The organism is Bartonella queenslandensis (genome assembly GCF_018155095.1).
Taxonomy (GTDB): Bacteria; Pseudomonadota; Alphaproteobacteria; order Rhizobiales; family Rhizobiaceae; genus Bartonella; species Bartonella queenslandensis_B.
Window position 1 is genome coordinate 1 of record NZ_NAAI01000003.1, and the last position, 57,671, is coordinate 57,671.

At 37.1% G+C, this 57,671-nt stretch carries 44 protein-coding genes and 3 pseudogenes (1 of these 47 running past the window's edge); 24 read left to right on the forward strand and 23 right to left on the reverse strand.

From position 1 onward, the window contains the following. Positions 1-405: 405 nt before the first annotated feature. The 4 genes from B5V81_RS02610 to B5V81_RS02625 form a co-directional block, all read right to left on the reverse strand. Positions 406-1,191: a DUF1499 domain-containing protein gene (locus tag B5V81_RS02610; RefSeq protein ID WP_212111921.1), complete on the reverse strand. Its 786-nt coding sequence runs from the start codon at positions 1,189-1,191 to the stop codon at positions 406-408. 775 nt (positions 1,192-1,966) lie between these two features. Beyond that, positions 1,967-2,506, reverse strand: a complete 540-nt coding sequence (locus B5V81_RS02615) for a DUF1254 domain-containing protein (RefSeq protein ID WP_212111923.1) — start codon at positions 2,504-2,506, stop codon at positions 1,967-1,969. Beyond that, a complete protein-coding gene (locus B5V81_RS02620) occupies positions 2,499-3,095 on the reverse strand; it encodes a DUF1214 domain-containing protein (protein WP_212111925.1) in 597 nt (198 codons plus the stop codon). The genes B5V81_RS02615 and B5V81_RS02620 overlap by 8 nt, the downstream gene beginning before the upstream one ends. Before the next feature lie 17 nt (positions 3,096-3,112). After that, a complete protein-coding gene (locus tag B5V81_RS02625; RefSeq protein WP_212111927.1) occupies positions 3,113-5,257 on the reverse strand; it encodes a transglycosylase domain-containing protein in 2,145 nt (714 codons plus the stop codon). Positions 5,258-5,605: 348 nt separating this feature from the next. On the opposite strand from B5V81_RS02625, the gene B5V81_RS02630 reads away from it, so the two are divergent. From B5V81_RS02630 to B5V81_RS02685, 12 genes are all read left to right on the forward strand, one after another. Beyond that, the gene (locus B5V81_RS02630; protein ID WP_212111929.1) at positions 5,606-5,839 is read left to right on the forward strand and encodes a hypothetical protein; all 234 of its coding nucleotides are present in this window, start codon (positions 5,606-5,608) and stop codon (positions 5,837-5,839) included. A 21-nt stretch (positions 5,840-5,860) separates the two neighbouring features. Further along, positions 5,861-6,529 (forward strand): response regulator transcription factor, encoded by a 669-nt coding sequence (locus B5V81_RS02635; protein WP_212111932.1) that lies wholly within the window; start codon positions 5,861-5,863, stop codon positions 6,527-6,529. Then, on the forward strand, positions 6,526-7,944 hold the full coding sequence (locus tag B5V81_RS02640) for an ATP-binding protein (RefSeq protein ID WP_212111934.1): 1,419 nt from the start codon (positions 6,526-6,528) through the stop codon (positions 7,942-7,944). Before B5V81_RS02635 ends, B5V81_RS02640 begins: the two co-directional genes overlap by 4 nt. A 290-nt stretch (positions 7,945-8,234) precedes the next feature. Then, complete coding sequence (locus tag B5V81_RS02645; protein ID WP_212111936.1) at positions 8,235-9,002, forward strand: tetratricopeptide repeat protein; 768 nt, start codon at positions 8,235-8,237, stop codon at positions 9,000-9,002. 290 nt (positions 9,003-9,292) lie between these two features. Then, positions 9,293-9,772: a cytochrome c maturation protein CcmE gene (gene ccmE, locus B5V81_RS02650; protein ID WP_212111938.1), complete on the forward strand. Its 480-nt coding sequence runs from the start codon at positions 9,293-9,295 to the stop codon at positions 9,770-9,772. Between the two features lie 7 nt (positions 9,773-9,779). Further along, positions 9,780-11,747 (forward strand): heme lyase CcmF/NrfE family subunit, encoded by a 1,968-nt coding sequence (locus tag B5V81_RS02655; protein WP_212111940.1) that lies wholly within the window; start codon positions 9,780-9,782, stop codon positions 11,745-11,747. Between the two features lie 12 nt (positions 11,748-11,759). Beyond that, entirely contained in the window at positions 11,760-12,164 is a 405-nt protein-coding gene (locus B5V81_RS02660) for a cytochrome c-type biogenesis protein (RefSeq protein WP_212111942.1), read from the forward strand. Positions 12,165-12,397: 233 nt separating this feature from the next. Further along, positions 12,398-13,909 carry a Do family serine endopeptidase gene (locus B5V81_RS02665; protein ID WP_212111944.1) on the forward strand — a complete coding sequence of 504 codons (1,512 nt, stop codon included), beginning with the start codon at positions 12,398-12,400 and terminating at the stop codon, positions 13,907-13,909. Positions 13,910-13,981: 72 nt separating this feature from the next. Continuing rightward, positions 13,982-14,668 carry a response regulator transcription factor gene (locus tag B5V81_RS02670; protein WP_212111952.1) on the forward strand — a complete coding sequence of 229 codons (687 nt, stop codon included), beginning with the start codon at positions 13,982-13,984 and terminating at the stop codon, positions 14,666-14,668. Further along, positions 14,665-16,047 carry a sensor histidine kinase gene (locus tag B5V81_RS02675; RefSeq protein WP_212111954.1) on the forward strand — a complete coding sequence of 461 codons (1,383 nt, stop codon included), beginning with the start codon at positions 14,665-14,667 and terminating at the stop codon, positions 16,045-16,047. Before B5V81_RS02670 ends, B5V81_RS02675 begins: the two co-directional genes overlap by 4 nt. A gap of 98 nt (positions 16,048-16,145) precedes the next feature. Then, complete coding sequence (locus B5V81_RS02680) at positions 16,146-19,070, forward strand: bifunctional [glutamine synthetase] adenylyltransferase/[glutamine synthetase]-adenylyl-L-tyrosine phosphorylase (RefSeq protein WP_212111956.1); 2,925 nt, start codon at positions 16,146-16,148, stop codon at positions 19,068-19,070. Between the two features lie 745 nt (positions 19,071-19,815). Continuing rightward, on the forward strand, positions 19,816-20,643 hold the full coding sequence (locus tag B5V81_RS02685) for an outer membrane protein (RefSeq protein ID WP_212111958.1): 828 nt from the start codon (positions 19,816-19,818) through the stop codon (positions 20,641-20,643). 1,056 nt (positions 20,644-21,699) lie between these two features. Here B5V81_RS02685 and B5V81_RS02690 read toward each other — a convergent pair. The 5 genes from B5V81_RS02690 to B5V81_RS02710 all read right to left on the reverse strand — a co-directional run bounded on the left by B5V81_RS02690 (position 21,700) and on the right by B5V81_RS02710 (position 30,329). Continuing rightward, entirely contained in the window at positions 21,700-22,590 is an 891-nt protein-coding gene (locus B5V81_RS02690; protein ID WP_212111960.1) for a metallophosphoesterase family protein, read from the reverse strand. A gap of 905 nt (positions 22,591-23,495) precedes the next feature. Next, on the reverse strand, positions 23,496-25,592 hold the full coding sequence (locus tag B5V81_RS02695) for a hypothetical protein (protein WP_212111962.1): 2,097 nt from the start codon (positions 25,590-25,592) through the stop codon (positions 23,496-23,498). Next, the gene (locus B5V81_RS02700; RefSeq protein WP_212111964.1) at positions 25,589-28,387 is read right to left on the reverse strand and encodes a DUF4159 domain-containing protein; all 2,799 of its coding nucleotides are present in this window, start codon (positions 28,385-28,387) and stop codon (positions 25,589-25,591) included. The genes B5V81_RS02695 and B5V81_RS02700 overlap by 4 nt, the downstream gene beginning before the upstream one ends. Then, positions 28,384-29,295 (reverse strand): DUF58 domain-containing protein, encoded by a 912-nt coding sequence (locus tag B5V81_RS02705; protein ID WP_212111966.1) that lies wholly within the window; start codon positions 29,293-29,295, stop codon positions 28,384-28,386. The genes B5V81_RS02700 and B5V81_RS02705 overlap by 4 nt, the downstream gene beginning before the upstream one ends. 2 nt (positions 29,296-29,297) lie before the next feature. Continuing rightward, on the reverse strand, positions 29,298-30,329 hold the full coding sequence (locus B5V81_RS02710; protein WP_212111968.1) for an AAA family ATPase: 1,032 nt from the start codon (positions 30,327-30,329) through the stop codon (positions 29,298-29,300). Between the two features lie 245 nt (positions 30,330-30,574). On the opposite strand from B5V81_RS02710, the gene B5V81_RS02715 reads away from it, so the two are divergent. Both B5V81_RS02715 and B5V81_RS02720 read left to right on the forward strand, forming a co-directional pair. Then, positions 30,575-31,828 (forward strand): CCA tRNA nucleotidyltransferase, encoded by a 1,254-nt coding sequence (locus tag B5V81_RS02715; RefSeq protein WP_212111970.1) that lies wholly within the window; start codon positions 30,575-30,577, stop codon positions 31,826-31,828. 450 nt (positions 31,829-32,278) lie between these two features. After that, entirely contained in the window at positions 32,279-32,422 is a 144-nt protein-coding gene (locus B5V81_RS02720; RefSeq protein ID WP_212111971.1) for a hypothetical protein, read from the forward strand. Positions 32,423-32,530: 108 nt separating this feature from the next. On the opposite strand, the gene B5V81_RS02725 is transcribed toward B5V81_RS02720, so the two are convergent. Continuing rightward, the gene (locus tag B5V81_RS02725) at positions 32,531-33,007 is read right to left on the reverse strand and encodes a tRNA (cytidine(34)-2'-O)-methyltransferase (RefSeq protein ID WP_212111973.1); all 477 of its coding nucleotides are present in this window, start codon (positions 33,005-33,007) and stop codon (positions 32,531-32,533) included. A gap of 581 nt (positions 33,008-33,588) precedes the next feature. On the opposite strand from B5V81_RS02725, the gene petA reads away from it, so the two are divergent. The 4 genes from petA to B5V81_RS02745 all read left to right on the forward strand — a co-directional run bounded on the left by petA (position 33,589) and on the right by B5V81_RS02745 (position 36,837). Further along, complete coding sequence (petA, locus tag B5V81_RS02730) at positions 33,589-34,137, forward strand: ubiquinol-cytochrome c reductase iron-sulfur subunit (protein ID WP_212111975.1); 549 nt, start codon at positions 33,589-33,591, stop codon at positions 34,135-34,137. Positions 34,138-34,141: 4 nt separating this feature from the next. Beyond that, positions 34,142-35,398, forward strand: a complete 1,257-nt coding sequence (locus tag B5V81_RS02735) for a cytochrome b (RefSeq protein WP_212111977.1) — start codon at positions 34,142-34,144, stop codon at positions 35,396-35,398. Then, complete coding sequence (locus B5V81_RS02740) at positions 35,392-36,285, forward strand: cytochrome c1 (protein WP_212111978.1); 894 nt, start codon at positions 35,392-35,394, stop codon at positions 36,283-36,285. The genes B5V81_RS02735 and B5V81_RS02740 overlap by 7 nt, the downstream gene beginning before the upstream one ends. A 111-nt stretch (positions 36,286-36,396) precedes the next feature. After that, the gene (locus tag B5V81_RS02745; protein WP_212111979.1) at positions 36,397-36,837 is read left to right on the forward strand and encodes a PRC-barrel domain-containing protein; all 441 of its coding nucleotides are present in this window, start codon (positions 36,397-36,399) and stop codon (positions 36,835-36,837) included. 157 nt (positions 36,838-36,994) lie between these two features. Here the strand turns inward: B5V81_RS02745 and ychF are convergent, their stop codons facing one another. Further along, complete coding sequence (gene ychF / locus B5V81_RS02750) at positions 36,995-38,098, reverse strand: redox-regulated ATPase YchF (RefSeq protein WP_212111981.1); 1,104 nt, start codon at positions 38,096-38,098, stop codon at positions 36,995-36,997. A gap of 255 nt (positions 38,099-38,353) precedes the next feature. Here ychF and B5V81_RS02755 point away from each other — a divergent pair, with 255 nt between their 5' ends. Next, positions 38,354-39,094 carry a L,D-transpeptidase gene (locus tag B5V81_RS02755; protein WP_212111983.1) on the forward strand — a complete coding sequence of 247 codons (741 nt, stop codon included), beginning with the start codon at positions 38,354-38,356 and terminating at the stop codon, positions 39,092-39,094. A gap of 404 nt (positions 39,095-39,498) precedes the next feature. Here B5V81_RS02755 and pth read toward each other — a convergent pair whose 3' ends face one another. After that, a complete protein-coding gene (gene pth / locus B5V81_RS02760) occupies positions 39,499-40,080 on the reverse strand; it encodes an aminoacyl-tRNA hydrolase (RefSeq protein ID WP_212111985.1) in 582 nt (193 codons plus the stop codon). An 81-nt stretch (positions 40,081-40,161) separates the two neighbouring features. Beyond that, on the reverse strand, positions 40,162-40,782 hold the full coding sequence (locus B5V81_RS02765) for a 50S ribosomal protein L25/general stress protein Ctc (RefSeq protein ID WP_212111986.1): 621 nt from the start codon (positions 40,780-40,782) through the stop codon (positions 40,162-40,164). A 283-nt stretch (positions 40,783-41,065) separates the two neighbouring features. Here B5V81_RS02765 and B5V81_RS02770 point away from each other — a divergent pair, with 283 nt between their 5' ends. Further along, positions 41,066-42,565, forward strand: coding sequence for an ATP-binding protein (locus B5V81_RS02770; RefSeq protein WP_212111990.1), 1,500 nt, complete (start codon positions 41,066-41,068; stop codon positions 42,563-42,565). Here the strand turns inward: B5V81_RS02770 and B5V81_RS02775 are convergent. The 4 genes from B5V81_RS02775 to lgt form a co-directional block, all read right to left on the reverse strand. Continuing rightward, positions 42,562-43,494, reverse strand: coding sequence for a ribose-phosphate pyrophosphokinase (locus B5V81_RS02775; RefSeq protein WP_212111991.1), 933 nt, complete (start codon positions 43,492-43,494; stop codon positions 42,562-42,564). The two genes, B5V81_RS02770 and B5V81_RS02775, sit on opposite strands and share 4 nt — an antisense overlap. 787 nt (positions 43,495-44,281) lie before the next feature. After that, a complete protein-coding gene (gene pgeF / locus B5V81_RS02780; protein ID WP_212111995.1) occupies positions 44,282-45,064 on the reverse strand; it encodes a peptidoglycan editing factor PgeF in 783 nt (260 codons plus the stop codon). A gap of 99 nt (positions 45,065-45,163) precedes the next feature. Continuing rightward, complete coding sequence (locus tag B5V81_RS02785; protein ID WP_212111996.1) at positions 45,164-46,243, reverse strand: class I SAM-dependent methyltransferase; 1,080 nt, start codon at positions 46,241-46,243, stop codon at positions 45,164-45,166. Then, positions 46,218-47,096: a prolipoprotein diacylglyceryl transferase gene (lgt, locus tag B5V81_RS02790; RefSeq protein WP_212111997.1), complete on the reverse strand. Its 879-nt coding sequence runs from the start codon at positions 47,094-47,096 to the stop codon at positions 46,218-46,220. The genes B5V81_RS02785 and lgt overlap by 26 nt, the downstream gene beginning before the upstream one ends. 237 nt (positions 47,097-47,333) lie before the next feature. Here lgt and B5V81_RS02795 point away from each other — a divergent pair, with 237 nt between their 5' ends. Together B5V81_RS02795 and B5V81_RS02800 are read left to right on the forward strand one after the other, a co-directional pair. Further along, positions 47,334-47,606 (forward strand): accessory factor UbiK family protein, encoded by a 273-nt coding sequence (locus B5V81_RS02795; protein ID WP_212111998.1) that lies wholly within the window; start codon positions 47,334-47,336, stop codon positions 47,604-47,606. Between the two features lie 382 nt (positions 47,607-47,988). Further along, a complete protein-coding gene (locus B5V81_RS02800; RefSeq protein WP_212111999.1) occupies positions 47,989-48,489 on the forward strand; it encodes a type III secretion system chaperone family protein in 501 nt (166 codons plus the stop codon). 45 nt (positions 48,490-48,534) lie between these two features. Here the strand turns inward: B5V81_RS02800 and B5V81_RS02805 are convergent. After that, positions 48,535-49,828: pseudogene (locus B5V81_RS02805) on the reverse strand (ATP-binding protein). 53 nt (positions 49,829-49,881) lie between these two features. Further along, positions 49,882-50,579: pseudogene (locus B5V81_RS02810) on the reverse strand (response regulator). Positions 50,580-50,716: 137 nt separating this feature from the next. Between B5V81_RS02810 and B5V81_RS02815 the strand changes: the two are divergent. Next, positions 50,717-51,367, forward strand: a complete 651-nt coding sequence (locus B5V81_RS02815) for an MBL fold metallo-hydrolase (protein WP_212112000.1) — start codon at positions 50,717-50,719, stop codon at positions 51,365-51,367. A gap of 76 nt (positions 51,368-51,443) precedes the next feature. Here the strand turns inward: B5V81_RS02815 and B5V81_RS02820 are convergent, their stop codons facing one another. The 4 genes and pseudogenes from B5V81_RS02820 to B5V81_RS02835 all read right to left on the reverse strand — a co-directional run bounded on the left by B5V81_RS02820 (position 51,444) and on the right by B5V81_RS02835 (position 57,080). Beyond that, complete coding sequence (locus tag B5V81_RS02820) at positions 51,444-52,166, reverse strand: BA14K family protein (protein WP_212112001.1); 723 nt, start codon at positions 52,164-52,166, stop codon at positions 51,444-51,446. Positions 52,167-53,785: 1,619 nt separating this feature from the next. Beyond that, a complete protein-coding gene (uvrB, locus tag B5V81_RS02825) occupies positions 53,786-55,921 on the reverse strand; it encodes an excinuclease ABC subunit UvrB (RefSeq protein WP_212112134.1) in 2,136 nt (711 codons plus the stop codon). 438 nt (positions 55,922-56,359) lie between these two features. Further along, positions 56,360-56,488 (reverse strand): annotated as a pseudogene (locus B5V81_RS09150) (Arm DNA-binding domain-containing protein); the annotation flags it as partial. A 292-nt stretch (positions 56,489-56,780) separates the two neighbouring features. Then, entirely contained in the window at positions 56,781-57,080 is a 300-nt protein-coding gene (locus tag B5V81_RS02835) for an SH3 domain-containing protein (RefSeq protein ID WP_212112002.1), read from the reverse strand. 336 nt (positions 57,081-57,416) lie between these two features. Here B5V81_RS02835 and greA point away from each other — a divergent pair, with 336 nt between their 5' ends. Then, a protein-coding gene (gene greA / locus B5V81_RS02840) for a transcription elongation factor GreA (protein WP_005773808.1) crosses the window boundary here: on the forward strand, positions 57,417-57,671 show its 5' portion. 219 nt of this gene lie beyond the right edge of the window; 255 of the gene's 474 nt are visible here — the first part of the coding sequence; the start codon lies at positions 57,417-57,419; its stop codon lies beyond the right edge, outside the window.

Consider the following 57,671-nt stretch of genomic DNA (forward strand, 5'->3'; position numbering starts at 1 on the left):
CAAAAAAATATATTATTATTTATAATAAGTCTAATTTTTATAATTATTTCTATAATATTTTTTATGAGTATGTTCTATAAATTTAATTTATTTAATAGTTTATTAAATATATGAAATAAATTATAGTAATATTATTACAATATATTAATTCTATTCTTTAAAAAAAATAATAATTACACTAAAATAGATCCTTTAAAATCAGCGTTCTCATCAAGAGTTCTGTTTTTTATTTCCTATTTTTTAATCTTTTTAATTATTTCAAGCAGGGGTTGTTTTGAGATTATTATCTTTTGTATAAGAATTCTTAGTTTATAGTTTTTGAAAAGTGGTTATTTTCTTATATATCATAATTTATTGAAAAATAAGCTATTTTTATGAAATAAAGTAGCTTATATCTTTTGATTGTTATTCATCGTCTTGTGAGAGAGGAAGTGAGGCGATTTCTGTATCAAGGGCATCCATAAAATCAATAATAAAGGCAGCATTGGTCCCCAAATCTCTTGGCAAATAACGAGAAGCAGAACGCATATCAACAAAGGTTGTATTACCTTCATCAGTTAAACGAATGATAATGTCTGAAATAAAACCAAGGTAAAAAGTTTTAGCTCTTGTTTCAATATAAATCTCATTTTCTTCACCTTTGAATTCTCGTTGTGCGACAATAGGCCAATCGTAGGCTTCTAAAACATTGAGAACGGATTCGCGAATGCGTTGAAGTGAGCCATCATAACGGCGCCCCGACATTTCTGGCCATTGTGACATCTGTAATGTTTCTTGTTCAGCTAAGGTACTTTTGAGTGGCAAAGCATCGCTGGGACGTATTGTACGAAAAAAAGCCGGTGGTCTTTGTGTATCGGTAGAAACATCATAAAGAGCCGGTAAGGTAAACCAAAGTCCAAAAAAGAGCATCAATGGTATCGCAGTTATTAACGAATAAACGATCCCTTTTAAAGCTTTCATTCCTCCTAGGGCGCCATAGACCCACAAACTATGAAGTGCTTTAATCGCGAGAAAAAGAGAAATAATCACACAGCAAGTAGAGATTCCTATCAAGATTATGAAGTCGCTTACGTTAAGTACGGAAAAACGTTGTAAAATTATCGAAAATAGTAAAATAAAGAATGCTAATCCACCAAATCGAGGGGACCATACCGCTGCTCTTGAAATTAATCGAACATATCTCTTCTTCATGAAGTTTTTTCCCCTCAATTATAAACTATAAGCAAAGTTTTTTTAGATTACCTATCTTACTAAAAGCTTCTGCTCATAAGACAAAAGTAAAGCACTTATTTTTGAGGTCAAGGATGCGTGATGTCTCATCAATTTCCAGTAGTTATTTTGGGGTTTTCATTGAAAACAATAAGCACTTCTTCAGCATTTCATTGCGTCATTGATCGAATTTTGTAAGAATGTTTGTAAATACATAAAAATAAGCTCAAATAACCAAGTTTTTCAGTTATCATCAGAATATTTGTTTAGAAATTTACTCTTTCTCTTCTCGTTGTGGGGTGTTTTTTCTGTCGGATAAAGCCTATTGAATAACGCAACACCATTGCGTTGCCAATTTACATGCCAATCTCTCTTGTACGATACAAAAGACATGGTTTTGGTTGATCCAAGATGTGATAAGTTTGGAATGAGAGGATTCTGCTATATTCGGAACCCTCATTCAACAGTTAAAGAAATAAATTATCTTTATAAGTTAAACTATTAAGTATAACATAAGTGTATAAAACAGAGATTTTATTTTATCTCATATTGCTAATTAATAAGCTGCTTTTTTCTCTATACATGTGGTTTATATTTCAATAGAAGATTATGTGAGAGGCTTAAAAAAAATTTAAGGACCTAACATCAGACAAACCTGAATTCGAATATTCGCTGAATAGAGGAAAAAAATAACCGTCTTGATAGTTTTGTTTTCGTTTTTATTAAAAAGTAGATCGTTATACAAGTGAGAATATTTTTATTCATAAAATATGCGGCAAGTAGCAGATGAAAGAAAAGCTTCACTTTCTTTTTTGGCAAGGGAAGAAGCGACAAAAACACGTAAAATGACAAACCCTTCATTCAAATTTTTAGCAACCAAAACTGAATTGGCATTTTTTTTAGGTGTTGATTTTTTGAGTTCTATTATTTGTATTGGTTTTCCAATGATAAGATCGAGTGTAGCATCAGGGGCTGTTCGGTCATTAAGGCTGTAAAAAATAATTCCGTTGTGTGTGTAGGCAGCCAGTGACCAAAATTGTCGTGTTTTCAAAGCTTTTAAATGAACAGGTCCATTTTCAAGATTAAATCTGCAGACTTTAAGAAGAAAGAGGGGATCAGCAAATTGTTGAATAGGATTATCGGGAGGTAGATCAACAAATTGATAAGAGGCTCCAGATTTTTTAAGGCTTGCCCATATATTATTTTGTGTCCAAGTGGGGATCAGAAATAAAACGCAAATATGAACAATAATAGCGCCAATAATTGCAAGAAGTGCGGTATGAATAAATCTAGTCACAATTTATTTGTCCTGATGGGATTTGTTCTATTGAGGGCATTGTGAGCTTTTGTAGTGCCGTTGCAGAGATGATTGAGGTATCGTATAAGCTAAGAATAAGCCCAAATTCTTTTTGACTAACTACTGCAAGCCAATTTCCGGATTGCGGTGTGGGTGAGATATTGATGCGCAATGAGCCATCATGCTCATAAGTAATAGCGTTTGTGTGGAGTTCAAAAGGTATTTCTTTCGATGAACTATAGGGTTTAAGGGATTTATCAGCGGTATAAAGGGTAAAAAGACGGGTTTCAGGGATATAACCTTTGAGCAAATAATGACAGTGAGGATGGAGTGGACGCCCTTGGTTATCTTGCCAAATCTGGAATTGAAGACCTTCAGTGCGTCCGAGTGAGACGATGCCTTGTTTGGCGGTGCGGGCGCGGGTATAAGGATCCATATTGGTGGTTCCCACTTGTGGGTAAGCACTCCATTTTCCAATTGTGAAGCGTCCAAAATGAGGAAAGGAATTGAGTACATAATCAACACTCAGTTTTCCACATAAAATGGAAAAAGCAAAAATAAAAAAGAAAATGGTGATGTTAAAAAACATCAGTGAATATCTTGAATTCAAAATGTTGAGTCTCCAGTCCTTTTCAAGGAGATTACAGAGGGTTTCTTTAGATCTTTGTTAATCAATCGCACGATATTTAATGTTTCAGAAGAAAGCGTAGAAGGTATTGGGGGGAAAGAGTCAGAATCTGCTTGGGAGGAAAGTGTTGGGGAGGGATAAGGAAGGAGAGAATTTTTAACACCATAGAGCTGTTTAAGCATGATATTTTGATGTGCTGCGAGCATAATACGATGCCATATCATGGCCGGAACTCCACCCCCAAAAGCACGATTCATTGGTGAAAAGTTATCATTTCCCATCCACACTGCTCCCGTATAATTTCCCGTAAACCCAACAAACCAAGCATCACGATAGGATTGTGATGTTCCAGTTTTTCCAGCGACAAGTGTCATGGGCAGAGCAGCACGCTTACCGGATCCTCGTGTTGTGACACCCACCATCATTTGGTTCATATAAGCAGCTGATTGACTGCTGAGAACACGGTGTAGTTTTTTTCCGTTATGCTCGAAATCCCACACAATACGACCATCGATTGTTCTGATTTGTGTGAATCCATGACGATTACCCGCTATCCCGCCATTCGCAAAAACATTAAAGCCAGTTGCTTGATCCATGGGAGTCATGTTGGAAGTACCAAGAACCATCGTTTTGTGTGATAAAATATGCGCGTTAATCCCCATATTTTTGATGAGGTCTATGATGGGTTGGGTATTGCGGTTAAGATATTGATAGGTGAGATAAACAGGGACTGTATTAATGGAAAAGGCTAAAGCCGTTGCTAAATCAATTTTCCCCAGATAACGACCAGAATTATTTTTGGGTGTCCAACCGCCCCAATTGACAGGGGCATCTAAAACGGTTGTTGAAGGTGATAGACCGTGTTCTAGGGCGGTTGCGTAAACATAAGGTTTGAATGAAGAACCAACTTGTCGTCCACCTTGGGTCGCTCTGTTAAATTGGCTTTTTTTATAGTCCAGTCCTCCAACAATTGCACATACAGCACCGTTATTGTCGAGTATAACAGTGGCGGCTTGTGTTACGCGGTATTGTTGACCATATTGATGTAAGTGATACGCAATTGATTCTTCTGCTAATTTTTGAAGTGCGGGATCAAGCGTTGTTTGAATAATTAAACTATGGCTTGGAAGTTGATCACGCATTTTTTTGACTTCCTCGAATGCCCAATCAAGGAAATAATCAGGTTGATTATTTTCTATGTGGGGAAGGGCCTTAGCAGGATGGCGATGCGCGTTGATAATTTGGCTCTTCGTCATAAAGCCACTATTAACGAGATTGGAGAGGACGACATTGGCACGTGTTTGAGCAGCAAAGAGATGACTATGAGGGGCATATTTTGTTGGAGCTTTAAAGAGTCCGGCTAACATAGCTGATTCACTTAAAGAGACATGACGGATGTCTTTTCCAAAATAAAATTTTGCAGCGGCAGCAATACCAAAATTGTTTCCTCCCATATAAGCGCGGTCAAGATAAAGTTGTAAAATCTGTTTTTTGCTAAAATTTGCTTCTAACCAAAGAGCAAGATAAGCCTCTTTGATTTTACGTGTTATCGTTCTCTCGTTTGTTAAGAATAAATTTTTAGCCAATTGTTGTGTGAGGGTTGAACCACCTTGTACCACACCTTTAGCTTGCATATTTTGTGAAATTGCCCGTGTAAGTCCCTGAAAGTCAATGCCCCAATGATCGAAAAAACGACGATCTTCTGTTGCGAGAACGGCTTTAATAACAGTGTCAGGCATTTCCTCAACAGGGACAGAGATTGCCGGTAGTGCACCACGGTGCCCAATGGGATTTCCATAGCGATCTAAAAAAAGGATGGAAAAGTTTTTGGGAGAAGACCAGTCTGTTTTGGTCAATTCAAAAATAGAAATGCCCAAAATGGTGAAAAGAGTAAACCCCATCAATCCTAATGTCATTATTTCATCGAGAATTTCAACGACAAAACGTTTCCATCCTTGAAGATGAAAATTTTGTGAAATGATTTTCGCCTTTTTCCAGAAAAAACTGTTAGCAGAACGAATGCGATAAAGCGCTGTATCTAATCGTGCATCTAATTCGATGAGAGCAGGGCTGTGAAATGGCTTGTGGTGTTTCCCTTTCTTTTTTTTAAAAAAATCAAACATTTAAAGAGAGCCTATGGTCAAGCAATATAATCAAACAAATCTACAATAATTATATGGAGTAGAAATATTCTTTTGCTATAGTGCTAACAGAGAAAGAATTTATTTTAGAATTATTCATTTTTTGTGGGAGAGAGTATTAAGGGTTTATTATTTTATTCAATAAATTTTCTTTACATTATTAAAAAGATTTTATTTTGAATTTTTTAAAATTTTGAGTAATATTAAAACGTTCTTCTATAAGATAAAGGATAAATTATTTTCCATTTGTGATTTTTAAATCAACCCCAAAAAAAACATTATTTCTTTTATCCTTCACAAGAAGGAAGAGAGGTTGTTGAGATATCTACGATGAAAAAAGTTTTCTTATTTTTAATGTTAGCAAATTTTTTAGGGGCAGATTCTGTTCTGGCTGCTAGTTGTGCTGAGGTGGGTAAGAAGGTTGCAACTCAAGAGAAAGGGGTTCTTGTCCGTTCAAAACTGGTTGTTCACGATGGAATGGATATGTGTGAAATTGTGGTTGTTGTACCAGCCCGTAATGGTGAGAAATTGCGTCGTGTTGAGTTTTCCGTTCCTGCTGATTAGTCTTTGGCAGATGGTGTTGTGATGCGTATTTTAATCGTTGAAGATGATCGGAATCTTCACCATCAATTAGCAGAAGCTGTAAAACGGGCAGGGTATGTTTCCGATAGTGCTTTCGATGGTGAAGAGGCTTATTTTTTAGGCAGCACGGAGTCTTATGACGCGGTGATACTTGATATAGGTTTACCGCAAATTGATGGTGTTCGTGTTGTTGAAAAATGGCGTCAAGAAGGGCGCACCATGCCTGTTTTAATGTTAACGGCACGAGATCGTTGGTCTGATAAAGTTCTTGGTATTGATGCAGGAGCTGACGATTATGTTGTGAAGCCATTTCATTTGGAGGAAGTGATGGCACGTTTGCGGGCGCTAATTCGTCGTGCGACAGGACATGCGACAAGTGCCTTATGTTGCGGAAATGTTTTATTGGATACGAAGACATCTCGTGTTTTTGTGGATGGTCAATTGATTAAACTAACGTCTTATGAATTTAGACTTCTTTCCTATCTTATGCATCATTGTGACAGAGTCATTTCAAGGACGGAGCTTACCGAACATCTTTATGATCAGGATTTTGATAAAGACTCAAATACGGTGGAAGTTTTTGTTGGTCGATTACGGAAAAAGCTTGGAGTGGATTTGATCGAAACTATTCGAGGAATGGGGTATCGCGTGAGAACACTAGGTGATGGATGAATGTTTTCAAAGAAGATAATTGGTTTAAGAGGTTCTTTTTTGTAATTACGCGATCTCTCAGTTTACGTGTTATGATCTTATCAACACTATGGGTTGTTATTTCCCTTTTATCGATTTCTGCAGTGAGTATTTTATTTTATAAACGTTCAACTGAAGAAAGCCTAGAACGGATTCTTTCTGCTCAACTCTACAGTTTGATTGCAACAGTGACAGTAGCCCCAGACGGGACTTTGAGAGGAGGGGCTGGGATTGATGACATTCGTTATACTGATCCAACAACGGGATGGTATTGGGAAGTTATTGCCATATCTCATAATTTAAAAGGAAGATTGACATCTCCCTCATTGGGAACAGAAGAGTTGTTTACACCCAGCGATGTCGATATACCTTTTGACAATAAATTCTTTCGCTCTTATCGAATAAAGGGGAACAATGATCAAATGCTACAAGTGATTGAGAGTGATGTTGTTCTTGATAATAAAAATCATATTGCACGTTTTCGGCTTGTTGGGAATATGGATGAAGTTCATGCCCAAGTAAGGGAATTTAAGCGGACTTTGCAAATTTTTCTTTGGAGTTTTGGTATTGGGAGTGTTCTTATTAATATTGCTATTATTTTCTTTAGTTTTCAACCATTAAAACTTATTCGGCGCACATTGAATGATATTCGAGAAGGGAGAGTTCGTTACGTGAATACGGATTTAGTCAGCGAAGTGATGCCACTTGCACAAGAGATGAATGCTCTCATTAAGAATAATCAGCGTATTATTGAACGATTTCGCACACAGGTTGGTAATCTTGCGCATTCATTGAAGACGCCTCTGTCCGTGATTATGAATGAGACAGATAAGATGCACGGAAAACAGACTTTTTTGTTGAGAGAGCAAACGCAAATCATGCAAGCTCAAATTAATCATTATCTTCAGCGGGCGCGGATTGCAGCGCAATGCGATAGCATTATCTATCATACGTCTGTTCGTAGTGTGGTTGATCGTTTAGTGCGGGTTATGAAAAAGCTTAATCCTGAAAAACAAATTCAATTTATTATGGATGTTGATGATATTATTTTTTCTGGAGAGAAGGAAGATTTAGAAGAAATTATAGGAAATTTGATTGAAAACGCTACTCAATGGTCTCGCGCAAAGGTGTTGATCTCTTGTTGTTTAGACGAAAACGTTGAAGAAGAGAAATACTTTAGTATCCTTATCGAAGATGATGGTCCTGGTTTAACAGAAGATAAAATTGATGAAGCGTTAAAAAGAGGGTGGCGGTTTGATGAAAGTAAGCCGGGGACAGGTTTAGGGTTAGCAATTGTTTCAGATCTGGTCAATGAATATGGTGGAAATCTCTTTTTATCGCGCTCTGTCTTGGGTGGATTGTGTACAAAAGTCTTATTACCCAAAATGGGAGAATAACATATTTTCTTCTTAAGGAGGAAATGTCTATACAGTTTGTAGAAAAATATTTAGACAATGCAAAAAAGTAGAGAGGCATTTCAGAAGATTTTTATAATCAAAATATGAAAATAAAGTCTTGTTTTTATGTTCTTGATAGAAGTAATCTTTATGCGAGAAAGGAACAAAAGATTTTACGATGTTCTTCATAAAAAGATGAATTTTTATCATTTCACATCACTCTTCTCATATCTCGTGAATAGGGTAAAGGATAAACGGGTTATCTTCTGTTTGTATTGGAAAAAAATGATATGCTTTTACTCATTTTTGCAGCATTTTTTCTCACTTTTCTGGCAATTATTCTGTTTCTTTCACTACGTTTTGATGATGGGGGAGAGAAAAAGTGGAAAGTTCAAACCATGGATGCTGATAAAAGTCATCGGCATATGATTGATGCTCATAAGCTTTATAGGCCCTATAAAAAAAGAAATATTCTTAAAGCTTTAAGTATTTTTTTTGTTCTTCTGATGACATGGAGTATTTATGGTTTGACAGGCAGTCCAGAAGTGAAAAGTTATTTTTTCAGCGAATTAATGGATAAGGATCCTAAAATTCTGAGTCAACAAGAAAAGCTTGTTCGTCTACAAGTGCTTTTTTTCCGCTCTCCTCATGATGGCAAGCTAGCAGATGCGTTAGCGGTAGGGTATCTTGAAGAAAGCTATTTTCAAGAAGCTGTAAATACTTATTTAGATGCCCTTCGTTTGAATGGAGAAACAGCTCCAAGGCTTGTAGGATATGGTTTAGCATTGGTTGGTTATGAAGGGGGAATGATAACGCAAGAAGCACAAAATGCTTTTCAAAAAGCCGCGGATTTAGCGCCAACAGATTTTTATCCACGTCTATTGTTGGCCGAAGCCTTTCATCAAGCTGGAGAAACGGCGCAGGCAGTGCAGTTTTTACAAAGTTTTCTTGAGTCAATGCCTGAAAATTTTGCTGGACGATCACGGGTTGAAAAAATGATAATTCAGTTACTTGGCTCAGCAAGTGAACAGTCAAAGAAAAATCATCCTCGTCAATAGAGATAGAGAAAATCTGTTTAGAAAGATAAGAAACGTTATCATTCTAGAAGTGGAAGGTATGTGGAGGCGATAGAAGAACAGAAATGAAGAATTGAAAGAGTGCGATATTAAGTGGTGATACGTTAAGTAAAAATTGCTAGAAAAAGTAAGAAAAATATTGGTAAGCTTATTAGCAAAGGTAAAGGATTGGATAAAAAGTTGCACCTCTATAGAAGATGTGCAAAACTCTTTAAAAAATAAACTATAGAAATGGGTGCTTATATAACGTGTTTAAAATTTTTTCGTAGACTATGAACAATCACTCTTTAGAGAATTCTGCTTCGTTGAAGGTTATTTTAAAGCAGCGAAAAAAAAAGCGCTTCCTGATCTTTTTATTGTGTTGTTTGGTTATGGCAATTGCAACAAGTCTCATCGTATATGCAATGCGACATGCGGTCAGTTTTTTTAGAATGCCCTCTGAAATTACAAGAGAAGATATTTTAATGGGGCGTCCTTTGCGTTTGGGCGGCTTTGTTGAAAAGGGGACTGTTCGATATGTGGGAGAGAGTAGTGTTATTTTTTTTGTAACGGATAATACAAAACATGAAAAAGTGTTTTTCAATGGTGCCTTACCGGATCTTTTTCGTGAAGGTCAGGGAGTGATTGTAGAAGGGCATTTTGATAAACAGGGTTTTTTTATAGGGACGCGTATTCTCGCAAAACATGATGCAACTTATATGCCTAAAGAAACCGCTGATCGCTTGAAAAAACATTATAGTGTGGAGAAATAATTCGATTGTGCTTGTCGAACTGGGGCATATTTTTTTAGCTGCAGCACTTGCTGTAAGTTTATTAGAAGCTTTCTTACCTGCTTTAGGTTTTTGGAAGAAAGAGCGTTTGTTAATGCAAACAGCTATTCCTTTAACGTATATCACTTTTACGTTATTGCTCTTATCTTTTTTAGTGATGATTTACGCTCATGCTATCTCTGATTTTTCTGTTTTAAATGTTGTTGAGAATTCTCATTCAGAAAAACCGATGCTCTATAAAATCACGGGTGTTTGGGGCAACCACGAAGGCTCTATGTTATTATGGGTTTTATGTCTCACTTTTTTTAGTACATTAATGGCTTTCTTTAGCCAATATTTGCCAGAAGATTTTAAGACACTTATTCTAATTTGCCAAAGTTGGATTACAAGCGCTTTTCTTTTATTTATTCTTTTTGTATCCAACCCATTTTTACGTGTGAATCCACCAGCATTACAGGGAAATGATCTCAATCCTCTTTTACAAGATATCGCATTAGCGATTCACCCTCCCCTTCTTTATTTAGGTTATGTTGGTTTTTCACTCTGTTTTTCTTTTGCCATTGCGGCATTGATTATGGGACATATTGATAGGATTTGGGCACGTTGGGTTCGTTCTTGGCTTTTACTTTCTTGGTGTTTTTTGACATCGGGGATTACGGTTGGCTCCTATTGGGCTTATTATGAGCTAGGATGGGGGGGGTATTGGTTTTGGGACCCTGTTGAAAATGTTTCGTTTATGCCTTGGCTTTCAGGAACGGCTCTTTTACATTCTGCTCTTGTTCTTGAAAAACGGGGAATATTGAAAAGTTGGACTTTGTTTTTAGCACTACTCACTTTTTCTCTTTCTCTTATGGGAACGTTTCTTGTTCGTTCGGGACTTTTAGTTTCTGTTCATAGTTTTGCTGTTGATCCAGCACGGGGGCAAGCAATTCTTGCAATTTTATTTTTCTTTACGGGAGCAGCTTTTCTTCTTTTTTCTTTGCGCATCCCTCTTTTAAGAACAGAAAGCTTTTTTCAACCAATTTCGCGTGAAGGGTTTATTGTTTTAAATAACTTATTACTGACAACAATAACAGCAACAGTATTGATTGGTACGCTTTATCCTTATTTTATTGAGATGTTAACAGGGCAAAAAATTTCTGTAGGGGCTACTTTTTTTAACCTTACCTGTGGACCACTCATGCTTTTGCTGCTGTTGCTTGTTCCGTGTGGGTCAATGATGGCATGGAAGCGCGGTGATTTTTTCGCAGTTTTTGAACGATTGTGGTTTGTTTTTATCTTGGTTGGTATCGTCTGTTTTATATTATTTTATGCGACATCTTTGCGTGATATTCTTGCGGTTTTAGGCATTGGTCTTTCAGCGTTTGTCTTTTTAGGAAGTTTAGCGGATCTATGGATAAAAAGTGGACATGGCAAGAAAGCTTTTTCAGTACGTATTAAGAGGTTTTTTGGATTGCCGTGGTCTGTTTTTGGTGCAGCAATGGCACATATGGGATTAGGCGTTACATTATTTGGTATTGTTTGTGTAGCAAGTTTCGGTCAAGAACGTATTTTAACCATGAACATAGGGGATAGGGTGATGATAGCGGATAAAATACTTCATTTTGATACCGTGCATAATCGTTTTGGTTCAAATTATTCGGCAATGGAGTTTTGTTTTAAAATATATGAAAATAAAAACATTGTGGGTTATGTAACAGCCTCAAAGAGATTTTATGCAAGCCAAAATACATCGACAACGGAAGTTGGCCTTCAAAATCATGGCTTATCACAACTCTATGTTGTACCGGGACATCTCGATAATCGGGGGCTTGTTGTGCATATATGGTGGAAGCCTTATATAATATGCATTTGGTTAGGGGCATTTATGATGGCTATGGGAGGATGTCTTTCTCTTCTAGGATATTGGTTTCGCACTGGAGTGTACAAGAGGGTGCTGCTTGCTTTAAAATTTTGAAGGAGACATGAGATGAAAAAAATTCTTTGGATTTTATTGTTTTTCATCGCAACGTTTCCTGTTCGATTAGTGATAGCAGTAGAGCCGGATGAGATTTTAAAGGATACAGTTCTTGAAAGGCGAGCACGAGATATTTCATCGCATTTACGATGTCCTGTTTGTCATAATCGATCAATTGATGACTCAGATGCTTCTCTGGCACGTGATTTAAGGCTTTTAATTCGTGAAAAATTAAAAATGGGTTATAGCAATCAGCAAGTGATTGACTTTCTTGTTGAACGATATGGTGAATTCATTCTCTTAAAACCACCTTTGAATAAAACAACTTTGTTTTTATGGTTTTCGCCTTTGATTATTATCATCATGGGTGCGAGTATCATATTTTTCCAGTTAAAACGGTATAAGCGCGAGAAATAATAATTTATGTGGATTAAAAAGAACAGTTAAAGATGCCATTGCATTAAAAAGATGTTACATAAAAGAAAAATTCAGATCATTTGCAATAAACATTGAGCCTTATTGTCATTAATATTGGAGAATACTGAAATCTTACAAAATTTTAATAATTTAGACAGAAAACGGTAAGGTCTGGTATTTTATAAGGGATCGGATTGGGATAGAAAGTGTGATTGAATAGGAGCATAGAATAAATGTTAAAAAAAACTTTCTTTAAAACATTTGTCGCGGTAAGTTTTTCCGCCGTATTAGAGAGTGCACTGTTTTTTAGTGGATGCACATCAAGCTTATGGACGACAAAGGCTCATGCAAGTTCTGTATTTACTTCGTTAGTGCAACAACAGGGATTTGCAGATATCGTTGCTCAAGTGAAACCGGCGGTTGTTGCAGTGCAAGTAAAGAGCAATAAAAAGAAAGAAGATTGGTTCTTTAGCAACTTTTTTAGTGGTCCAGGGATTGATCAATTACCTGATCAACATCCTTTGAAAAGGCTTTTTAAAGAGTTTTATGATTTTGATAAACCTAAAAATAAATTTCCCAATCATTCACAAAGACTTCGTCCTGTTGCTTTTGGATCGGGCTTTTTTATTTCGTCTGATGGTTACATTGTGACCAATGATCATGTAATTTCTGACGGGACAAGTTATACTGTTGTTCTTGATGATGGTACAGAATTGAATGCAAAGCTCATTGGAAAAGATCCCAAAACCGACCTTGCCGTATTAAAGGTGAATGACAAAAGAAAATTCTCCTATGTTGATTTTGGAGATGATTCAAAGCTTCGTGTTGGAGATTGGGTTGTTGCCATAGGAAATCCATTTGGTCTTGGTGGGACTGTGACAGCAGGTATTGTGTCGGCGCGTGGACGTGATATCGGTACGGGTGTTTATGATGATTTTATTCAGATTGATGCCGCTGTTAATAGAGGGAACTCTGGTGGTCCAACATTTGATCTTAATGGAAAGGTTGTTGGGGTTAATACAGCAATTTTTTCTCCTTCTGGAGGAAATGTAGGGATTGCGTTCGCTATTCCGGCAGCAACTGTGAAACAGGTTGTACAACAACTTATCGAAAAAGGCTCCGTTCAGCGGGGTTGGCTAGGCGTTCAGATTCAGCCGATCACAAAGGAGATTTCTGATTCAATCGGTTTAAAAGAAGCCAAGGGTGCTTTGGTCACTGATCCGTTAAAAGGACCAGCAGAAAAAGCTGGTATCAAGGCTGGTGATGTCATTATTTCGGTGAATAATGAAAAGATTACTGATGCGCGTGATTTGGCGAAACGTATTGCAAATATTAAACCAGGAGAAACAGTAGCCATAGGGATTTGGAGATCAGGTAAGGAGGAGAATATAAAGGTCAAGCTTGCTTCAATGTCTGAAGATGAAAGTAAGAAAGAGGGTTCAAAATCTTCAAATGAGAGCGGTAATTTAGAGGAAACATTGGAAGATTATGGTTTGATTGTTATTCCTTCTGATGATGGTATAGGCGTGGTCGTAACGGATGTCGATACCGATTCAGATGCTGCCGATAAAGGGATACGTCCTGGCGATATCATTGTGACGGTGAATAATAAACCGGTTAAAAAAGTCTCTGATATTATCAGTACAATCAAAAATGCTCAGCAGTTAGGACGAAAAGCTATTCTCTTACAAGTGCGAACAAATGATCAAAATCGTTTTGTTGCTCTTCCAATTTTCAAAAAATAAGGCTTTGAGTGTAGGACAAATGTTTATTAAACATTTGTCCTACTACACAATAAAATAATGGAGATGCGTTTTATGAAGATACTCGTTATTGAAGATGATCATGAGACAGGACGTTATCTCGAAAAAGCTTTTTTGGAAGTAGGGCATTCTGTTGATGTTGCTTGTGATGGAGACACGGGATACGCTTTAGCAACTACGGAAAATTATGATGTTATGGTTGTTGACCGAATGCTTTTGCATCGTGATGGCCTTTCTATTATTTCTGAATTACGAGCTAAAGGCAATGAGACACCGGTTCTTATTCTGTCAGCTTTAGGGCAAGTTAATGATCGTGTAACAGGGTTGCGTGCAGGGGCGGATGATTATTTGACAAAGCCTTATGCTTTTTCTGAACTTCTTGCGCGTGTTGAAGTCTTACAGCGGCGGAAAAATCCTAAAGAAGCAGAAACTGTTTATTGCGTAAGCAATCTTGAGCTTGATCGGTTAGCACATACGGTAAAACGGGGTGATAGAAACATTTTATTGCAACCACGAGAGTTTCGTTTACTCGAATATTTAATGCGCTATGCGGGGCAGGTTGTTACACGCACTATGCTTTTGGAAAATGTTTGGGATTACCATTTTGATCCACAAACAAATGTCATTGATGTCCATATCTCTCGTTTAAGAGCAAAAATTGAAAAAGATTTTGATGTTCCCCTTCTCCATACCGTGCGTGGCGCTGGATATATGCTGAAAGCACCAGATAACAAAGCATGAATCGCTTGATTAATATAATGCGCACGACTGCGCTAAGGCTTTCAGCACTTTACATTTTATTGTTTGGATTGGTGGCAATAGGTCTTTCTATTTATATGACAGCATTTTCTGCTTCATTGTTAACAGAACAAACTGAACAGGCTTTACATGAAGAATTAAAATATATTGAAAATGCTTATAATTATGGAGGTATTCCTTTATTAATGCGCACTATTGATTATCGTTCAAGGCAACCTGGGGCATTTCTTTATCTTGTTACAGATCCTATGGGACGTATTTTGGCAGGCAATGTAGCACGTATTGAATTAGGTCTTTTGAAGCAGAATGGTTTTATTTCTACCTCCTTTTTATATTCACGTTTTGGAGAACATGGCAAAACAAGTGAACATCGCGCTTTGGCAGTTGTTTTTGATTTGCCTAATGCTATGAAGATTCTTATAGGACGCGATTTGGATGAGCCAGAACGTTTTGCGGCGGTTATTCGTAAAGCTGTGATCATAGCACTTACAGCAATGGTGGGAGGCGCTTTACTCATATGGTTTTTTGTTGGCAGGAGAGCTTTACAAAGGATTGATCAAGTAACAGCTGCATCACGTCGCTTGATGGATGGTGATTTCAGTGGGCGTTTACCAGTTTCTGGGGTAGGAGATGAGTTTGATCGATTGTCAACGAATCTTAATATTATGTTAGACCGCATTGAAGAGTTAAATATCGGTTTGCGTCAAGTATCAGATAATATTGCTCATGATCTGAAAACACCATTAACGCGTCTTAGAAATCGTTCTGAAGAAGCCCTTTCGGGGAACAAGACAAAGCTTGAATATCGCCAGGTCATTGAGAGTGTTATTGCTGAATCAGATCAACTTATTCGTACGTTTAATGCGATTTTAATGATTTCACGCATTGAAGCGAGCAATGCAATTGAGCATCTTGAGACGATGAATATGAAACTGATCCTTGAAGATGCTGTTGAACTTTACGAACCTTTTGCTGAAGAGTCAGGTGTTTTACTTCAGTTAGGAGATATATTTGACAAAGAGCTTAAATTGAATCGTGAGCTTATTGCGCAAACAATTTTTAATCTTATCGATAATGCGATTAAATATGCCTCTAAAGATAGGGGAAAAGCGAAGGTTTGTTTATCAATGGAATATCGTGATGAACATGTACTAGTTATTGTAAGCGATAATGGTCCAGGAATAGCAGAGGATAAACGTGAAAAAGTAACAGAACGCTTTGTTCGTCTTGAAGAAAGCCGTACACAACCTGGTTTTGGAATTGGTTTAAGTATAGCAAAAGCAGTTATGAAATTGCACGGAGGTGAATTGTTACTTGAAAATGCAAATCCAGGACTTAGGGCTGTTTTATTATTTCCTTAAAGATATTTTCTTCACTTTTTTCTTTTCATACGGAACGACTATTTTAAAAGTGTAATGCAATAGATAAGGAAAGCAAAATGCTTTTCAAGGGAGATGAGATGAAACAAGCTTTTTTAAAAACACAGCTTCTCCCCTTATGCCCTCTCAATGAAAGTGGTTCCCAGTGGTTAAAAGACATGGAAGAACAAGCAAAGAAAGAAGGTTTAGAACCGCTTGTTTCCATCATTTCAGAGAATGGAACGCAGATTGATTTTATTCGTGCGGTTATGACCTTATCTCCTTTTTTGCGTGAGGTTTTAATTGCCAATCCATCATATCTTAGTCCTTTATTGCATGTTGATATAGAAACAAGGCTGAGCAAAATTATCGATGATATGATGGTTATCGATAAGGATGAATCTACAAATGAAACTTCATTAATGGCTGCTTTAAGGCGTAAAAAACGAGAAGTGCATGTTCTCATTGCTTTAGCTGATTTGAGTGGTGTTTTTACTTACGAAGTTTCATGTGCTTGGTTGACGCGTTTGGGTGAAGCTGCATTAGGTGTAGCATTGCGTTTTCTCTTAAGAGAAGCACATGATCATGGTAAGATCAATTTACTGAACCGCGAGAATCCGGAAAAAGACTGTGGTTTAATCATTTTAGGGATGGGAAAATTAGGAGCAGGAGAACTTAATTATTCTTCTGATATTGATCTTATTGTTTTCATTGATGAAACATCACCTCATATTGGTAATCTTTCTGAAAGTGTCGACGTCTTTTCTAAAATGGTACGCCGATTAATACGTATCATTCAAGAGCGTACTGCGGAAGGATATGTTTTTCGTCTTGATTTTCGTCTTCGTCCAGATCCAGGATCAACACCTTTGGCTTTACCAGTAAGGACAGCCTTGCGTTATTACGAAGGACGTGGACAAAATTGGGAACGAGCCGCCATGATTAAAGCACGTCCGGTTGCTGGTGATAAAAGAGCAGGTTTTAACTTTCTTAAAGAGCTTTTTCCTTACGTGTGGCGAAAATATTTAGATTATGCTGCGATTGCTGATATTCATTCGATCAAACGTCAAATTCATGCGTATAAAAGTTATGGTCAAATTGCAGCTTATGGTCACAATATAAAGTTAGGTCGTGGTGGTATTCGTGAAATTGAGTTTTTTGTCCAAACGCAACAACTTATTGCTGGAGGACGTTTTCCTCAATTACGTGGACGTCAGACAGTTGCAATGTTAGCAGAACTTCACACGCTTGGTTGGATTAGTGAGAAAACGAGAGATAGTCTTATAAAAAGTTATGCTTTTCTAAGAAATGTGGAACATCGTATTCAGATGCTTGCGGATGAACAAACGCATCTTCTGCCAAGTGATATTTCTCAATTCACAAGTGTTGCTTATTTAATGGGTTATCACGACAGCAGCAGTTTTATCCGTGATTTATTAAAAACACTTCAGGTTGTTGAAAAACACTATGCAGCATTGTTTGAGAATGAACAAGAACTTGGTTTAGAAATTGGCAATTTAGTTTTTACAGGAGAAGAAGATGATCCGGAGACATTAATAACATTAAGCCGTTTAGGTTTTGAAAGAGCGAGTGATATTTGTCGTATTATGCGCACTCTCCATTGTGGTCGTTATAAAGCAACGCAATCCGCTGAAGCGCGTGAGAGATTAACAGAATTAACACCAGCTCTTTTGAAAGCTTTTGGTGCAACAAAACGGGCTGATGAGGCGATGTTGCGTTTTGATAGTTTTTTACAGGGCTTACCCTCAGGAATTCAACTTTTTAGTCTTTTACAGTCTAATCCCTCTCTTTTAGATATGCTTGTCCTTATTATGGGAGCGGCTCCACGGCTTGCAGAAATTATTACACGCAGATCTCATGTTTTTGATGGAATGCTAGACCCAAATATTCTTTCAGAATTACCAACAAAAACCTATTTAGAAAAACGACTTGAATATTTTCTTGAAGATATTTTTTCTTATGAGGAAATCCTCGACCATTTAAGGATTTTTGCAGATGAACAACGTTTTTTGATTGGGATTCGAATTTTAAATGGTACAATTACAGGAGAAAGAGCAGGTTTTGCTTTTACTGCGCTTGCTGACCTTATGATTACAAAAACATTTTCTGCCGTTCAAGAAGAGTTTTTTCGTCTTCATGGCCGTATTAAAGGGGGACGTGTTGGCATATTGGGAATGGGGAAGCTTGGAAGTCGTGAATTAACAGCGGGATCGGATATCGATATCATTTTGCTTTATGAACACGATGATGATGCAGAAATATCTGATGGAGAAAAGCCTCTTTACATTTCTCAATATTATACGCGTTTAGCACAGCGCCTCGTTTCTGCTTTATCTACACTTACAAGTCAAGGTGTTCTTTATGCTGTTGATTTAAGGTTACGGCCCTTAGGTAATAAAGGACCTATTGCTGTTTCTTTTCCATTTTTTAAAAAATATTATCGTCAAGAAGCATGGGTATGGGAATATCTTGCTTTAACAAGGGCTCGAGGCATTACAGGAGATCCTGATTTTTTACAAAAGTTAGAAAATGAAGTGTGTACAATTATTGCTATTTCTCGTAATAAGAACGAAGTTGCAAAAGAAGTGTGTGAAATGCGCTCTTTGATTGCAAAAGAAAAGCCGCCAAAAAATCAATGGGATTTTAAAACGATGTCTGGTGGCATTATGGACTTAGAGTTTATCGCTCAATTTGCTCTTATTACGCACGTCATTGAGTTTAAAATTGGGGCGACGACAGCGGATATTTTAGACCACTTACCAAATAGTTTTCTTAATCAATCATGTATTGCTGATTTACGTTATGCCTATGGTCTCTATACAAATTTGAGTCAAATTATACGTCTTTGCTTAAATGATCCTCTTGATCCCAATGATATGCCACCTGGATTAAGTGACCTTTTGTTAAATAGTGTTGGTGAACCTGATTTGCTTCGTATTGAAAAATTAATTGCAGAAACTGGGCAATTGGTCTGTTCAGTTTTTACAAAAATTATGAAATATTAAATGCTTATAATAATTTTCTGAAAGCATTGAATGTTATTTTTAGATAAAACACAAATAGATATTAATAATAAACACTGTTCATTCCATTTTTATATTTCATTATATGCTTGAGAGCTTTAGAGAGTAATAATTTTCTCTATTGGTTTTTCAAGTGTGATGAAAGATTTTTTTGTTCAACGAGCTTATTCTAAGCATGATTCTTTATGAAAAAGCAATGTAGTGACGACCTTTTAGAGAATTAAGAGTCTTAGCCCATGAATATGATAGAAGTATATGGCTCATTTACAAAGCAGCAGTCTCTCAGATTCATCGATGAATTGAGAGATCTTTAACACGAGAATATGGGCAAGGGTATTTTTATCACACAGCTTTAGATAACCTCTTATAGAGGGAGTGGCTATATATAATTCCTTATAACATTAATATTATAAAGTTATTAATAAGGCAAAATTTTTTATTGATTATCACTCTCATTTTTTCAAAAAATTGATATTATAATTATTTATACAATGCTAGATAATAATGAAAAATATAAAGTTATAAAAGATAATACAGAGTAATAATTAATGGAAATGTAAAGCATATTTTAAATTTTTAATAATATATTTATTAGTAAAATACTTTTATTTTTAAATAAAAACTTTAATTTTTTATAACTGTGTCATTTTTGCTATAGATTTTTTTCAAAAAGTGTGAAACGATTTACTATTATTTATGTATCACATTAGCTTTTAGGGGAGCAATTATGATTATAAAGTATTTAGTCTCAACATCTATCTTTTCTTTAATTTCAATTTCTGTACTACAGGCAGCGGATAGCATTATTCCTGAACAGCCTGTTCCTGTTATTGCAGCGCCTACTTTTTCTTGGACAGGGTTTTATCTTGGAGGGCAAATTGGTAACTTTTCAGATAAAATAGCTGAAAGTTATGCAAAAAGTAAGACAGCAGGGATATGGAATCCAGTTGGAAAAGAGAATTTACCTAAACTTTCTGGTTTTATAGGGGGCGTTTATGCTGGTTCCAATATTGATATCGATGATACTTTTATTATAGGTATTGATACGGATATTATGTGGTTTGGTAAAAAGGATGTGAAAGATATTAATGTACCGAAAATAAGTTTACCTGGAAACACACCACAGTCTACAGAAGAGACAAATCTAACAAGAGATTTGCATGAGGATGATTTAACAACGCATATTAAAGCTATACGTCATACTTTAAAACAGAAATGGGCTGGAGCTACACGGGTGAAAGTTGGTTTTGCGATTGAACGTATGATGCCTTATATTTCCGGAGGGATTGCTTATACGCAACTTCAGAATATTTTTACGGCAGTAGCGGATAGCGAACATGAAGAAGTTAATGTTTCTGATTGGCTTCATGATGAAAAAAAGACCATGATTGGCTATACCCTAGGAGGTGGTGTTGATTTTGCAATGACTGATAACATTATTGTGCGTGCAGAATATCGTTATTCAGATTTTGGCAAGAAAAAGTTTGTAGAGGATAGAGTTGAAATGGGTTACAAGACAAACGATTTCCGCGTGGGTGTGGCTTATAAATTTTAATTTTTTTCAGAATTAAACACTTTAAAAGTCTCATTTTTGAATGAGGCTTTTATTTTTCAAATAGGTACTGGAAAATATTCCTTCACTCAAAAGAAATGCTATTTTATTCGAAATCTCTCTCATACAATCGACTTTTCTATTTTACGTTATCATAAAATATTTTATTTAATAACGAAAAAATCGCATAAAACGTCATCTGCAAGATAACTGAATAATAATAAAAGTTCATAGTGTAATTTTTCATTATTATTAGATATTTTATGATAGATAATAATACAGAGTAATACAATAATCATAAAGAGTATTATAAAGTGATTTACAAGAAAAAATAGATAGAAAATTAGGAATTTATAGAGACATAAAAAACATTATTACCTGTGCTTATTATTGAAATATAATCGGTCATTTTTTATAAATTTTTTAAATGTACGATAATAACTGCCAAGCATAATAGTGGGGGATTTTTCAAATCTATTTACCATAAATCAACTAACATCGTTTAATTTTATAGCTTACAAGGGGAGTGGATTATTGAAATTATAAGTTTTATCGTTATTGGGCTTTTTATCGTCATTGATATTTAGATATAGAAGCTAAATGAGTTTTTCTATAATCCTAAAAAATATCATGAATGTAGAGGTATAAGCATTTTACTTATGAGATGCTTTGGGGGAGGGGGAATGTGCGAATGTTTTGGGGGGAGTGCGCGATGAACTGCAAAGCAAGGCTTGTTAGAACTTTGTGAAGTAAAACACAGAGCTCAATCGACAGGAGAAGCCCGTATGAAAAGAATCTGGATTATTTATAGATTAGATAAGAGAGTAATCTTCGTCCTTGAGAATGGGAAGGAAGTAAACCAATGAATTTATAAAGTTAGCCACATAAGTGGGGTTAGATAATGGGGGCTCATTGAGAGAAATTGATCTATCGAAAAAGAAGGGTGAATTTTGTCTTGTTAAGAGAAGGAGGGCAATAAAATTATGATTTACAAAGGAATATGAAGCGAAAATATTTTCACTTTAGATTGTGTGGATAATGTTAGATGTGCTGAAGCATTTAAAGATTAATTGTTTCGGTACAGGCTATCTCGTTTTGGGGGTTGATAATGCTATAACGTTGCAACTGACAGTGCCATTGATTTTGTAAGCATTCAATGGAAAATAAATTAAAGCCTGCGGGTGGTTTTTTATAACCAAAAGCTTGTGATGCGGAAGGAACACCAACAATAGGAATTTTTTTAATTGGTCCTTCAACGTACTTCAATGTGGGTAAATGAGTATGTCCATGAAGAATAAGTTCACAACCGTGACGTTTGATAACGTCTAGAAAGCGTTTTGTATCCCGTAATTTTTTATGCCAAGATGTTGCTTTAGGAAATGGAGGATGATGGATCATGACGACACGAAAAAGGTTGCGCTGTTCTGCTTCCTTTAAAAGGTGTGATAAAGTTTGCGCCTGCATTTTACCAAAATAACCAAAAGCTTGAAAAGGGGGGGTCGAGATAGCTGAAGAAGCAGCTATGATGGCGACATCTTTGCGAATGCGCATATAAGGAAAAGGAAAGACGCTTTTTTTAGGCACATCACCTGTGATCCAAGGTTTAAAGAGAGTACATGCTTTTTTAAGGGCTCCACGGACATAGGCATCATGATTTCCAAATGTCAAAGAAATATCTTGGGCTCGTCCCAACTTAAGGAGCCAAAGATAGGCTTGTTCAAATTCCTTATCGAGAGCAAGGTTTACAAGATCGCCAGAGATCACAAGATGATCAGGATTTGTTTTGTTCAAGGCATCTATTAAAGTTCCGAGGACATTTGTTACGTTTTGATTCTTACGTTTTTTTTGCCAATTCAAATAACCGGTAAGACGCTTTCCAGAAAGTTCAAAAAGGGAAGGTTTGGGTAGAGGGGAAAGATGTACATCCGATATATGGGCAAGATAAAACATAAAAGCTCATAGAATATTAAAAACGATTTAAAGAATAATCATAAGATGAGTTTGTGCTGAAAGGCAAGAAGGATTGTAAAATGAAAAATAGCATGTTGAAAATAGGAGAAAATTTTAGGGAGAGAATTGATGCTGTATTGTATTTTTTATGAAAAAGGACAGAGGAATACAACAAATTATTCCTAGCAATCGATATGTCTTTTGTATGATAAGATAAATTTTAAAATAATGGTCATAAAATTTTAAGATTTTTAAACGGCTTTTATACGACCATACATGATCATAAAAAAAATCTAATTGTTCAGTGTAAAATGCAAAAGAATGTTATTGTATTTATCAGGAATTTTTATGGTTTTACGCTGCCATATCTCACTTTTAATGGGAAATATTTTTTACACAAAACAGAACGCTTCAAGAGGAATATTCCAAATAAAATATACCCTGATTAAAATATTATTGTGTTGTACATTCACATATTTTTTGAAAGAATATTTCCCAGAGCGCTTGATTTTATTTCACGAAAATTCTCAATACTATGAAAAGTCTCGTTTATAAGGGGTATTATGTACCACCATCTTTAGACTTATACAAAGTGCTAACCATACCCCATCCCAACTTTATAAAACCTCTTCCTTTAAGAAGATTCATAAGAAACATTTTCTTCTCTTTTCCAATGGTTTTTATTCACACAGCCTTCTCCTCATGATGTGAAGAGAATGATTTTAATTGTTTTAATATGGAAAGAATGACAAATAAGAAAAATTCTATAGAGAATAACAGCACAATATGAAAAAATGATAATTTGTCTATTATAAGTCAATATGTTATCTAAGTGTAAAAAAACGAGTAAATAGATAAAAAGATCAGCTGAATTTTAAAATTATTCCACGAAATCTCAGGATTTTTTAACGGCTTTCACGATACCACATGCTACTCAACATTAAAAGGCAGATAAGTAGTGCGAAAAAACCAGAAAATATCGAAAAATAAAAGGTATTGATTAAACGAGTTTCTGTTGTTTCTTTCAAAATAATTGAATGTGCTGGGGAAGATGACAGATTTATTTTTGATTGAATCAGTTTGAGTGGAGGAAGATGAATGTTTTCTTTTCCCTCATGGTGTAAACGTCCAATATAGCCACCAGTGTGCTTAATAATAGGAGCTAATTTTTCTTGTGTTGAAATTAAGTCAAACAGTTCAAGATTATCGAGCATACCTACAGAAGACAGTATTGTTAGATCTCCATTTTTTATGGTAAAAATCCCTGTCTCATCAGTGGCTATAGTTGCGGTGAAGAGGCCTTCTTGCTCTTTAGTCAAGATGATCTTTTGTTTTTTTCCAGAAGGAAAAGTTATTTCAGCGGGTTCTGGATGGTCTTTCAGAGTTTGTCGGTGAATTGTTAAATGATGATGGCTGCTGGTCGCACTTAATTTTTCTTCCTCAAGTTCTGGTTCTTTCATAAGCCAATGGGCAATTCGGCGATAAAGAGCCGCATAAGGACCACCACCTTCAAAGCCTCTTGCCCAAAGCCAACTTTCATCGGAAAGCAACATGCCTACACGCCCTTTATCAACATGGGAAAGAAGTAAAAGTGGTTGTTCATCGGCTCCTTTCATGAGAGCAATTCCGTTGTTTATGTTTTGAATAACAATTTGTCTCAGCCATCGCCCCCATTGAGATGCTGGAAGGTTAAGTGTTGCAAGATCCCTCGTAACAGGATGGCGCTCACCCTCTCTGGTTAATGCGGGACGAAAAGGTTTTTCAATAATAGCACCACTAGGCAATGCCGGTAGAATGCTTATTAAAGGTGTTTTTGCAAGGGAGTTTTTTTGGGTAAATTCAGGTCCTGTTACCATCAGCAATGCACCACCCTTTTGTATATATTGGGCGATATAATCGTAATAGATTAAAGGCAAAACAGCAGAGTGCTGGTAACCATCAAGAATGATGAGATCAAAGTTATTAATCTCTTCAACAAAGAGTTTTCTTGTGGGAAAGACCACCAAGGATAATTGGCTTAAAGGCGTATTATCTGCTTTGTTGGGGGGACGCAAAATCGTAAAGTGAACAAGATCAATATTGGAGTCTCCTTTTAAAAGGTCACGCCATGTCCGTTCTCCATTATAAGGGGCACCTGAAATAAGAAGAACGCGTAAATTTTCTCTAATGCCTTCAATGGTTGTTATGGCGCGGTTGTTTTCAAAGCTTAGTTCACCTTTGTAAGGTTCAGTTGTCGCTTGGATAATATTTTTTTCAGCGTGAGGAAGGGTAATTTCAGCTTGAAAAATAATACCAGGAGTCACAGAATAATGGCCAACTTCTTGCCCATTAACGCTGAGTGTAATATTGGCTTTCTGGGGTATTGTTGTCTGGGGGGGGCCTTTATCTTCTACCAAAATGGAGAGCCTTTGTGGTTTATTGACAAGGGCAAAGCGTGGAGGAGAAATAAACTTGATTTGACGATCAAATTCATCTGAACGTCCTGTGATCAAAGCATTGAGAGGTGCGTCATGATGAAGATCTGATAGGTCAGGAATGTCATGCACTTGTCCATCAGTGATAAAAATAGTTCCGGCATAACGAGAGGGCGGTACATCAGAAAGTGCTTGTGTTAAAGCATCAAATAACTTCGTTGAGGAGGTATATTGGTTATTAGCAAGTTTTCCAGCTTCAATAAAACGTGGTTCAAATTGTGGATAATGCGCCAATGTTTCGATTAATTGCGCGCGCGCTTGATCACTGTCGTTTATCCGTGTTCCAAAAGTTTGGCTTTTGCTACGGTCAATGACAATACCTACCGTGCTTTTCAGAGGGGCGCGTTGTTCTTTGATAAACATTGGATTGAGCAAAGCAAGAATGAGAGTGCCCAATGCCATCAGACGCAATAAAGACCCTTGACGCTGTGTAACGAGACCAACAATGACAAAAAGAATGGATATTCCGCTTAACAGCAGAATCCAAAAGAGTGGTAAAAAAGGCTGAAAAGTGAAAAATGGTATCATTGCCTTCTTTCTCTTTTAAAGCGTTCCAAGAGTGCAGGAACATGAACTTGGTCCGCTTTATAGTTTCCAGTAAGCACATAAAGAACAATATTGAGTCCTGCACGAAATGCCCATAGACGTTGCATTGGATCATTGGGAACAAGGGGATATTTCCATGTCCCTTTTTCATCAAGTGCCCAAGCTCCGGCAAAGTTATTTGCGGTGATGAGCAGGGAACTTACATTATCGCCGCTGGCAAGAGAATTTTTATTTTTTTTGTTTGTTGATGAGGATTCAACCCATAAAGGTGAACCACGGTAAAGACCAGGAAAATCTGGCATAATATAAAAAGAACGACTAACAACATGATCTGTTGATGCGGGCTCAATGGAGGGAATATTCAATCCTTTTAAGATGGCTCGTAATCTTTGCGTTTCTGGAGTGGCATCTCCTTCAAGGTTAAGATTGCTTTTTATCTGATCGCGTGTGTCAAATAAAATAGTTCCCCCATGCTTCATAAAATTATTTATTTTTTCAAGACTTTTGGGAGTTAGCATAGGACTCTTAATATCAATTGGCCAGTAAATAAGAGGATAAAAGGAGAGTTCATCTTTATCGAGATCAAGTGCTATAACAGAGCCGGGGGTAAGCATTGTGCGCTCTGCAATAAATTGGCTTAAGGCTTCTAGACCACTTTTACTCGTTGTATCAATTTCATGATTGTTAGTTATAACATAGGCAAGATGCATTGCACCAGCGGCTTCTACACTATCATGATGATTTTCTGTCGTTTGTGCATGAAGCCTTTGGTCATATGAAAACAGGGCAATCAAAATGATGAGAGGGAGGAGAAACATATTACGCCGTTTATGAAAAGAAAAAATACCTCCCATCCATAAAATGAGAAAATTATCAAAGGCGAATAATAAGAGGGCTAATCCTAAAAGAGGACCGATAAGATTTTGTTCTTTTGTATCGTAAGATAAAGGGCTCTTATTAAGAGAAGGTGGCAATGATGATTGTTTCATCAAGCGCGATGAATCAGTTAAGAGATTGAGTGCATAAAAATTGTTTTTGACACCATAAAGTCCTGGGGGCGTGTGATAGGAAGGATGGGGTGGATTTTGAGCGTCAAAGACTAGTGGTACAACAGTAGAGGGGGGTATTTGTAATTGTCCATCAGCGGTTATGGTTCGCCAAGGATTTTGTACCGTTGTTCTTTTTTCTTTGTGTGTTAGGTTTGTGTTTTTGTAAGCCCCTAATGTGATTAGTTTTTGCAACATTTGTGCAAAAAAGCCAGAAAGAGGGAGATTAGACCATGTAGGGTCAGGGGTAATATGAATGAGAATGAGGGTTCCTTTACCATGTTTTGCTGCGGTAATAAGAGGGGTGCCATCCGAAAGGCTAAGCCATGTTTTTTCAAAAAGATCTGAGGTTGGTTCTGCAAGGATTTGGCGCGAGATAGTGACATCTTCTGGAAAAGGAAGATCAAAGAAAAAGCTATTTTTTGCAAAAGGGGCAAGCTTTTGTGGTTTTGTCCAAGACATAATACTTCCAAGGGAACGTTGCCCCTGACGCAGTGGTACCGGAAGGAGACTATCGTAATGTTCTGCACCGCTGAGTTTTTCTCCTGCAAAGCGAATGAGTGTTCCGCCTTTATTCACAAAATTAGAAAGCTTTTTTTCTGCTTTTTCAGGGATATTAACCATGTCGCCCATAATGAAAACGGATGGATTTTGTTTAAGCAAATGATCAATATCCGTTGAAAGTTCTCTTCCACCGGAAGTTATAAGCTGTGTATGACCTCGTAATGCTTTGATAATATAATAAAATGGAGCAAGTAAAGGCTGTGCCATTTCATTGGTATCAGGGGAGAGAAGAGCAACGCGGCTCACCTTGTTATGACTGTCTACTAAAAAAGTTGCAGCAGCATGGTTTTGGTTATTGATTTTTATCCAAGCGATATCGTTGCGTAGTTCAAGGGGGACGTCAAAGGGAACAAGTGCTGCTGTTTCGCCTTCAGAGAAATTTTTTGTAAATTGACCGAGAAGTTGATTGTTTAAATCGTAAAGGCTGAGTGTAGCAGGTGTTGTGCCGTGTGTTGTTGAGCGAATAATACGCGCGATCATATTTCCATCGTTATTTTCTATGGATGTTATGCCGATTAAATCGGAAATATCAGCCAAATACCATAAGAAGTTTCTAGGCTTTAATTCTTCAAGCAGAGCAAAAGTTTGCTCATCATCATGTGTTTGTAATCCATCACTTAAATAAACAATATCAAGAGGTTTTCCTTTGTTTATTTTGCTGAGTTTTTTTAAGGTATGCACACGGTTTACAGGCCAAGGACGCGGTTGCAAATGCATTAACTGCTGTTTTATAATCTTTACTGATTGAGGCTCTACATTGGAGATATCATTTTCAGCCGTTGCAACAAGATAAATATTTTTTTTCTGTTTTTCTGCTTGTGCAAGGAGCTTTTCAGCAATAGAGATGCGTTTTTTCCATTCTTTTACAGATGCCCAACCATTATCAATAATGAGTGCAAGGGGGTGAGATCCGGAAAAGCTTATTGGTTTTTGATTCCAAGTGGGGCGGGCTAGAGCTATGATAACAAGTGCAGCGATGGTTAAACGTAACAAGAGCAACCACCAAGGGGTATGTTTTGCTTCTTTCTGCTGATGAGTTGGCTTGGGTAAGAAACGTAAAGGAGGAAAGAGTTCTTTACGCGGAGCTGGAGGGGTTATCCGCAACAGCCACCAAATGACCGGTAGAAACAAGAGGCCTAATAACAGAAAGGGAGCAGCAAAACTCAAAATGCCCTCCTTTTTTGCAATGAAGAGTCACTCATTGTATTTGCAAGATGTAAAATGGTTTCTGTTAAAGGTTGATCCGTTGTACTAACGTGATAAGACCAGCCTTGGCGTGCACAAAAATTGATCAATTCTTGTCGCCGTGCTTGATATAACTTACAATAGCTCTTACGAAGATTTTCTGCTTTTCCAAAAATGTGTTTTTCTTTCGTTTCAGGATCAAACAATTCTGTATGACCTGTGTAGGGAAAGCTTTCTTCTGCGGGGTCAGCAATTTCAATTAAATGAGCTGTCACCTGTTTTCTCGATAAAGTAGTTAAATGCTGGATAATGTTATCAGGATGGTCGAGAAAATCACTCATTATAATGGCATGTGAAAAGCGTGTAATCATTGAAAAGTCTGGAAATGAATTTTCATCTGAATGATTTTCTAAAGCGAAAGCTATTTTTTCTACGACATTGGAAGTCATTGTTGGGGGCATTAAGTGGGGAATAGCAATATGTTCGCCACTTTGTACCAGAAGTGATGCCAAGGCGAGGGTCAAAATGATGGCATGATTGCCTTTAGAGATTTTAGAAAAGCGCGAACAGTAATGCATCGATGCGCTTTGATCAGGCCAAAGCCAAACGGTTTGTGTCATTTGCCATTCGTGCTCGCGTAGATACACGTTTTCATCCCGCGCTGAGCGACGCCAATCAATGCGGGTAATGGATTCTCCTTCCATATAGGGACGAAATTGCCAAAAGTTTTCTCCATTACCGCGTTTGCGCTGCCCATGCCATCCGGTTATTAGTGTATTGGCAATATGGCGTGCTTGTAAAAGGAAATATGGCATTTTTCCAGTATCCTTAAACAATTCTTTTGCCAGAGACAATGGAGATGTTTGTAAAACTTTTTTACCAATAGCCATTTTCAAAGAGCAGCTTTCACAAGATTATTGATAATATCTTTTACGGTTATATCTTCAGCACGGGCTGAAAAATTAAGAGCCATGCGGTGTTGTAATACAGGATAAGCCAACGCTTCAACATCATCAAGTGAGGGGGCTAAACGCCCATAATAAAGAGCACGGGCGCGAACACAAAGTGAAAGAGCTTGTGATGCGCGCGGACCAGGACCCCAAGAAACATAAGTATTGGCGAGGCTATTGTCTTTATCAGGGCGGGCTGAACGGACAATTTTTAAAATAGCTTCGATCACATTTTCTGAAAGAGGCATTTTGCGAACGATATTTTGAATTTTTTGCAATTTTTTGGCAGATAAAATCGCTTTTGCATTTGATTTTTTTTCTTTTGTTGTTTCTAAAATAATCCGCCGCTCTGTTGTAAGATCAGGATAGTCAATATCAATTTGCATCAAAAAGCGATCGAGTTGAGCTTCAGGAAGTGGATAGGTCCCTTCTTGTTCGAGAGGGTTTTGTGTTGCAAGAACATGAAAAGGTTGTGGCAAATCATAACGAGTACCTGCAACAGTTACATGATATTCCTGCATAGCCTGTAAAAGAGCTGACTGCGTACGTGGAGAGGCACGATTGATTTCATCAGCCATGAGAAGTTGCGTAAAAATAGGGCCTTGAACGTAGCGAAAAGAACGTTTTCCCTCTTTATCGGAATCCATAATTTCAGAACCGATAATGTCCGATGGCATTAAGTCTGGGGTAAATTGGATACGCTTTTCATCAAGCCCTAAAACGGTTCCCAATGTTTCCACAAGGCGTGTTTTTGCAAGCCCTGGAGCGCCGATAAGGAGAGCATGACCACCAGCAAAAATAGCCGTTAAAGCATATTCAATGACATGACTTTGCCCAAAAATAACTTTGTCAATTTCTTGTTGTATAATATCTAATTCTTTGTGTGCCGTATCAATATCCTCAATAATGACTTGGGCCTCATGTTTGGTATTAACCTTTTTCACAGAATTAGATGCTGGATCACGGTGATTCATATTTTTTCCTTAAGGCGTTTATCACAAAAATAGCAATTTTCTCTGCATGATAACGGATATCTTATTGTTTGTAACAGAAAATGAGAAGAAAAGAAGCATCATAAGTCGTTTTTTTATATTCGTATATACGAAGAGGAAAGTTTCTTTGAAAGAAGAAGATATGTTTTATAAGGGATGTTTTAAATTTTTTTTTATAAAGAGAGTTTTTGAAAGCAATGAAGACAACTTTTTGGGAAGGTTAAAGGGTGAATATAAGGCAGAACTTCAAACAGGTTGCGTGGTTACAACAAAATGATGTCCAGACACTTCTTCGTGTTTTATCTTTAGAGGGGGAAGAGGCGCGTATCGTGGGGGGAGCAGTGCGCAATCAACTATTAGGTCAGCCTATTAGTGATATTGATATTGCGACAACCTGCTTACCGCAACAGATTATCACGCGTGTAGAAGAAGCAGGATTTAAAGCTATTCCTACAGGGATTGCGTTTGGTACAATAACAGTGATTGCGCATTCATGTGTTTATGAGGTCACAACACTTCGCAGCGATATTGAAACAGATGGTCGTCATGCAAAAGTGGCTTTTGGTCGTGATTGGAAAAAAGATGCTGAACGGCGTGATTTTACGATCAATGCCCTTTATTGTGATGCTGCTGGCAACCTTTATGATGATGTAGGAGGGTTGAGCGATATTGAGAGCCAAACAGTTCGTTTTATTGGTGTTGCAGAAAATCGTATTAGCGAAGATTATTTGCGTATTTTACGTTTTTTTCGCTTTTTTGCGTGGTATGGAGCGGGGCGACCGGATGGGGAAGGATTGAAGGCATGTGTTCGTTTAAAACACGGTTTAAAAAAACTTTCTTCTGAGCGTATTTGGGCAGAAATGAAAAAGCTTCTTTTGGCTTGTGATCCAACACGTGCTCTTTTATGGATGCGACAAAGCAGAATTTTGTCACTCATTTTTCCCGAAACAGAAAAATGGGGCATTGATGCAATTCACGCATTGGTAAAAACAGAGCAGATGCTTGGTTGGAAAGTTGATCCATTTTTACGGCTAGAAAGTCTTCTTCCTCCAGATCCTATACGTCTTCATAAAATGGCACAGCGCTTGCGTTTTTCCCATAAGGAAACAACACGGTTAAAGGAATGGGCAGAGTTAGAAATAATAAACCAAAACTGTTCTGATCATTTTGTGCAAAAACTGATTTATTTTCATGGGCGACAGCCGATTTTAGATCAATTATCCTTGTCTGTCGCTGCATCACATGTCGATACTCTAGAAAAAGAGGAGTCTTTGCAAAAAGCAGAAGATTATCTCAAACTTTATCAGCTTGTTCAAAAATGGCCGATTCCAACTTTTCCCATTAATGGTAACGATTTAATAAAAAAAGGTTTTTCAAAAGGTATCCTTTTAGGAAAAAAGCTTAAAGAGCTAGAAATGATATGGGTTGAAAGCGGATTTTTAATGGATCGTTACGCATTATTAGAAAAAATTGATTTATAATATTAGGGGTATAAACGCACGGTTGTTTTTACTTAATAATTCATCATTATTCATATGAAATAAGAGCGCTGAATATTGTAAATGTTACCTTATTTCAAACTTGTTTATACTACATCAATCAAAAGCTATTACCTTACATAGTACAAGCGAGGGAAGTCGTTTGAGAAAAGGCGATTATAGGGAGGAAGAACGCTTCTTATGAACTATATCAAAGTAAGGAAAAAATTAAACGAAAAAAGATAATAATAATGGTTTGCACTTTGTATCGGTATAAAAAGGGGGATACTCAATGGACTTTATACGAGCACAAGGGATATGTATACTATTCACAGGTGATGGTATATGATGGATGTAACGAGCACTAGGAAATATTTATATCAAGTGTATGAATGAGTAACACAATGGCATTTTGCGTTTTGTGAGAAAGTGATTTAGATTAAAGAGTTCTTCTTGTTTTATAGCTGTTCATTTGAACAGCCATTGATTATCGGGAAATCCCAGGTGTTAGATGCTTTAACTGTTATTTATGTAACAGCTTATCAGCTTTTAGGGGGCTTTAATCTAAAAGTATCGTTGAAAAGTATGGGGTTTTAATATTTATAAAATTCTTGAAAGATAAGTTTTTTCTACTTATTTGAACACTAGAGCAGAGTTCATGTATTTTGATCACTCTATTAAAGATTTGATAAAATTGTTGTGTTTTTATAGATTGCAGTTTCCTTCATGATAACCAATTTGGCGTAGTGCTTCTCCTGTTGTTATGGCTACGCTCATAGCAAGGTTTAGAGAACGTGCCTGTTGTTGCATAGGAATTTTCAATGTATAATCAGCAGCGTCATAAACATAATCCGGAACTCCAGCTGATTCACGACCAAAAAGTAAAACATCATTTTTTTGATAGCATATCTGCGTATAGCATGTTTTTGCTTTTGTACTTAAAAGCAATAGACGACGTTGAAAGTGTTTCATAGAGCTTATAAAATGTTGCCAATCAACGTGTCGTTCTAAAGAAGCATATTCGAGATAATCCAATCCAGCACGTTTGAGATTACGATCCGACAGATTAAAGCCTGCGGGTTCAATAATGTGTACATGTAAACCAAAACAAGCACTAAGACGTAAAATCGTTCCAGTATTACCAGCAATATCAGGTTGAAAAAGAGCTATATGAAGTGTCATGTTCTCTGTAATATGTTTTTTTTCAACTTTGTAAAGCAGCACCATAATTTATTTGAAAAATATGCTTGAGAAATACACGTTTTTTGCATTTAGTTTTCATTCACTTTAAGTCTCAGGGAAAAAATTACGGATAAAGATTTGTTTGAAATAAGAAGGAATCTCCGGATTAGGGGTTTCCTTTGATTGAGCGATACATAAAATGGATTGGCTCATTATGCTGAAAAGTAGAATATTTAATGAGATTAGCTCGTTTATTTTGGTTGAGATTTGACCATAACAAGAAAATCGAAGTGTTTATTTACACACACTCTCGGTTTTTGTCAGGTATAGGAAAGGTTTTGAGTGATTGAATAGGAACAGAGGTTTGAAATACAAGATACTTACGGTATTCAGGTTTCTAATTCACTCTTTAAAACAATAAATTATCATTAAACTCATTTTTTGCGTAAATCATACAAATAGTAGAAATTTTCTACAGGGATATTTTTATGAGTTAAGACAACTGATTGATCAGGCATTGTACAATGGGTGAGGGTATGATAAAAGAGCATTTTAGCGAATAATTTCTTTAAGTTAAGGCAATGGGTGATCAGACGAGACGGGATTTTCTGTTTTTGGTAACAGCAGTTGCAGGAGCAGTTGGAATGGGGGTGGTTACATGGCCTTTTATCCGTCAGTTGCGTCCAGATGAGGCTGTTTTAGCATCTTCTTCCATTGAGGTTGATCTTTCTGGTATTGAAGAGGGGATGTCGGTGACGGTAAAGTGGCGAGGACAGCCTGTTGTTATTCGAAATCGTACGGCAAAAGAAGTTGCTGATGCGCGCGCTACGAATTTGAGTCTTCTAAAAGATCGTCAAGCCCGCAATCCTAATCTTGAAGATGAAAAAGAAGCGACGGATTTTGCACGTTCAGCAGGCAAAGGGCGTGAAAATTGGCTTATTGTCATTAATCTTTGTACGCATTTAGGTTGTGTAACACTTGGGCAATCGGGGAAATTTGGAGGATGGTTGTGTCCGTGTCATGGATCTGTTTACGATACTGCTGGAAGAGTGCGGTCAGGTCCAGCAAACTATAATTTAGCTATTCCACCTTACCAATTTCTTTCTAATACTTTGCTCAAAATAGGATAAGGTCATGACAAGGTTTCCTCCTTATTGTCCTAAAAATGCTCTTGCTCGTTGGTTTGATAAGCGTTTTCCTCTTCCTCGTTTTTTTTATAATGCATTTGTGATTTTTCCTGTTCCACGTAATCTTAATTACTTTTATACATTTGGCGGTATTTTGACCATTATGCTTTTATCACAGCTCTTGACTGGTCTTGTCTTGGCTATGCATTATGTTCCAGATGTTCATTTAGCTTTTGAAACAGGTGAACGATTTCGGCGTGAAGGGCAGTTTGGATGGCTTTTTCGTCCATGGCATTGTGTAGGTACTTCATTTTTTTTTATTGCCGTTTATATCCATTTGGCACGCGGACTTTATTATGGTTCTTATAAAAATATGCGAGAAATGGTTTGGGTTACAGGGATTTTTATTTATATCATCATGATGGCAATCGCATTTTTTGGTTATGTGCTGGTTTGGGGGATGATGTCTATTTCAGCTGCTTCAGTGGTTGCAGGACTTTTAAAAACGGTACCTTTAGTGGGGGCATGGTTGCATGAGACGCTTCTTGGTGGTTATGGTGTAGGACAACCAATATTGAATCGTTTTTATGTTTTCCATTATGTTTTATCATTTGTGTTGCTTCTTTTCGTTGGGCTTCATATTTGGGCAATCCACTGTGTTGGTCAAGGAAATCCAACGGGTCTTGTTATACAATCAGATAAGGAAACGGTTCCATTTTCGCCTTATGCGCTGATCAAAGATATTTTTGCCATTACTGTTTTTCTGATCTTTTTTGCTTGGTTTTTGTTTTATATGCCCGATTATATGGGACAAGCCGAAAATTATAGCGTAGCTGATCCTTTAAAGGCACCTCTTCGTGTGGTTCCAGAATGGTATTTCTTGCCTTTTTATGCGATGCTGCGTGCTATAACTTTTGATATTGGTATTTTTTCTTCAACTTTTGTGGGCTTTTTTCTCTTCGTCAGTTCGATTCTCGTATTAATTTTTGTTCCATGGTTAGATCGCTCTAAAATATGTTCAGCAAGATATCGACCTGTTTATAAAATTTTCTTTTGGGCGTTGGTTTTTGACGTCGTTTTTCTTGGTTGGCTGGGATCAAGAGAAATAAGTGAGAGAGTTCTTTTATGGACGCAATTGGCTACGGTTTATTATTTTATATTCTTTTTGGTTATTTTGCCGGTTTTGCCTACGTTTGAAAAAAGTTGTTCTCTTCCTTCTTCGATTATGCATGATCTGAAACAGAAAAAAAAGAAACTATGGTAAATGTTTTTGTTGGATTGATTGTTATTGTTGCGATGAGCTTTTCTGTTCAGAGTGTGGTCAGTCATGCTTCTGATCGATCGGATCAAGAGGAGGAACTTATTTCTTTTCCTTTACGGATTCCTAAAAAACAAGAATGGAGTTTTTCAGGGCCATTTGGGTTTTATGATAAGGCGCAATTGCGGCGTGGGTTAAAGGTTTATAAACAAGTTTGTTCCAGCTGCCATGGGCTAAAATATGTGGCTTTTCGCCATTTAAAAGCTCTTGGGTATGATCAAGAACAGATCAAAGCTTTGGCAGGGCAATATGAAGTACGTGATGGACCCAATCGAGAAGGAAAATTTTTTAAACGTTCTGGGGTTGCAACAGATTATTTTCCTTCTCCCTTTGCGCACGAAGAAGAAGCAAGGTTTGTTTTGGATGGTGCTTATCCTCCCGATTTATCATTGATAGCACGTGCACGTAGTGTATCTCTACCATTTCCTGCTTTAATTACCGATATATTGACTCATTATGATACGGCTGGTCCAGATTATATTACAGCTCTTTTAACAGGATATCAGGAAGCACCAAAGAAGATAGAAATTGTGGATGGTTATTGGTATAATCCTTATTTTATTGCCAGTAATTCTTTAACCATGGCGCCTCCTTTGAGTGATGGTATGATTGCTTATGAAGATGGAACTCCCCAAACCGTTGAACATTATGCGCTTGATGTTTCTGCTTTTTTGATGTGGGCTGCTGATCCTCATATGGAAATTCGTAAAAAAACCGGTTTTCGTGTTATTTTATTTTTAATCATTTTTGCAGGGCTTGTTTATATTTTAAAAAATCGTATTTGGTGTGGCTTAGAGGAAGAAACGAAAGAGGAAATAGAAAGAAAAGGATAAATTGATGACTCTTGAAAAGAGTGGAGAGCATAAAGAGTATAAGGAACAAATCTGTTTATGATGCATTGAGGTTTTATAAAGTAAAAGCAAAGTAAAAATGGAGATGTTAAAATGAAAAAAATTACATGTGCTGCTCTTATGTCAATTTTTATGGTTTCTAATACTTATGCTCAGTCTTTTGAAATGCCTTCTAAACCTGAAATGATTTCTTCAACAGGTATTGTACAGGTAGGGATAGATAAGTCTGCGCGTTATGTAACACCTTTAGCAACGGATTTTGTTGCTTCCAGCCTTATAGGTGCCAATGTATATAATATAGAAGATGAAAATATTGGTGAAGTAAAAGATATTATTTTACGTGAAAATAACATTGCAGGGTTTGTTATTGCTGTTGGCGGTTTCCTTGGCATAGGGGAGAGTTATGTGGTCGTTTCTCCAGAAACAATTCAGATGACAAATGATTATGGTAAGTGGAAACTTATTACAAATGCGACAAAGGATTCTTTAAAGAACGCTCCAACATTTAAATACGAAGGACGTTGGACACGCTAATTTTATATTTTCATTCTTTAATGGATAAAACTGTTGCTATCATAATAATAGAGTAGCAACAGTTTTTTTATTCCGGAGACTTTTGGGAGCTTTTTCCACAAGTTTCCATGAGCTTATTAAAAAATTTTCCAGCTAAAATATTAAGTGAGAGTGAAAATTAGGTATTATGTTTAAATAACATGATATCGCCATCTTGCACAATGTATTCTTTTCCTTCATCGCGAGCTTTGCCAGCTTCTTTTGCACCACTTTCCCCCCCCAGAGCAATATAGTCATCGTAGCTGATGGTTTGAGCACGAATGAAGCCGCGCTCAAAATCTGAGTGAATAACGCCAGCGGCTTGGGGAGCTTTTGTACCACGTGGAATTGTCCATGCTCGTGTTTCTTTAGGTCCACAGGTGAAGTAAGTAATGAGGTCAAGTAAATGATAACCAGAACGAATAAGGCGATTTAAACTTGGTTCAATGAGTCCTAGAGCATCGAGATATTCTGATGCTTCAGCATCACTCAATTGTGTGATTTCCGCTTCGATAGAAGCAGAAATGATAATGCTTTGCGCATTTTGCTCTGTTGCCATTTTTTCAACTATTTGGGTAAAGCTATTTCCATGAGCAGCGTCATTTTCGCTTACGTTACAAACGTAAAGTACAGGCTTTGAGGTTAAAAGATTCAAATTTTTAAGAATGCAGTGTTCATCGGAAGAGATATCATTGAGTAATAAGCGGACAGGATTCCCTTGTTGCAATATGTTTAATGCTTTTTCCATTACGGGTAGAATTGTGAGGGCTTCTTTGTCTTTTCCCGTTGCTCGTTTGCGGATTTGTACGATTCGTTTTTCAAGACTTTCAAGATCAGCAAGCATGAGTTCAGTTTCAACCGTTGTCGCATCACAAACAGGATCGATACGTCCTTCTACATGAGTAATATCTTCGTTTTGAAAACAGCGTAAAACGTGGACAATAGCATCGACTTCGCGAATATTGGCTAAAAATTTGTTCCCTAAACCTTCACCTTTTGAAGCGCCTCGTACAAGCCCCGCAATATCAACGAAATTAATACGTGTGGGAATAATTTCTTTTGAACCTGCAATCGATGCAATTTTTTCCATTCGTAAATCTGGAACAGCAACTTCACCGGTATTGGGTTCAATGGTACAAAAAGGATAATTGGCAGCCTGTGCGGTGGCTGTTTTTGTTAATGCATTAAAAAGAGTTGATTTCCCAACATTAGGTAATCCGACAATACCGCATTTAAAGCCCATGAGAGTCTTTCTTTTCTATTGATTTATGGTCAAGATAAAGCTTCTTTTTTATAGCATATTTTCAGAAGAGTTATAGTCTTTGTATTGCGATAAATGAGAAAAAAGTCGACAGCGGCAAATAATCTGCTTTTTTTTTAGTTTTTAAAGTTCTTTTTATCTTAATAATGAGAAAACTTCGAGTTAATGTTAATAGTGTGCTAAGTTTTTCATGGTACGCAAATCTACATAAATAATTAACTCGGAGAAAATAGAAGAGTGTTATCTCGTCATGCCTTTTTAATTGCAGCACTTTTAGCTTTGGCTGGATGTGCTATACATCAGTCAGATATGTCATCGGCTTCTCTTCAACAAGCTCGATACATTCCACCAGAAATACAGGCTTTGTATGGTCCTGTAACGAATGAGACTTATTTGTTACCTGCCGTTGATCTTACGACAATTGATCCAAAATATTGGCGACAAGAAGTTATTTATTATACATCTTATCCCCCTGGAACATTGGTGATCGATACGCAAGAACGTTTTCTTTACCTTATTGGTGAAAATGGAAAAGCTTTGCGTTATGGGATTGGGGTCGGTAAAGAAGGTCTAGCATTTGAAGGTGAGGGGGTTATACAGCGCAAGCGCCGGTGGCCAAATTGGGCTCCTACTGCAGCAATGATGACTCGAGAACCAGAACGTTATGGTCATTTGGGGAAAGGAATGCCTCCTGGACCTGATAATCCATTGGGTGCGCGCGCGCTTTATCTTTTCAAAAATGGGAAAGATACACTTTTCCGTATTCATGGTTCACATGAATCATGGTCAATTGGGCATGCTATGTCAAGCGGGTGTATCCGTTTGCTCAATCAAGATATCATTGATCTTTATGATCGTGTTCCTGTTGGTTCGCGTGTCGTAGTGTTACAAAACAATAGAAGTATGCCTACAGTTTACAGTCAACAATCTAATGGCTACGATCCGCTACAATCAACCATTCAGCCAGATGATTTTTAATTCTAGAGAGAAGATTGGCGAGGGCCATTTGAGTATTTCGGTTTGCTGTTCAATCTTCTCTTTCTCCAACAAGAGAATATAGACCTCTCTGTTTCAACAGATATGTACAAATATCATTATTCTATTTGCCAGCTTTTCATGTTTTTCAACAGGCTTTGCCTTTGAGAAGATTTATAAGAGGCATTTTTCTTTCTTTTTTCAAGAGTTTTAGTCCGTATACCTCTCCAACTTGTGAGGTGTCAGCCAATGGTTTTGATTGTTTCATTATCAATAGATTTGAAATGAATCTGATGATATCTGGCGTTCCTATTTAGTTTATAAAAAATAATTTTATAAATCAATATGTTAGATATAAAGATTCTATAGAGAAGAGCTGATTTTTTGTCAATGAGAGAAATAAGTGATTAGGATAAGTTCTTGTTTTTTATCGTTTGTGAAACTTCATTCATAAAGAGAGATTTGTCATCTTTTATGAGGAGAGCAATATTTTTTGCAATTGCCTTTAAAAGAGGGGGTAACCATTCTTGATCAGATTTGGTAAAATTTCCTAGCACATGCTGATGAACAAGTTCTTTGCTTCCAGGGTGACCAATACCTATACGTATACGACAATAGTCAGTGCCACAATGAGCATCGATAGACTTAATACCATTATGTCCGTTATTCCCTCCTCCGATTTTTATACGAATTTTTCCCGGTGACAGGTCTAACTCATCATAAATGATGATCAAATTCTTTAAATCTAATTTATAAAAACGCAAAGCTTCACCAATAGCTTGACCAGAGAGATTCATGAAAGTTTGCGGTTTTATAAGAAAAATTTTCTCATTATTGATGAAACCATTGGAGATTTCTGCTTGAAACTTCTTCGACCATGGAGAAAAAGAAAAGGACTGATAAATAGCATCAACAGCCATAAAACCGATATTATGGCGGTTATTTTGATATTGTGAACCAGGATTGCCAAGACCAGCAATAAGCCACATGTGTACCTTCAGCCAAAGTGTGGGGAGGGTATTTCATAAATTAAGGCGGGAAAAATTCCCGCCTGTTGAGTTTTATGAAGTTTACGCCTCGTTTTCATCTTTTTCTTGTTCAGAAGTTTCATCATTGGTATCCAAGCTAGCAGGAGCTGCAATGGTTGCAATGGTAAAGTCTCGATCTTGGATGATGGGTGTCACATCTTTTGGCAGTTGCACAGCTGAAATGTGAATAGAATCACCAATAGAGTAGCTGGAGAGATCAATTTCAATGGCTTCAGGAATAGCATTTGCTGGAGCCGTACATTCAATTTCGTGGCGAACAATATTGAGGACACCACCCTTTTTAAGTCCAGGTGCTGTATCTTCATTGATGAAGTGAACAGGAATATTCACTTCTACAACAGATTTTGCTGAAATGCGTAAGAAATCGACATGCAAGGGAAAGTCGCGCACAGGATCTAATTGATAATCTTTTGGCAAGACCATAATTTTTTGCTTATCGAGAATAATCGTTGCAATGGTGGTACGAAAGCCACCAGCATGGATTTTGTAGAAAATTTCTTTATAGGGAACTGTTATTGCCAAAGGAGGTTGTTTTTCACCATAAATGACAGCAGGAATAAGACCGTTGCGGCGAAGTTCACGGGAGGACCCCTTACCAACCCGCTCGCGTTTTTCGGCCTTAAGAGTATAGCTTTTGCTCATAATTTAAGTCCTTGTTTACATAATTTGGAGATCCTTCAAAAACGATAACAGTTTTTGCATGGACATGAAGATATGCGCTAATAAGCAGCGATTGCTCCATTCTACGTTGCCTCCAAGGGTGTCTACGTAGAAGCTTGTTCTATAATTCAAACTATTCATAGATGCAAGAGTTGTGGGAAAAATCGATGATTTCTACCGTTAAAAAGGAGGAAATGTTACAAATTGCGGTGCGGATGGAGAATCAACCAATAGGCGCTATTTAAAATCAAACACTGGAGATGTTATGAAGGTTGAAATTGCCTTGGGTGAGATGTCAGAGAGTCGTGCCTTGCATAAATCGATGCCGGCACTTCTTGATTTGGAAGAATTATTGGCGACACGTCTTCTTGTACAAGGTAATTCCGGCTCGGGGAAATCACATCTTTTACGCCGTCTTTTAGAGCAAAGTGCTAAGTGGGTGCAGCACTGTGTGATTGACCCAGAAGGTGATTTTGTAACTTTGGCTGATAAATTTGGTCATGTTATTGTAGAGGCTCAACGGAGCGAATTAGAGTTGACGCGTATTGCCCATCGCATTCGGCAACATCGAGTTTCAGTGGTATTTAATCTTGAAGGGTTGGATACCGAACAACAGATGCGTGCTGTGGGAGCTTTCCTTGGGGCATTGTTTGATGTGGAGCGTGATTATTGGTATCCTATGCTTATTGTTGTCGATGAAGCACAATTATTTGCGCCAACTGCGGCAGGAGAAGTTTCTGATGAAGCACGTAAATTTTCTCTGAGCGCTATGACCAATCTTATGTGTCGAGGACGTAAACGTGGTCTTGCTGGAGTTATTGCGACACAACGTTTGGCTAAGCTTGCTAAAAATGTTGCTGCTGAAGCTTCAAACTTTTTAATAGGGCGGACTTTTTTAGATATTGATATGGTGCGTGCAGCTGATCTTTTGGGAATGGAGCGTCGTCAAGCGGAAATGTTTAGAGATCTTGAGCGGGGACATTTTATTGCTTTAGGCCCTGCTTTATCACGACGCCCCTTACCAATTATCATTGGTTCTGTTGAAACTTTAGCACGCTCTTCTAGCCCTAAATTAATGCCACTTCCAACAGAGCGGGATGATTTACAAGAACTCGTTTTTACGGCCTCACCAGAGGAAATTTTAACACCATTTAAACAAATACGAGAGCCCGTGAGAGAAAAATCGATGCACGAAATGTTAGAGGAAGTCGTGCATAAAAGAAAAGAGGCGTTGGAAGAACCCCTAAGTTTATTTCCTGAACTTTCTGATGTTGAGCTTGATCGTCAAGCAGAATATATTATTCGGGAAATTCTTGAGGACCATGAGGCTTTTTATCGTTCAACAGCGGTTCTTTATCAAGATTTTTCGGTTCGTTGCCGTATCCATGGTATGTCACAGGTTCCTTTTAATCTTTCACAATTTCGGCGTAAATTGGCGATTGCTCAAGCTTTTGTCGATGAACAAACAGCTATTAGTGAGCACTGGAAACATATTTTGCAGATATCAGAAAGTTTGGAAGATGATGTTCAAGGAGTTTTCTTGAATGTGGCACAAGCCGCATTGAGCGGAAAGCCATGTCCATCCGATGCATTTTTAGCTCGTCTTTATGGGACTCATTCTCTAAGCCGTGCTCGTCGACTTTTAACTTACTTTGAAGAGCGCGGACTCATTATTATTCATACGCATTTTAGTGGTCAACGCATTGTTGCATTTCCTGATCTTGGGGTCGAAACGGCACCAGGAGATCCCAAAGAACCCCTTTAACCAAATAAGCTTGAGACAGATTGTTCTGCTGCTGTTCTGGCGATTGCTTCTCCAATGAGATCAGCAATGGGTAAAACACGAATATTATGAGCTTTCTCAATAGCTTCTGTTGGCATAATTGAATCTGTAATAACCAATTCTTTCATTTCCGAATTGGTAATGCGTTCGATCGCATTTCCAGAAAGAACACCGTGTGTAATGTAAGCTGTGACACTATTGGCGCCGTGTTTCAGGAGAGCACTGGCGGCATTACATAAAGTTCCACCGGAATCAACAATATCATCCAGCAAAAGACAGTCTTTCCCAGAGACATCACCAATAATATTCATAACTTCTGATTCACCAGGACGTTCGCGACGTTTATCTACAATAGCCAGCAAACTGTTCAAGCGCTTAGCCAGCGAGCGAGCGCGAACCACACCGCCCACATCAGGTGAAACAACAATAACATTTTCAAGAGAATAATGCACTTTGACATCGCGAGAAATGACAGGAACAGCATAAAGATTATCTGTAGGGATATCAAAGAAACCTTGAATTTGTCCGGCATGAAGGTCCAACGTTAAAACGCGATGTGCACCTGCTTCAGTAATCAGGTTTGCAACAAGTTTTGCAGAAATAGGAGTCCGTGGCCCAGGTTTTCTATCTTGGCGGGCGTAGCCAAAATAAGGTATTACTGCTGTAATACGACGCGCAGAAGAACGACGGAGGGCATCAATCATGATGAGCAATTCCATCAAATGATCATTTGCGGGATAAGATGTAGATTGCAAAACAAAAACATCTTGTCCCCGTACATTTTCATGTAATTCTACGAAAATTTCTTGATCAGCAAAGCGCTTTACAGTTGCCTTGCCTAAGGGTATGTTCAAGTAATTCGTGACATCTTGAGCTAGGCGTGGATTAGAATTTCCGCAGAAAAGTTTCATAGTAGAACCTCTGAATAATCATGGTAGGAATGCGACACGGTTTTTAATTTCTTTTTATGAAATTGCAAGAAAACAATTACAAAAGCCTTACAATTTTATCGATTATTGTTAAAGAGCTATGCGGTGTGTTTTCTCTTTTTCCAAAATTTTTGTTCTTTTTGGAGTTAATTATTGAAATTGTTAAGACAAAACAAAGTATGCGGTCTATTTGTACGGGGTGCTATGATAGAGAAAGACTTATTTATTTTATCTGTTGTGATCATTGATAAATAAGATCGCTTAAAGAGCTTTGTTACAAAATTCCATCTAAATAGGTATGCTCTTTTTATTTTAAAAATGAGATTGTCTATAACATAATGAATTTTATTTCATAATTGAGAACTATTTTTTATATTTATGAGTTTTTATATATTACTTTTTCTAATTATGATGCATGTCATGTCTTTTATTTTTGGGGTATTTCTAGATATTTTTTAAAATTGATATGTCATTGTTTGTAGATAGAGTGAAAGCAATAAAGATATTTTTAATGATAAAATTTAGCTTTTTCTTCAATTGCTTGATTTAGAAAACAGTTTTAATGATATTTTATATTTAAATCATTACGTGTTAAAGGTTATTATAAGCAAACGTTGAAAAGAAGAGTTCGTTTTATTTCTCATAGGTACAGTTTTCGTGTTTTGTGAAGCCAATAAGAATTTTTATGAAAAAGACATATTAGAAAAAAGCTTACTTATTTTATTGACATTCTTTTGTTGGCGGTTTTGATCTTTTTGTGAAAAAATATTTATTTCAACATAATAGCAGAAATTTGCCGACCAGAATCAGGTTCGTTGCGATGTATTGCACGTCGATAAGAAAAGAAATGCTGTTCATCTTGATAGGTACAAAGCTCTACACAAGAAGCATTAACACCGGCTTCTTTGAGTTGATTAATAATAAATGCCCATAGATTAAAATGAAAGTGATTGTCTTTTTCTGTTTTTAAAAAATATTTTTGAAACTTGCTCTGACACTCAATAAATTGGTTATAGAATTCACTTGTTACTTCGTAGTGGTGTGGGCCAATACAAGGTCCAAGGGCTGCTATTATTGATTGTCTTTTGGCTCCCTGTTCTTCCATAACAGCAATTGTTTTCTCGATAATTCCATTTAAGCTTCCGCGCCAGCCAGCATGCGTTGCGGCGATGACTCCAGCTTGTGGATCAGCAAGCAGTATTGGGCCACAATCTGCTGTAAGAACTCCAATAACAAGACGGGGTGTGGTTGTAACAAGAGCATCAGCTTTAGGAGGAGTACCGATAATTGCTTGATGGGCTAGGACAACGTTACAGGAGTGTATTTGATTGACCGTGACTAAATTTTTCACTTCAATAGAAAAATAATCAGCGATCAAAAGATAGTTTTGTGCACTATATTCAGTTTGATCATTTAATCTTTTTTCGACATTAAGGTTATGATAAATTTTTTTTGAAACACCAGCTTGACGTGTGAAAAATCCATGTTTTATCCCTTGGGTGTGTAAAGGAGAAAGATTTTTTGCGAGGATGGGATGAGGGATAGGATTCATAAAAATTCCTTATGGTGATGATGTAAAGTGGGAGAGATGTTTATACTTGTCAATGAATATTTCAGATAATGATGTGCTTATTGACAAAATTACCGATCATCAAAATTGGGGAGGTATGGATATATTTTTATCACTGAAATGGAGAACTTTAAATAGTTTTCCCATTTGATTTGGTCCAGAGAGCCGTTCGATATCTTGGCGGATTTTGTCTTGCAAGGAAATGCTTTTACCCACACCAAGTTGTTTTGCACGCTCCAGTAGTCCCATTTTAAAAAGAAATTCTCCTTGCTCGAAGATTTCAGCAAAACAGCCCTGTTCAAGAGCTATATTTTTTAAAAAAGAAAAATCAACATGGGATGTTAAATCATGTTCACCGGGAGCATCAAAGACATCACGAAATCTATGTTTTGAAAGTGCTTGCAAGGTATCACCAAAGGCAAGATCACGAGCTCCATAATCGATAAGCAAAGCAGAACCTGTTACTTGTACTAAATGGTGGCTGATTTGTTGCATAAATTGATGACGCAAGGGGGCATGTTCAAAAATTGTTCCGTCAGGGACTTCAGAACAATAGGTTTGTAGACAAGAAGAAGGAAGTTTATGCGATGAGGCAATAAAGATGAAATCTCCATCTTGATTGACTGTAATACAGCGTTCTTTCCATTCTCCATTAACTTTAATATATTGGTTTATGGGGAGTGTATCAAGGAATTCATTGCCAACGAGAAAGAGAGGTTTTGAAGGAATTTGATTAAAACTTTCAACGCTATGGATTTTTTTTTGATAAGAGAAAAGGCGCTTTTTTTGTTCTTTTGCGAGTTTTTTACTTATTTCAATCAGAAAAATTTCAGCAGCATTAAATGCTGTTGTAGAAAGCTTTTGGATGGTTCGCAAAATGTCATCCATCAAAGTTCCACGTCCTGGACCTATCTCAGCGAGAATAAAAGGATGAGGACAGCCTTGAGCTTTCCAGCTCGCAAGAGTCCAAATACCAATCATTTCTCCAAATAATTGGCTTATTTCAGGCGCTGTAATGAAATCACCAGTGCGCCCAAAAGGTGTTTGTGTTTGATAATAGCCAAACTGAGGATCTGTGAGCGCCAATGTCATATATTCACTGACAGTAATGGGACCATGAGATGCGATAATTTCTTTAATTTTTTCTTTGAGGGATGCCATTTTCGGTAGATTTGTCTTTAAATGCTTGAAGGAGGAGATAAAATCCTAAAAGAAGCATGGGAAGCGATAAAGCCATGCCATAGGTAAAGCCTGTAGAATGGAAAAGAGTAGAAAACCATTCTGGATCTTCTTGAGGAGCACGGTAAATTTCTGAGATACTGCGTGCGATCGCATAACCTATAATAAATATTCCTGACACAGTTCCGCGGCGTTTGAATGCTTTGAAGGAAAAAATAACAATGAAAAGAATCATGAAGAGAATAAATCCTTCCATGAATGCTTCGTAAAGTTGGCTTGGATGGCGCGGTAAATAGTAAGGATCTAGGGGAAAACAAACAGCCCAAGGTTGTGTGGTAATGTTACCCCATAATTCTTGATTGATGAAATTGCAGATTCGTACAATTCCGATACCGATAGGTGCACCGGATGCAATGATATCAAACATGGCTCGTATGTTGATGTTATTTTTACGAGCGAACAAAATCATTGCAATGATAATGCCAATGAGACCGCCATGAAAGGACATTCCTCCATCCCATACGGCAATGATAGAACTTGGATGACTAAAGTAATAAAGAGGATCCCATACAAGGACTTGTCCTAAACGCCCTCCGACAACAACACTGATCGCAGACCAGACCACAAAATCTCCGATTTTCTCTTTAGTCATAGGAGGGTGGTTTTTATGCCATAGAGATGGTTTTTTTAATAATTTTTGCGCATACCACCAAGCAAAAAGAATACCCACGACGTAACCAAGTCCATACCAATGAAGTGTTATGGGGCCTAGCTGGATAATGACAGGATCAAGAAAAGACGGAAAAGCAATAGCTGGACAGACAAGATTGTTCATGAATTAAGCACTTTACATTATATGGGATGGATATGAAGTGACTCTCATGAACAGGAATGACAGATGAAGGCACAACGGTCAAGTCAGGAAGGAAACAAGTCAAAAAGGAGAATAGATTTCCACTAGTTTATTGTGGTAAAAAATTATAATGGTAAAAGGAACAAATTACAGTATCTAAATGTTATGAGAATACGCTATAATGCGTGCGTCAATAATTAAAATTTAAGGAAAAATGTTATGCGTAATGGATCAAACCGTATTCTTGATGGATTAGCAAAATTAGCAACAGATGCCGCTGACGTTGCGCAAGGTATACGACGTGAAGCTGGAACAGCTTTTCGTGTGCAGGCTGAAAAGATAGCCAACAAACTTGATCTTGTTTCACGCGAAGAATTTGAGACTTTTAAGGAGATGGTGCTGAAAGTTCATGCTGATAATGCTGATTTGAAAAGGCGCCTTGATGATTTAGAAAAAGATAATTTAGAAAAAAAGCAGATAGAAAAAAAGTAAAATAATTTCTCTACAATAAAGAAACTTTTAAAAAATATCCCCAATTTTTCAGTATGATGCGTGAAACTAAAAAATGCTTAATCTTGAGTCTGTTAGAGCGGAATGTTTATTTATCTTTAATTTTTTTTGGGGGTAAAATACATTTTTTTGAATCAGGGGGGCTAGCGCTATGAAATTGTATCAATACACTGAAAAGACTTGATGATTCGTTTTATGATTATCAGGTTGCCCTATAAGAGCGCGATAGTGTTCTGGGGGGTGTAGTATCGATGTTTTTAATGTGTATTTGTTTGGTGTAAAGGTTCTGATTGTAACAAAATATTGTTACAATTTAAGCGGTTTATATTCTGTTGACAATGTTTTAAGATGATTGAGGATTGTGATGAGGCTTGCATTTTGCACCACAGAAAGAAGAGAGCATCCTGTTGACTTTATCGAGCAGATTGCCTGTGAATATGATTGGTCGTTTGAGCGGAATGCACAAGATGAAATTAGTGTTTGTGTGGAAGGAAAACGGGCAAATTATCATCTTGCTTTTTCATGGATGGAAGAGCAGGAAGCACTTCATTTGGCTTGTTCATTTGATCTTTCTATTGAAAATGCTCGAACAGCCGAAATACAACGTTTATTGCTAGCGATTAATGAAAAGTTGTTGTTGGGACATTTTGATTACTGGCAAGGGAATAATTCGGTTATTTATCGGCAAGGTCTTCTTTTAGCTGGTGGAGTGCATCCATCTCATATACAGGTTGAAACATTGTTGGTACACGCACTTAAAGCCTGTGAAAGTCATTATGTTGCCTTTCAGATGGTGGCTTTATCGGGAGAAAGCGCTTACAAGGCACTGCAATACACTTTGTTTGAAACTGTAGGAAATGCCTAAAATATTAAGTCTGTTATTTTTACAGATGTTTTGCTGAAAGATTGTTCATAGGGGGATATCAAGAATAGCGCGTAATCCCCCGAGAGGGCTTTCATCTAATTGTATGTTGCCGCCATGGCTGCGTGCTACGTCTTGGGCAATAGAAAGACCAAGTCCTGTACCGCTTGCATCTTGATTTTGTGCTTTATCAATTCTGAAAAAAGGTTTAAAAACTTCTGTACGCATATTTTTATGAATTCCAGGACCATCATCCTCGATAATCAATATAAAAGATTTTTGTTGAGAGTTGGCTGTTAGTATAATAGTTGTGCCGTAACAAAATGCATTGGATACAAGATTGCTAACCAAGCGGGCGAAAGCACGAGGGCGTATTTTTATCTCTTTAGCGCCTTCAATGGTATAAAAAAATCGACGTTTGTGAAGATGAGCATCGGCGGAGAATTTTTGCATAAGAGAATTTAGATCAAAATTCTTGACACTTTCGCTTCCTTCACCACGGGCAAAAGCAGGATAATCTTCTAACATATTTTGCATATCATTGACATCTTGCTCAAGCGGTTTAATATCAAAGTCAGTATTTGCTAGCGTTAGCTGAAGTTTAAAACGTGTAAGAATAGTTCTTAAATCATGGCTTACGCCTGAGAGCATCATAGTGCGTTGCTCTATTTGGCGTTCAATACGTTCGCGCATGCGTAAAAAAGCAATGCCTGTACGACAGATTTCATCGGCTCCTTGTGGTTGAAATCCTTTTGGTAAGGGGCGACCTCGTCCAAAACTTTCAGCCGCTTTAGCGAGTTGTTGAATTGGTTTTATTTGGCTGCGCAAGAAATAAATTGCTATCAGCAATAAAACAAGAGCCGTTCCTACCATCCAGCTTAAAAAAATAGCGGTATTGGAAGCATAGGCTTGGCTGCGTGGGGCAAAGACACGCAAGATATTGTGACCAAGATGATACGGATTTCAACAAGATCAGAATCCCCTACGGTATTAATCCAGAAGGGCGATTGATTTGGCGAGTGATTTCTTCACTTAGAAAATAATCAAGAATTGCAAAAAATGGCTTAGGTCCTGGGGGGAGAGGGAGGGGCAGGAGAGAGAATAGAAATGTTTAATCCCATACGTTGTTGTGCAATACGTTTGATATCTTCATAGTTATCTTGTTGCGGATATGTTTCAATAATATCGATAATGGCTGAAATATCATGCACGACAGTCTTTGAGAGACGCTCAGTTACCATTTGCAATGACGTTCCATAAAGACGTAGGCAATGACCGTTTGCAGAAGCACCATGGGAGCAATAATAATGATCAAAGAGCGAGCATAAAGCCGTTTAGGCATCTTTTTTGTTAACTACCTAAAGAAAAATCTTAAAGGTTTGATCATTCTTGTGCCTATTCAATTGAGAGTTTATACCCTATTCCTCGTACGGTTTGGAGCCATATAGGCAGTGCCGGATTTTTTTCGATTTTACGGCGAAGGCGGTTGATTTGTACATCAATGGCACGCTCACTGATGGAGTTGTCATCTATTGCAAATTGATGACGCGGAATAATATCATCTGCATTTTCGACAAAAATGACCATCATTTTTTGTTCTTTATCGGTTAATTTAATAGTTTCTCCCCCTTTTTTGAGTTCGCGCCGTGAAATTGAAAATATGTAAGGACCAAAAACGATTTGCTCAATTTTGGGTTGGCTAAGAGAAAAATCTCGTTGCAAAATGGCGTTGATACGAAGAAGGAGTTCACGTGGGTCAAATGGCTTAGCCAGATAATCATCTGCGCCTGCTTCTAATCCACGGATACGATTGTCTGTTTCGGATAAAGCTGTCAGCATGAGGATAGGAACATCTTTTGTTTGGCAGAGGGAATAGGTCAGGATGATACCGTTTTCACCAGGCATCATGACATCAACAATAAGAAGATCAAAATCTAAATTTGCCAACAGTTTTCTTGCTTCATTGGCATTCGCTGAAACTGAAACACGAAATCCATTTTTAATGAGAAATTGAAATAAAAGATTGCGAATACATCATCAATCACAAGAAGATGGAGCGCATCGTCACACAAAACTTGAACGTGATTGGTCATTCTTCAAAACCTTTAAACGGCGTTTTCAAAAGATTTAACTTTACATAAGTTGCATAAAGCTGTCGAGCAGGCTATCCTATAGAGTGAAGGAAATGTTTCTTGTCAGTTTAAAAAGATTTATTTTTAAAAAGGATTTCATGAGTCATTTTAGTATCCATATTATTCCCGTCACGCCTTTTCAGCAAAATTGCACCCTGCTTTTTGATAAAGAACAAAAAAGAGGGGTTCTCGTGGATCCTGGTGGAGATTGGAGCCGAATTCAAGAGGTCATTAAAAAGAAGGGTATTACCGTTGAAGCAATTTGGATAACCCATGGTCACTTTGATCATGTGGGAGCTGCAATGCAAGCAAAAGAGGCTCTTAGCGTTAAAATTATTGGTTCACATTGTGATGATAAGCCTGTGATGGATGCTGTTTGTGAAAGTGCAAGAAGCTATGGTATCATGGACGCATCTGTTTGTATTCCTGATCAATGGTTAGAAGATGGCGATAGTGTCCATTTTTCTGAACACGTGTTCAGGGTTTTTCATACACCAGGGCATTCTCCTGGTCATGTTATTTATTTTAATGAAAAAGAACGTTTTGCTTTATTGGGTGATGTTCTCTTTCGTGGTTCTATTGGACGTACAGATTTCCCTTTTTGTTCGCATGAAAAATTGATGAGATCACTTCGAAAAAAAGTTTTACCTTTAGGGGATGACGTTCGTTTCATTTGTGGGCATGGTCCTGGAAGTTATCTAGGCTATGAGCGTCAATGGAATCCTTTTCTTCAAGAGCTCAATACATGACCCCATAACAACATGACCCCATAACACTTTAAAGTGTTTTGAGGTCACTGAAACTCTTCTCAGCAAAGTAAAAATATTAGTTCAATGGAGCATAACAAAAGTGGTCTTGTCCATCATAGCCTCGAAAAGTACCTGTTTGGGGGTTAAATGAACGGTATTTTTTCTTGCAATATTGAAGCCAGCCACGCGTCCATGGTTGCTGGAGTGGTTGGTATGTAGCTGTTGACTGAGATTCATAAATAATTTGGGTTTGAGGAACTTGTTGATACACCACTTGCGGAACCTCTTGATACACAACCTGCCTTTGGGGCATGGGTTGGTAGATAATTTGTGGCTGTTCTGGTTTTTTCAAAACATTACCAAGAACTGCTCCGGCCGCGAGACCAAGAATACCCGCTGCTAAAGCATCTCCTGAGTTATTAGGCGTTACATGATGCTGATGTATATGATGATGTGTTGTTTTTTTGCGCTCTACATAATGATATGTGTTGCGTTCAACATGATGACGATGATGTTCGCGCCTTTTATGGTCAACATGGCGGTGAGGATGAGAATGAGAGGAATGATGTCTTTCAACAGTAGAACGGTTGTTAGAACTATAAGAAGGGAAATGGGAATTCATTCCTTTCCTCATATCCTCTATTTGCTTATTCATACCGTTTCTCATATCATTTATTTGCTTCTCAATAGGATGTTCATGATTCATCCATTGGCTATTTGCAAGTGCTGTACCTATTGGCACCAAAATGGTTGCTGCTGACACCGCCGATAATACCGCTAGTTTAGTAGATTTTTTCATAGCGACACTCCTTAACTTAAATTCACATTTCTTCACATCATATACCTGATAAACTGAATATAATCTGAATGACTTTTGGCTTTATTTTGACAAAACGAATAAAGAGCTATTTGGTTGACAAAAAAATGATAAAATAAACCAAGAATAAAGATCTTTTTTCATAAAAAAAACACTCTATTTATATTAATTGATAAAAATTATATTTATAAAGTCTCATTTTCTACCAAAATAACAAAACTTCTCATTGAATAGATAATTCTTGCATCATACGATTCCATATAACTCAAAAAATAAAAATATGAACCAAAGGTATCACCAATATTATCATAGAGTTATGCTTTTATTATAAGAAAATATTTTATATTTTAAAGTGCATAGACCATTAGTCACTTTTCGATAAGGTAAATTTTTTAGAAAAGTGAGAAAAATTAGTGAAAAAAGTGTTTTGTTCGAGAGATTTGCAATTTTCTTTCTAAAAAAAACAAATAATTACCCTAAAGATTTTTACAATAAGGTTTCCGTATTTATTTGACCATGATATTGTTTATATGTTTTCTAGAATTTTATGTTATTTTTCATTAACAGAGAGTTTGTAGAAAAAAAGTGTTGGGTAGAGAAAATTCAAGAGTTTTGTTACTTATTTCAAAATGCATTAAACTAGCGTGATTTTTCTTGATCAATAAAAATCATATCATATGTAAAGCGTAAAGATAAAAAATAGCTCCCATTTTGAGTGTCTTTTTTAAATTTATCTTTACGATTTTAAAACTATTCACGTGCAATGTCTTTAAAAGAAAAGATTACGTATTGCTTTAAATTATTGCTCTATAGCTTTTTCAAAGATATATTTCTTATATACAATAAAATGCTATTATGTTTTGAATTTATGCACTTATTAAAAAGATATTTTTTGTTGTTCTCACTTTCATTTCAGCATATTGCTCGTGAGGGGAATCCAGCACCATTTCGACACTTGTAAAGTGTACAAAGGTGATGACATCATTATATTTATTGAGCTCTTCATTTCGCAGTATGCTTTGGCATTGAGATAGTTCAGAAGAGATAAGAATCTTTTTATAATGAGTTTTATTTAAGCACACGTTGCGTTTATCAGGTAAAATTTGAACGTTTTTTATTTCATCATGAACAGGTTTGAAATGAAAGAATCTCCCAGTATTTTGGGTTCTTAATGCAATATGAAAAACAATAAATTATGTTTATAAATCAATTTTTGGAGTCATAAAAAAACACTCCCTTTAATTTATTATTATTGGTTGAGAACTTAGAAGCATTTTTAGAAAAACTTATAGTTATTTCAGTATAATATGTTCACTAAGAAATTTTTTTTTGAAAAAGACTCATATTTGAAATTTTTCAAGTATTCTTTTTCCTTTATATTGAGCTTTATAACACACTTTTGTTTACTAGCTATCTAGTATGAGTTTTTGAAAATTCAAGATTTATTTGAAAGTCTTTGAGACTTTTTAGGTTATTTGTTGAGCTAAATTTTTCTTTTTTTGATTTTTTAAAATGTTAGTATTGATGGCGGCATCTTCGTGATTAAGATTTGTGTCACTTAAGAAGTAATGGGAGGATCATGGGTAGGGTATTTGCTAAGGCTATTTAAAGGGAGCATCTACGATTTCTAGTTCTATTTTCTGGAGTTGTTTTATTTCATCACGAAGTCGTGCTGCTTCTTCAAAATTAAGATCTGCTGCTGCTTTACGCATTGATTTTTCCAGAGATTGGATATGGCTTACTAAATTGTTACGATCCATATTATTTTGCGTGATAAAATTAGAAATATTTGTAAGAGTTTGATGGTTTTCATTTCCTGCATTGAGAATATCGTCGATATTTTTTTTGATACTGGTTGGTGTGATATGGTGCTCTTTATTGTAGGTTATCTGTTTTTGTCGACGTCTTTGTGTTTCTCGTAAAGCACGTTCTATAGAGCCTGTAATTGTATCGGCATAAAGAATAACCCGACCATCTACGTTGCGTGCAGCACGACCGATGGTTTGTACGAGTGAGGTTTCTGAGCGCAAAAAACCCTCTTTATCGGCATCTAGTATGGCAACAAAACCGCATTCTGGAATATCCAAACCTTCTCGAAGGAGGTTGATGCCAATGAGAACATCAAAGGTGCCAAGCCGCAGATCACGAAGAATTTCAATACGTTCTAATGTATCAATGTCGGAATGCATATAGCGTACGCGAATACCTTGTTCGTGAAGATATTCCGTTAAATCTTCGGCCATACGCTTGGTTAGGACAGTGATTAATGTGCGATAGCCTTTTTGAATTGTTGTACGAATTTCATTGACGACATCATCGACTTGGGTGCGTGCTGGACGAATTTCTGTTTCTGGATCCACAAGCCCTGTTGGACGAATGATTTGTTCAGCAAAAATGCCATGGGATTGTTCTATTTCCCAGTGTCCTGGTGTTGCGGAGACAGCAATGGTTTGTGGGCGCATAGCGTCCCATTCTTCAAAGCGCAAAGGACGGTTGTCCATACAGGAAGGGAGGCGAAAACCATATTCTGCGAGAGTGGCTTTTCTGCGAAAGTCCCCGCGATACATACCACCAATTTGGGGAATAGTGACGTGGCTTTCATCGATAAAAACAAGAGCATTGAGTGGAATATATTCGAATAAGGTTGGTGGTGGTTCACCAGGATTTCGCCCTGTTAAATAACGTGAATAATTTTCAATTCCCGGACATGAACCTGTTGTTTCTAACATTTCTAAATCAAAAATTGTACGTTGTTCTAAGCGTTGTGCTTCTAAAAGACGTCCAGCAGCATTCAATTCATCAAGACGTTGAACCAGTTCTTTTTTGATGGCTTTCATGGCTTGATTTAAGGTTGGACGCGGTATGACGTAGTGTGAATTGGCATAAATTTTAATAGATTTAAGATCCTCTGTTTTTTGTCCCGTTAGAGGATCAAATTCCGTAATTGTTTCTACTTCATCGCCAAAGAGCGAGATACGCCAAGCGCGATCTTCAAGGTGGACTGGAAAAATTTCAATTGTATCTCCTCGCACACGAAAAGAACCACGAGTAAAATTGATATCTTGTCGATAATACTGTTGAGAGACTAAATCAGCTAAGAGTTTTCGTTGATTGAGTTTATCCCCTTTTTCTATTTGAAAGGTCATGGCCGTATAGGTTTCTACGGAACCAATTCCGTAGATACAGGAGACAGATGCGACGATGATAACGTCATCACGCTCTAATACGGCGCGTGTTGCAGCATGGCGCATCCGGTCGATTTGTTCGTTAATAGAGGATTCTTTTTCAATATAAGTGTCAGAGCGTGCAACATAGGCTTCTGGTTGATAATAGTCATAATAAGAAACAAAATATTCGACAGCATTGTGAGGAAAAAAGCTTTTAAATTCCCCATAAAGCTGTGCCGCTAAAGTTTTATTAGGGGCTAAGATAAGAGCTGGACGTTGTGTTTGTTCAATGACTTTCGCCATCGTATAGGTCTTTCCTGAGCCTGTAACCCCCAAAAGTACTTGTGTGCGTTCATCTTTTTCAATTCCCTCAACCAGAGTTTTAATGGCTTGAGGCTGATCTCCTGCCGGTTTAAAGGATGTTTCGAGTTGAAACGGAATACCACCTTCAGATTTTTCAGGAGGAATAGGGCGGTGAGGTGTCCATAATGCACCATTCTTAAAAAGAGGATTACCTGAAGCAATGAGAGCAGAAAGAGCTTCTACGGTTGCAGTAACACCATTTTTCATTGTTGTATCCTTTGATAGAAAAGTGCTCGTAATTTTAAAGGGAATACAAATTTTTACAACTTCATTACGATAACAGCAAAGCGTTATTGAACAGGTTTGTTTTGGTTGACTGAAGCTTTCGTTAGGATATTGATCAAGTTTTTTATGAGATGAATTCTTCGAAATATTTCTTTGTAAAGGACATGTTTGCGGTTGTTCGGGGATTATGTATATTTTTGCCGTGATGATATTTAAAGGGGTATTATGGCTGTTATGAAGGCGTAAAGGTACAAACCAGCTTCCATCTTTACCATCATTCTTTAGTTCAGCTTTACGACTTTCAAAAGCATCTAAAGCAATGTCTTTTAAGTAATGGAGATTGCTGATTGCCTCACGCTTTTGTTTCTCACGTTCTTTAATAGGGGCACGTCCCTTACGTAAAACAGAACGCCATTGCTTTGCACATGCACGGGCTTGTTTTAAAGAAACATCTCGCAACGCTCCCAATCCCATTTCACGGTGGCGTCCGTGAAGGGTATAACGATAAATCCATTGAGCACCAGCATCTTTACGCTTATGAAGAAGCAAGCCAGCACTATCACACTATTTGCCAGCCCGTGGGTGTCGCTGCGACAGTTCTTGGCACTTGAGAGCGTTCATAAGAGGCATTTTTTATTCCTTTCTTATACAAATTTAATCCAAACGCTCATCCCGCTTGTAACGTGCAAGCGAATGGTCTTGATTGATTCAAGATAAGCAGGTTTGAAATGAGAGAATCCTACGTTATTCGAGGTTCTAATTCAATGTAAATAATGCTAAATTAGCATTATAAATCAATATCTTATATGAAGTTTATTGTGGTATATTGGGGAGCAAAAGACTATGGTTTTGGAACTAAAGACATTGTATATGTGTGATAAAGATCACTTCCATCTTTAAATGAAAGATAACGCGATGATACCCAGCCTCTTTGAGCCTTATACCGGATATGGCACCAATTGCCTTCACAATTTTTAACAAAAACCGATTCTCCAGCAGAGATTAAGCCACAAACTGCATATTGAGTACTGGGGCCTGTTCTAAAATTAAGACTTGTCGTCACAAAGGCCTCTGCTGCCTTAGATATCGTTGTGGCTAAAAAGCAAAGATCCAACATAAAAAAAATGACGAAAATTTTCATTTTTCTGCAAAGAGCTTCTTTAGAAATTATCTTTCTCTCTTCGTATCCTAATGTGATTTCTTTTACTAGACTATGATAAAATAAAAAAAATTACAATTGTTTCTTCTTCATGAGGTTTTAAGGAGGAAAGTGAAGTTTAACGTTTTTAACACCAAAATGAGATGTTTTAAGCACTATTAGTGCATGTTTTGTTCCCTTTATTTATTTTTTATATGGAAAACAGGGATACTGTACTATATAATGGAAAAGATCGTAGTTTTCGGATTCCAAAAGTAATTTTGGAAGCCGTTTTTTGTATTTTTATTAAACTTTCCGTGTAATAGAAAGGGACGGGTTATGGAAAAAGTTCCGATGACTACAGCTGGTTTTGAAAGTCTTAAAGAAGAGTTGCGTTGGCGTCAACAACAAGAACGTCCACGAATTATTGAAGCAATTTCTGAGGCGCGTGCACATGGTGATTTGTCAGAAAACGCAGAGTATCATGCTGCTAAAGAAGCACAAAGTCATAATGAGGGGCGTATAAATGAGCTTGAAGATTATATCGCGCGGGCAGAAGTTATAGATGTCTCTCGTCTTTCAGGTGACAAAATC

Coding starts and splice junctions, on each gene's coding strand:
- B5V81_RS02610 (WP_212111921.1), bottom strand. CDS start 1,191: ATGAAGAAGAGATATGTTCGATTAATTTCAAGAGCAGCGGTATGGTCC.
- B5V81_RS02620 (WP_212111925.1), bottom strand. CDS start 3,095: ATGTTTTTTAACATCACCATTTTCTTTTTTATTTTTGCTTTTTCCATT.
- B5V81_RS02625 (WP_212111927.1), bottom strand. CDS start 5,257: ATGTTTGATTTTTTTAAAAAAAAGAAAGGGAAACACCACAAGCCATTT.
- B5V81_RS02630 (WP_212111929.1), top strand. CDS start 5,606: ATGAAAAAAGTTTTCTTATTTTTAATGTTAGCAAATTTTTTAGGGGCA.
- B5V81_RS02635 (WP_212111932.1), top strand. CDS start 5,861: ATGCGTATTTTAATCGTTGAAGATGATCGGAATCTTCACCATCAATTA.
- B5V81_RS02640 (WP_212111934.1), top strand. CDS start 6,526: ATGAATGTTTTCAAAGAAGATAATTGGTTTAAGAGGTTCTTTTTTGTA.
- B5V81_RS02645 (WP_212111936.1), top strand. CDS start 8,235: ATGCTTTTACTCATTTTTGCAGCATTTTTTCTCACTTTTCTGGCAATT.
- ccmE (WP_212111938.1), top strand. CDS start 9,293: ATGAACAATCACTCTTTAGAGAATTCTGCTTCGTTGAAGGTTATTTTA.
- B5V81_RS02660 (WP_212111942.1), top strand. CDS start 11,760: ATGAAAAAAATTCTTTGGATTTTATTGTTTTTCATCGCAACGTTTCCT.
- B5V81_RS02665 (WP_212111944.1), top strand. CDS start 12,398: ATGTTAAAAAAAACTTTCTTTAAAACATTTGTCGCGGTAAGTTTTTCC.
- B5V81_RS02670 (WP_212111952.1), top strand. CDS start 13,982: ATGAAGATACTCGTTATTGAAGATGATCATGAGACAGGACGTTATCTC.
- B5V81_RS02675 (WP_212111954.1), top strand. CDS start 14,665: ATGAATCGCTTGATTAATATAATGCGCACGACTGCGCTAAGGCTTTCA.
- B5V81_RS02680 (WP_212111956.1), top strand. CDS start 16,146: ATGAAACAAGCTTTTTTAAAAACACAGCTTCTCCCCTTATGCCCTCTC.
- B5V81_RS02685 (WP_212111958.1), top strand. CDS start 19,816: ATGATTATAAAGTATTTAGTCTCAACATCTATCTTTTCTTTAATTTCA.
- B5V81_RS02690 (WP_212111960.1), bottom strand. CDS start 22,590: ATGTTTTATCTTGCCCATATATCGGATGTACATCTTTCCCCTCTACCC.
- B5V81_RS02695 (WP_212111962.1), bottom strand. CDS start 25,592: ATGATACCATTTTTCACTTTTCAGCCTTTTTTACCACTCTTTTGGATT.
- B5V81_RS02705 (WP_212111966.1), bottom strand. CDS start 29,295: ATGGCTATTGGTAAAAAAGTTTTACAAACATCTCCATTGTCTCTGGCA.
- B5V81_RS02710 (WP_212111968.1), bottom strand. CDS start 30,329: ATGAATCACCGTGATCCAGCATCTAATTCTGTGAAAAAGGTTAATACC.
- B5V81_RS02725 (WP_212111973.1), bottom strand. CDS start 33,007: ATGACACTTCATATAGCTCTTTTTCAACCTGATATTGCTGGTAATACT.
- petA (WP_212111975.1), top strand. CDS start 33,589: ATGGGTGATCAGACGAGACGGGATTTTCTGTTTTTGGTAACAGCAGTT.
- B5V81_RS02735 (WP_212111977.1), top strand. CDS start 34,142: ATGACAAGGTTTCCTCCTTATTGTCCTAAAAATGCTCTTGCTCGTTGG.
- B5V81_RS02740 (WP_212111978.1), top strand. CDS start 35,392: ATGGTAAATGTTTTTGTTGGATTGATTGTTATTGTTGCGATGAGCTTT.
- B5V81_RS02745 (WP_212111979.1), top strand. CDS start 36,397: ATGAAAAAAATTACATGTGCTGCTCTTATGTCAATTTTTATGGTTTCT.
- ychF (WP_212111981.1), bottom strand. CDS start 38,098: ATGGGCTTTAAATGCGGTATTGTCGGATTACCTAATGTTGGGAAATCA.
- pth (WP_212111985.1), bottom strand. CDS start 40,080: ATGTGGCTTATTGCTGGTCTTGGCAATCCTGGTTCACAATATCAAAAT.
- B5V81_RS02765 (WP_212111986.1), bottom strand. CDS start 40,782: ATGAGCAAAAGCTATACTCTTAAGGCCGAAAAACGCGAGCGGGTTGGT.
- B5V81_RS02770 (WP_212111990.1), top strand. CDS start 41,066: ATGAAGGTTGAAATTGCCTTGGGTGAGATGTCAGAGAGTCGTGCCTTG.
- B5V81_RS02775 (WP_212111991.1), bottom strand. CDS start 43,494: ATGAAACTTTTCTGCGGAAATTCTAATCCACGCCTAGCTCAAGATGTC.
- pgeF (WP_212111995.1), bottom strand. CDS start 45,064: ATGAATCCTATCCCTCATCCCATCCTCGCAAAAAATCTTTCTCCTTTA.
- B5V81_RS02785 (WP_212111996.1), bottom strand. CDS start 46,243: ATGGCATCCCTCAAAGAAAAAATTAAAGAAATTATCGCATCTCATGGT.
- lgt (WP_212111997.1), bottom strand. CDS start 47,096: ATGAACAATCTTGTCTGTCCAGCTATTGCTTTTCCGTCTTTTCTTGAT.
- B5V81_RS02795 (WP_212111998.1), top strand. CDS start 47,334: ATGCGTAATGGATCAAACCGTATTCTTGATGGATTAGCAAAATTAGCA.
- B5V81_RS02800 (WP_212111999.1), top strand. CDS start 47,989: ATGAGGCTTGCATTTTGCACCACAGAAAGAAGAGAGCATCCTGTTGAC.
- B5V81_RS02815 (WP_212112000.1), top strand. CDS start 50,717: ATGAGTCATTTTAGTATCCATATTATTCCCGTCACGCCTTTTCAGCAA.
- B5V81_RS02820 (WP_212112001.1), bottom strand. CDS start 52,166: ATGAAAAAATCTACTAAACTAGCGGTATTATCGGCGGTGTCAGCAGCA.
- uvrB (WP_212112134.1), bottom strand. CDS start 55,921: ATGAAAAATGGTGTTACTGCAACCGTAGAAGCTCTTTCTGCTCTCATT.
- B5V81_RS02835 (WP_212112002.1), bottom strand. CDS start 57,080: ATGAAAATTTTCGTCATTTTTTTTATGTTGGATCTTTGCTTTTTAGCC.